Source organism: Micromonospora sp. IBHARD003 (assembly GCF_056106285.1).
Map to the genome: position 1 here is coordinate 7,632,158 of NZ_JBWBBX010000001.1, position 55,528 is coordinate 7,687,685.

Sequence of the window (55,528 nt, forward strand, 5' to 3'; positions counted from 1 at the left end):
CCGCCGCCCATTCCTCCGCCACCAGCACCACCTACCGTGCCGCCTCCACCGAACCGCACGCCGAGACCACCACGCCCTACCGGCTGCGTCTCACCCTGGAGTTCGATGACGGCCCCGGGACCGGCGGCACCCCCGCCGACGGGCGGACCGCGGCCGTACGCACCGGACTACGCCGGTTCACAGGCCAGCAGACGATCACCGAGAGCGGTGCCGTCGGCTCCCTGCGCGAGCACGTCCCGCTCAGCCTGATGGCGCCCGACGCCGGGCCTGTCGACCCCCGGCTCGCTCCACCGGACCTCACGCCCGCCACCCGGCCCCGCTCCGGAGCGCGCCCCGAACTCCTGGGCGGCGGCGCCCGCCACGCCGACGGCACCGTGCGGCCGTTCACCTTCCCGGAGAACGGCTTCCACGTCCGCCGTATCGTCGGGCTGGAACACGTCCGCGAGACCGGCCGGCGGGCGCTCGCAGAGTCGTACGGGATCGACCTCGCCAAGCTGGACGACGACGAGGACGGCGGCACCGCCGACCCGGGGCGCCGCGCGGAACTCCTGCGCCGCGCCTCCGGCACACCCCTCACCCGGCCCGGTGGCGGGGCTGCCCAGAACCTGGAGGACGCCACCACCAACACCGCGCTGTCCACCTTCTACGACGAGGCCATCGGCCCCAAGGGCTACGAGGTACCCGGACTCGTCCACCGCAACCCGGTCGGCACCGACTCCGCCCGGCTCTCCCTGCACGCCGTACCCGACTTCTCCGAGGCGATCCTGCTGACCGTCGCCGACGGCAAGAAGCTGGAGGTCCTGCGGGAGACATCCGAGGGCGTCTCCACGTCCGTGTCACAGGAGAACGCCCAGGATTCCGCACTCGGAGGCGGCGTCGCCATCCGCACCGAGGAGACCGGACTCAACCAGCTCACCGCCACCCTCAACGGTCCCCACACGGCCGACGGCGACGGCATCCCGGTGGCCCAGGAACACCTCTCCTCACTCAATACGAAACCCAAGACCGGCCGGACCTTCCTGTTCGCCGTCCCCACCGACTGGCTGAGCGTCGCCGAAGTGCACCGCGGGATCAAGGACAGCGGTCCCGGCCGCTTCGGACGCTTCCTGGCCGGGCCCTTCGGCGTCCCCCCGCGGCGCGGCCCCAAAGCCGTCTCCACCCGCACCTACGCCCTGGCGTGGATCCGCGACGACGTCGCCCGCGAACTCGGTCTGATCAACGACACCGTCTTCCCCTCCCACGTCGGGGCCGCCTGGGACGCCGTCGACCAGGCGGGCAAGGCCTGGGCCGCCGCCGACAAGGCGTACTGGAAGAAGCGCCGCGCGTCCGCGGGGCTGCGGGACGCACGGGACGACGCTGCCGCCGCCCTCGACACCGCCCGCACCGCCGCCCGCGTCGCCGGCCGGCGACTCGCGCCGCTCGTGGACGCCCTCGACGCAGCCGACACCGCACTGGCCCGGGCCGAGGCCGACGCGGCACGTTTACGGGCCGCGGCCACCGGCCTGGACACCGCGGCCACCGTTCTGGAGTCCGCGACCGCAGCGCTCCACCGGGCCGAGGCGCACGCCGAAGACGTCCTGCGCACCACACAGGAGGAACTGGACGCCGCGAAGGAGGCCATCGAGGAGCTGGCCGGATGGGCCGCGCTGCCCGGCGACGGCCCCGACCCCTCCGTCTTGGCCGACGCCCGGCACCGCCGGATCAACGCCCAGCTGATGGCCCGTAACCGGAGGGAGGCGGCGGCCAAGCAGGTCACCGACGCACGCCGCACGTACGAGGGCGCCCTCGCCGTGTTCGCCAACGCCGAGCGGGCCGCGGCCGCGGCACCCGCCGCCTCCGCGCCCGCCGGAGCCGCCGCCTCCGCGCCCGCCCAGCCCGTGCCCGGCCCGTCCCAGCGGTCCGCCGTCCCCGGGATCCGGCAGGCCCGGCAAACCGCCGCCGGGCTGCGCGCCGCCGCCGACCGGCTGGAGACCGATGCCGGGAACCGGCAGCGGGCCGCCACCCGCAGCGTGCAAGGGCCCGCCCGCGCCGAAGCCGATGCCCGGCACGCCCTCGACGAGGCGATCGCCCGGTCCCGGACGGCCGGCCGTGCCCTGCACGCCCGCCGCGCCGAACTGCACGCCCTGGCCCGGGCCGCCGAGTCCGCCGCCGCCGAGTTCCACCGGGTACGCGCCGCCACCGACCGGCTCACCCGCTGGCACCAGCTCGGCGTCACCCCCGAGGGACTGCGGCGCCGCGACGGCCTGGCCGAACCGCCACCGGTCACCTACCGGGCCCCGCGCCGCCCCCGTCCCTCCTCCCCCGTGCCCACGGGCCCCCGCTACCTCCGGTCCCCGGACGGTGCCCGGCTCACCGCGCCCGGTCCGGGGCACACCGGCTACACCCTGCACGACGTACCCAGGGACGGTGACGCCTTCTTCCACGCCCTCGCCGAGGGGCTGGCGAGGACCGCGCCCGCCCTGGCGGCCGACCACGGCGTCGATCCCGCCGATCCGAACGCCCCCCGTACGCTGCGCCGGATACTCGCCGCCCGGCTGACCGACCCTGCCGACGCGGACCTCCTGGACGCCGTCGCCCCTGACGAGACCGATGTGTTCACCGCCGCCGAGATCGACGCCACCGGCCCCGTCGCCGACCTCGCCGCCGGCACCCCGGGGCGACGCGAGGTCGACCATCTCGGGGTCGTCCCGCACGCCACCGTCCTGGATGCCGCGACCCGCGCCTCCCTCGCCGAAGCCCAACTGCTGCGGAGGGGCGACGCGGACAACGACGCGGGCTGGGACCACTCCAGCGCCGACCTGCTGCCCCTCCTCGCCGCCCGTACCTTCGCCGTCGACGTCACCGTGGTACGCGGCGACGGCACCTTCCAGACCTTCGTCCCCGGCCACCGGCTCGGAGCCGGCCGGCTGCACGGGCTCCTGGACGTCCCCGGGGAAGCCGACGCCTCCGACGACGCCGACGCCCCGCGCCCCCACCTCGTCCTCTTCCTGGACGACCGCCACTACCGCCTCGCCCTCCCCGACGCCCGGCCGCTGCCGTCCGACCCCGGGCCGTCTGCTCCGGCACCGGCTGTCCCCGGGCGGCCCTCTGGTTCTGCATTGGCGCCTCCCGCACGCCCTGATCCGGTGTCGGCTCTCCCGGCACCTCCTGATCCGGCATCGGCCGTCCCTGTGCGGCCCACCCCGGCCCCGGAACCGGCCCTCCCCGCACGGCCCGAGCCTGTGCGGCCCGCCCCGACGCCGGCCCTGCCCGCTTCGCCCGCCCCTGCCCCGCCCCGTACCCCACCGGCACCGCCCGAGCCGGAGCTGCCCGAGCGGTCCGGTCCGGTGGCGGGCCGTACGGGCGGCAGCTTCGAGGAGGCGCTGCTCGCGGCACTGGGTCCGGATCGCAGGTCCACCCTGCTGAACCGCCGCCAGCCGGTGCCGGTGCAGGAACTCTCCGGGGCCGGCGTGGCCCTGACCGCCGGGAAGAACGCCCAAGCGGTGCTGCTCGGAGGCTCGCTGACCGTCGAGGAGCTCGAGCTCTCCCCTCTGGAGCACCTGCGCTGGCTAATGGCCCACAGGACCGCCGACGGTATCGGTGCCGCTTCGGAGGGATCCGGCGGGGCCGCGTTGGCCGTCGCGGCCGCTGCCGCGGAGGCCCTGGGCATCGACATCGAGGTGACCCTGCCCGGGGGAGGGAACCGCCTCTACGGCACAGGCACCGGCACGGGCAGGGGCGGCACCGGCAGCGGCGGCTTGGTACGGCTGCTCTTCGACGGCCGGTGGTACGCAGTCCCCGGAGGCTGAAGGGCGTTCCGGCGCGTACGCCACACAACTGTGGTGCCCGGGACGGCCCACCGCCCCGAGGACCGTTCACCAAGGCGCAGGGCATCCTCGTCCACGCTCACCGAGTCCGCTGCGACGACCCGCCCGGACAGGACCTAATACTGCAACGGTCTTTGGTGTGACGGTTTGACTGTCGGATCGTTGTGCTGGTCATGGGGTGGGATGTGGTGCCGGCGGATGTCCGGCGTTGGTCGTCTGGGCTGGCTGAGCTGCATGAACGGTTCGTGCACCGGTTCAACAGGCTGGAGCCGCGGGAGTCGTCGCTGGCGTATATGCAGGGGCTGATCGCTCCGTTGGAGCGGAAGAACGGCTGGACGCTGGCGGAGGAGGCCGGGCATGCGGCCCCGGACCGGATGCAGCGGCTCTTGAACCGGATCGACTGGGACGCCGACGAGGTCCTGTCCGATGTGCGGGACTACGTCATCGAGCACCTCGGTGACCCTGAGGCGGTCCTGATCGTGGACGATACCGGCTTCCTGAAGAAAGGAGTGCGGTCGGCCGGAGTCCAGCGACAGTACTCCGGCACCGCCGGGCGGACCGAGAACTGCCAGATCGGCGTCTTTCTCGCCTATGCCACCGAGCGTGGCCGCACCCTGATCGACCGCGCGTTGTATCTGCCGAAGTCGTGGACCGAGGACCGGGAACGTTGCCGGAAGGCCGGCATTGACGACACCGTGGAGTTCGCCACGAAACTGCAGATGGCCGAGGCGATGGTCGACCAGGCCATCGCGGACAAGGTGCCGTTTCGGTGGCTGACCGGGGACGAGGCCTACGGGCAGAGCAAGTCCTGGCGCCACCGCCTCGAGGAGGCGGATGTCTTCCATGTCATGGCGACTCGCTGCAACGACACCGTGGTCACCCGCCAGCGCCTGGACCACCGCGTCGACGAACTGATCGCCTCCCTGCCCCGGCAGAAGTGGAAACGCCGCTCGTGCGGGGCCGGGGCCCACGGGCTACGGGTCTATGACTGGGCCCGGGCCGAAGTCCGTCCCTGGCACCGGGAAGACCGCCGGCACTGGGTCCTGGCCCGCCGCAGCCTCACCCGCCCCGGGGAGATCGCCTACTACATCGCCTACGCACCCGCCGAGGCCACCCTCGACGATCTCGTTCAGGTGGCCGGAGCCCGGTGGGCGATCGAGGAGTGTTTCCAGAGCGCGAAGCAGGAGTGCGGTCTGGACGACTACCAGATCCGCCGCTACCCGGGCTGGCACCGGCACATCACCCTCGCCATGGCCGCCCACGCCTGCCTGACCGTCCTGCGGGCCGCCGAACTCGAGGCCGGGAAAGCAGAAACGGATCCTCCGGCCTCGTCCCCTTGAGCCTGCCGGAACTCAGACGCCTGATCACCCGCCTCGCTCCAGGGCCCCGACCAGCCGTCCTCCACGTCCTGCACTGGTCCACCTGGCGCCGCCGACGCCAGCACCAAGCCCGCATCTGCCACTACAAACGACGAAGCCACACCCCACCAGAACCCAAACCACCGTCACAGCAAAGACCGTTGCAGTACTAACCGACCTCGAGGACAGCGACGCGGCGAGATACGCCGCGGTACGGCTCTCCGCTGCCCGCGCCACCTCCGCCGGCCGGCCCTCGGCGACGATCCTGCCGCCCTCGTCCCCGCTGCCCGGCCCCAGATCGACGATCCAGTCGGCGTCCGCGACGACGTCCATGTCGTGCTCGACGACCACCACCGTGTGACCGGCGTCGACCAGACCGTGCAACTGCCGCATCAGAACTCAGGTTCACGTAGCCTCGCGCCTTGTGGAATTCATACGGACGGTGTCGCGCTCTTCGCGGCTCAGGTGGGCCAGTAGCGGCGTGTCCCGTTCTCAGGCGGTGGTTCTCGACTGTCTTCGGGATCTGTTCGAGAGAGGCCGGTACGAGGAGGCCGAGGCCGAGGCGAAGGAGCTTGCGGCCGCGGCGCGGCGTGGCTGGGGCCGGAGTCGCACTGTGGTGTGGTTGGCCAGGGCCATGGGTGCGGGGGCTGCCGTCGCTCACGGGCGCGGGGCGGGTGTGCTGGTAGAGCTGGACACTTTGATCGCGGAGTTGGAGCAGATGGTGGGCCCTGATCGGGCACTGCTGCTGGGCGTCAGGTCGAACCGAGCGTTGGTTCTCATCCGTCAGGAGAGGTATGCGGAGGCAGAGGCCGAGGCGGATGACATCCTGCGCGCCGTGACCCGTCTCGCGCACCTCACCGAGGTGTGGAATACCGAGCTGGCTACTTTGGGCAGGCTGGCAGCGGCCTTGTGCGGGCAGGGCCGCCACGAGGAAGCCGAGGCCATAGCGCGTGGCAACCTGCCGCGGGCGGAGAGAGACACGGCGGCCGCCCTCCGCTGTGTCCTGGTGCGCAGCTTGAACGGGCAGGGACGCTACGAGGAGGCTCTGGCCGAGGCTCGTCGGCTTACCCTGCCTTTGGCTCGCTCTGGCAGTGGGTCTCTGGGCATCGTTACGGCCACAGCCTTCCACGGCCTGGGCCGCCGCGCCGAGGCGGAAGCCACAGCTCGTCAGGCGTTGACCGCCTGCGAGCAGTTCCTGCATCCGGACCACCCGCGCATCCAGGAGGCGCGTGCGCTGCTGGCCCGTACTACCCCCGAGGGGCCACTCCCTTGACGAGGCCTCACACCAGGGGAGCACCGGTGTGCGGAAGCTCGGATTCTTTGTGCTCGACGACGGTATCCATACATGGCGAGAGACACGTTTCCGCAGGTCGGAGATTACTACCCGGTGCTCCTGCCCCCGGGAGAGCGGCCGGGGCAGGAGGCGGGTGGCGTGGTGGTCGGGGCTGGTGGGTGTGTCAGCCGAAGCAGCTCGGAACGGGGTTCGTGCTGCCTTCGCAGTTGGTGGGGACGTTGTCGATGATGCGGACCTTGCCGTAGGTGTTGACCGTGTCGGTGTTGTGGACGCCGCCGGCGGGTGCGTCGGACAGGTTGCCCTTCACCTTGGTGTCGGTCAGGTTGAGGGGGCCGTTGTTGTAGATGCCGCCGCCCTGCGCGCCGTTGCCGACCGCCTGGTTGCCGTAGATCTCGGAGTCGCGGATCGAGACCGGATCGCTGCTGTCCGAGAAGACACCACCTCCGTCGTCGACGGCCGCGTTGTCGTAGATCTTGCTGTCCTCGATCGCGGCGGCACTGGTGATGTAGAGACCACCGCCTTCGTCGGCCGCGGTGTTGTGGGCGATGGTGCTGTGGCGCACATAGAGCGGCTCGAGGCTGTCGATGGCACCGGCGTCGCTCAAACTGTTGTTGTACACGATGGCGCTGCGGTTGACCTCGGCGACACCGTCGCCATGGAAGATGCCTCCGCCGTCGCTGATGGTGTTGTGACTGATCAGGCTCTTGTCGATGGTGATCGTTCCATCGTTGCGGAGTGCGCCTTGGCCGTTGACCGGGTCGGAGACGTTTCCGGTGATCTTGGAGCCGGTGATCTCGAGCTTTCCGAGGTCGTTGTAGGCGGCGGCGCCGTCGTCGCCGGAGTTGCGGCTGAGGGTGCTGTTGCGGATGGTGGTGATCCCGAAGTTGTAGACGCCACCGCCGTCGCCGAGGTCGAGGTTCTCGACCGTGTTGCGGGTGAGGGTGACGTGGTCGAGGTCGAGTCGTCCCGCCGCCTGTACGAGGATGGCGCCGCCGCTCTGATCAACGGCGGCCTTGCCGCGGGTGAGGGTGAGGTGGCGGAGCTTCAGGTCGCCTCCGGCTGCGACTTCGAAGAAGCGGAAGTTGTCGGCGTTGGCGGCGCGCTGGAGGGTGGCGCCGTTGCCGTGGACGGTGATCGGCTGGATGATCACGGGGAGTCCGTTGCCGTCCAGGTTCGCGGTCAGGGTGTAGGTGCAGTCCTTCGCCAGCACGAGCGTTCCGCCACGGTTCTCGTTCAGATCGACGAGCGCCGCGACCAGGTCGTTGGGGTCGCACTCCACGAAGCGCTTGCCACCGCCGTGATCCCGGCCGCGGTGCTTCTTGTCGCCGTGGTCCTCGCCATCGTGGCCGTACTTGTCGCCGTACTCCTTGTCGGCGTCGCCCTTGCCCCGCTCCTGCCCCTCATCGCTCTTGGACACGGCAGGCTTTTCCCTGCCTTCGTTCCCCTTGGACTCACTCGCCCCTTTGGACTCCTTGGCCTTCGGTGCGGCCGACGGCTGCGACGGCGAAGGCGCCCGGCCGTGTTGGTGGAGCGTACGCGCCTCCGCGTCCCCGGCCTCCCCGATGACCGTGATGCCCGTCGTACCGACCATCGTCGCGAAACCAGCCGCGGCAAGAACCGTCGCCCTCCAGTGGCGGCTCAGTACCGCGGGTCTCCCACTGCGCGGAGCCCCCGCGCCCATGCCCTGAGATCCAGACATCCGCCGTGGCTCACTTTCTCTATGGCAATCCGTCACGCCCCTTGTGCCCGGGGGCGAAGAAGCGCCTTATGACACCACATGAAAAGTGGTAAATAGGACAAATAGTGAGCAGGTGGGCGCGCCGCTCGGCCGTATGGCCCGCACGTGTGCACCGCCCCTGGCTCAACGGCGGGTCATGCCCGGTGCGGCTCGTTGTGACTCGCCGGTGTATGCGCCGTCGGACTGGCCGGACACGACTCAGGGGCAGGCCCACCTCGGCGAGCGGGGTGTGTCACTGCTGATGCCGAAAGCGAAGTCCCGGCACAAGGCCGAGCTGGCCAGTCTGCTCGCCCCAGACGGTAATCACCTCTGAGTGCAGGCCCCGCCTCCATGGGAGGCCGGGCCGGGCGGGACGAATCCAGCCGGAAATCGGTTCCGGCCTCGAGCCCCAATCTCTGATCCCCGTCGCAAGGCGCCCGTAATCTCCACTAGACTTCCCGCGCAACGATCTAGGACAGGAGAAACACATGCAGGACAGCCCGGTGGCTTTAAAGCCCCGATACTCTTCACGCGGAGCCCAGCTCGGCGACGTCGAAAGGCTGGTGGATGTCGACCTCACCGCGTTCCATTCTGTCTACAAGGAATACGACACGCCGGAAACAGAACTGCGAAATCGTCTGATCGACACGTTCGCCATGCGTCTCGATAAAGTCGGCCCCGACTGGTTTCGGGTCGCGGAGAAGGGCGGCTTGATAGAGGGATTCCTCGTCAGTTGCCCCACCGGGAAAAGTCCGGATGAATTCAAATCATGGGAGGACACCACCGATAACGGCACATTGATGAGCACTTACAACCCGGCGGGACCGAACGTGTACGTCGTCAGCCTCAGTATGCTGTCCGGCGCGGGCGAAGGCGCGCGGAATATGCTCATCCTCCACACCATGGGGAAGGTGATCGAGGGCGGATACGATCAGTTCTTCTTCGAGTCCAGGCTGCCTGGCCTGCTGTCGTGGGCCCGTCGACGCTGCCGTGACAAGGGGCGTGACGTGGAATCACTGACCGAGGAGGAGGGGCTCGATCTCGCTGAGTCCTATTATCGATCCACACGTACCGTGAAGGGGAAGGACCTTCCCCTGGACCCGCTGCTGCGCATCTACGCCCAGATCGGGTGCACGTTTCTTCGCGTGTTCCCGGATGCCTACGAGGACGCCAAGTCGATGAATTTCGGAACGGTGGGCGTGTGGCGCAACCCGATACCCCGAATCCTGCGCAGGAACTTTGTGGTCCGGAAGGTCGTGGGTGGAATATTCTGCACCCTGTCCCGATCCCATCGCTTGATGAGCAAGGCCTTCTCGTGAGTGTACGCACATCACCTCCTGGCCAGGATATGCGTCCGCTCCCGAGCGGGTCCGGCGTCCTCGCGCTGCTCGTGCGGAACAAACACGCCATTGTCGTGGCGTTGGCCCTTTTCAGTACGGTATTCACTCTTGTTGTGAATCCGATTGGCGAACTCAAGCGACGCTTGTTCGACGTTGCTCCATCGGTGGGTGTCGGAGTCATGGTCAGCGAAACCATGTTCGTCGGCGGAATAATGATAATGGCCTGGGCTGTCGGGCTTGGCTGGAAAAACCCGCTGAAGCTCAGGAGAGTACTGACGGAAATTTGCAGGAGGGCGAACGGGAGTCGGCTCTTCTGGCTCGGGTTCTGGGCCAATTCAGTGGGGGCGATCGGTAGTGCCGTAATCATATCGATCGGTTTGATCTTCTATCTACCGCTGGAATCCTACGGTCTCCTTGGCATCGCCTTCGCCGACCTGGCGGCAACTGTTGTGATCCGCAAGGCGATGCTGAGGGGCGTTCAAAAAGCCACGCTCCCTGTCTCTTCGGGGTCTGAGTCGGAGACCGCATCGGACTCGGATGATCTATCGATGAACCGGACCTCTGGTTGACGGACGGGATCTCGGGTTCTTGATCGCATGGCGCGATCTACCCGAGGTCCCGATCTTCGTCATCAGCGACTTGACGAAACAACTACCGTTCAGCACAACGGCATTGGTGCCAACGGCTGTTCCGTTTTTCCCAACTTTCAACAAGCCCGGAATGCCCGGCGCTCCGGTGCGGTTTTCCCCCGGACCGGCCGTCGGCGCTCGCTCATTCGTTGTGGGCGGCGACCTTGCCGCACAGGTGCGTTGTCGACGATGCGGACCTTGCCATGGAAGACGCCTTCATCCCGGCCGCCTCGGAGTCCGTGATGCTCGCGTTGGTGGTGGTGCCGGTCGAGGTGACCAGCCCGGCCACTGTTGTACTGCCGCCGGCCGCGCTCCGCCTCGCGGGGCCGTCGAGGCGGAGCGGGCGCAGCCGGCGGGTTGGCCATGGTGTCCGCACGTCACCGGTTGCCGGGCGACATCGCGAAAGCCCCCGCGAAAGCACCGGGGTTGAGCGCTTGGAAGGCAGACAGCATGCCGTAGGAGGCCTCGGCGTGGTAAGGCCGGCAGCGGTAGTGGCTGATGCACTGTCTGATCGTTGCGGTGAAGCTTCCGCTGTTGTCACTGTAGAACTCGTCGTTCACGGCCAAGAGCAGCTCTCCGCGGCCCACCAGCTTCGTCGGCCCGGCGCCGATGTACTTCCACGGACCGCTCCCGATCCTGCCGATCAGCGACCAGCGCGGCGCGCCCGGCAGGGGGAAGTCCGATCCGGCGAGGGGGTTGGCGTCACCTTCCGGTCCGGTGGTGATGGCGCCGTTGATGCTGATCGTTCCCGTCGCCGTGATCGTCACGGCTCTTTTCACGCAGACGCCGCTGTCGACCACCTCCGTGGCACCGGGGAACCCGATGGGACCGGAAGTCGCCGGCACCTCCACGGTGATGATCCCGTTCGGTGGGTGCTGCGTGTAGCAGAACCCGTTGCCTGACCCGGTACCTGCCGCTGCGGCGGCCGGCGCGCCGGGGAAGGCCATCAGTGCCAGAGCCGTTGCGGTGGTGGCCAGGGTCCCGCGATTGGTCGCCCTTGCGACCGCCTCGAGGATTGTTCTTGCTCGCATCTCGTACGTCCTCTCACCGATACGCGCTGTGACGACGTATCGCCGCAGCAGAGACTCCCCGGATTCCGGCCGGCTCCGTTGCCGCGTACGGTCGCCGACGTAGCGGGTCGAACTCCGGAGGGCATCCAGGGCGATGCCCTTGGTAGCGCAAGCCGGGCGGCAAGCTGGGAAGGTGCCCGGATCCTTGCTGGCCGATCAACCCGATGGCGTAGCGTCAGACCCGTCCGGCAGGCAGCATGGCCCTCGCATCGGATACCCGTTGCCGCGATGAGCCCGATCACTTGGGAGATGGGCTCGTCACGGTCACGGTGTAGGCGTAAGGGCGGTCCACATGTGCTTTCGAGGGCGCCTCGAGGCGCACGCCCAGATCCGCCGGGGGCCCTGCCCTTACCCTTGCCGGGTGACCCAGCAGAAGCAGCACTCCCGGCCGCTCGCCGTCTTCGACCTGGACGGCACTCTCGCCGAGACCGGCCACCGCCAGCACTTCCTGGAGCGCAACCCGCGCGACTGGGACGCGTTCTTCGCCGCAGCCGCCGATGACACTCCGCTCGCCGACGGCATACGCATGGTCGTCAAGGCAGCCGCCGACTGCGAGGTCGTGTACCTCACCGGCCGCCCCGAGCGCTGCCGCGCCGCGACCGTCGAATGGCTGGAGCGGCACGGACTGCCCGCAGGCCGTCTCTTCATGCGCCGCGGCGGTGACAGGCGCCCGGCCCGGACCACCAAACTGGAGGTCCTGCGACGCCTCGGTCGCAGCGGCGAGATCCGGAAGCTCGTCGACGACGACGAACTCGTGTGCCTCGCCGCGGAGCGGGCGGGCTTGAGGGTTGTACGGGCCCGCTGGGCGAGCACCTCTGCGGTCATGACGGACGCGCAGCAGCGCCAGGGCCGTACCTGATCCTTCTCTTCATCCTGTTCTCTGCGCGCACGGGGGCGCACCCGGCCGCCGCGCCGTGAGACTTCCCTGACGCCCCTGAGCCGAACGGGTGACCCCCGGGGTCCCCGCTTCCGTCAATCCTCGAGACGGAACCCGACCTTCAGGCCGACCTGATAGTGCTCGACCTCGCCGTCCAGGATGTTGCCGCGGATCTGCGTCACCTCGAACCAGTCGAGGCCCCGCAGGGTCTGCTTGGCCCGGGTGATGCCGTTACGGATGGCCTGGTCGATCCCCTCGTGCGAGGTGCCGACGATCTCGGTGACCCGATAGGTGTGGTGGGACATGGGGCCGTCCTCCATTTCGCCGTGGCGGCGTTCCCCTCCACGGTGCCCCAGCGGGGGAAGGTCCGCGCGACGACCCCGCCGCTCGACCGGGCGGGCGCCGGGTGCGACGGGCCCACCGCTCGCCGGGCGGAACGCGTGCGGGCCCCGGCCCGCGGGAGCCCGCACCCGGCCGACCCTGCGCCGGCCCGCGGATCAACGGCGCACGGATGCCGTTCGGAGCCTTCGCAACCGCCGGGCGAACCGGAGTCGCCCGGGATTCAGATGGCGCACATCCAGGCTCCGCACACCTGTCATGTCGAATCCAGCCGGTCGCGGAATTACTAGGGGGCCGGACTGCCGCAGGCGCGGTCCGGTGCATCCGTACGGCAGAGGAGCCGCCATGCCCGCATCGCCCGCAGTCATCCCCGCCCCGGTCGTGTCCGCCGAGCCCCGCTACGTGGTCTCCCTCGCCCGTGACCAGGAGGAGGTCCGCGCCGCGCAGCGGCTGCGTCACCAGGTGTTCGCCGGGGAGCTGGGGGCCCGCCTGGAGGGACCGGAGCCCGGGCTCGACATCGACGCCTTCGACTCGTACTGCGACCACATCCTCGTCCGGCACGAGGAGACCGGCGAGGTCGTCGGTACCTACCGGGTACTGCCGCCCGAGCGTGCGAAGATCGCCGGCCGACTGTACTCCGAGACCGAGTTCGACCTCGCCCGGCTCGGACCCATCCGCGACGACCTCGTCGAGGTCGGCCGCTCCTGTGTCCACCCCGCGCACCGCAACGGTGCCGTCATCGCGCTCATCTGGGCCGGACTCGCCCGGTATATGACCCGCACCGGCCACACCTGGCTGTCCGGCTGCTGCTCGGTCCCCCTCGCCGACGGCGGTGCGCTCGCGGCGGGCACCTGGGACACCGTCAAGGCCAAGCACCTCGCCCCCGAGGAGTACTGGGTCACCCCGCACAAGCTCTGGAGCGCCGACGGTATCGCCCGGCCCGAAGGCCGCACCGAGCTTCCCCCGCTGCTGCGCGGCTACCTCCGGCTCGGTGCCTGGGTGTGCGGTGCCCCGGCCCACGACCCCGACTTCGGCGTCGCCGACCTGTACGTACTGCTGTCCCTGCGCCGCACCAACCCCCGCTATCTGCGCCACTTCCTCTCCCTCGCCCCGGTGAAATGAGCGTCTGGCTTCCCACCGCGCCCTGCACTCCCGCCGGCTGTGCCAGGCCCCAGTGGCCCACGGTCGGCCGGTCCAGGGCCGTCGTGCGCCTGGTCGCGGGGACCGTCGCGGTCCTCGCGGGGGTCGTCCTGTCCCCTCTGGCGATCCCGTTCGGCCCGGTGGGGCGGGCCTGCCTGGTCAGGCTGTGGTGCCGCACGGTGATCAGGGCCTTCGGAGTCCGGGTGCGCATCGCCGGTCCCGAGGGTTCCAAGGATCCGGAGGATTCCGCGGGTTCCAGGGACTCCGCGGGTTTCGAGGATTTCGAGGGCAAGCCCGTGCGGCAGCGGACAGCGGGGGCAGCGGTGCGGCCCGGCACGCTCGTCGTCCCCAACCACATCTCCTGGCTCGACATCCCGCTCGTCGCCTCCGTGCTGCCGGGACGGATGCTCGCCAAGAAGGAGGTGCGGCAGTGGCCCGTGCTCGGGCCACTCGCCGGGTTCGGCGGGACCCTGTTCGTGGACCGGGACCGGCTGCGGGCGCTGCCCGGTGTCGTCGCGGCCATGGCCGACTCGCTCAGGGGCGGAGCCCGAGTGATCGTGTTCACCGAGGGCTCCACCTGGTGCGGCCGTGAGAAGGGCCGCTTCCGCAACGCCGCGTTCCAGGCTGCGCTGGACGCGGGAGCCGTCGTCCAGCCCGTGCGGATCACCTACCGGCCTGTGGGTGCTGCCGCGTTCGTCGGCGAGGACCCACTCGTCGCGTCGCTGTGGCGGGTCGCAACGGCCGGCGGGCTCACCGCCGAGATCACGCTCCTGCCCCCGATTCCGGCGCGGGACCATTCCGACCGCCGCTCACTCGCCCGCGCGGCCCATGCGACGGTGGCCGACGGCACCGGGCACGACCCCAGGCTGTCCGCCGCTCGATGACGGACGTACCCGGCGCCCTACCCGGCACCGCACGTCCCGCCGGCCCTGCCCGCGTCCGCAGCGCTCACACCGCCGTCGACAGCGACAACGCGAACCGCCCTTCCGTATCCGTCCACCACTCCGACAACTTCAGCCCGGACGCGGCCAGTTCACTGCGCACGCCCTCCTGGCGGAACTTGGCCGACACCTCGGTACGGATGTCCTCGCCCTCCGCGAACGGCACGATCAGATCGAGGTCACGGATCTTCACGGTGAGCGCCCTGCGGGCCCGCAGCCGCATCTCGATCCACTCCTTCTCCCTGTCCCACAGCGCCACATGGGCGAAGGCGTCCGTGTCGAAGTCGGCCCCGAGCTCGCGGTTGATGACGGCGAGGACATTGCGGTTGAACTCGGCCGTCACACCGGCAGCGTCGTCATAGGCCGCGACCAGTACGTCCTCGTCCTTCACGAGGTCCGTGCCCAGCAGCAACGCGTCACCGGGCGACAGCATCGCGCGTACCGCGCCGAGGAACTCCTCCCGTTCACCGAGCAGCAGATTGCCGATCGTGCCGCCGAGGAAGGCGACGAGCCGCGGGCCGGGTGTGACCGGCAGCTCCAGCGCCCGGGTGAAGTCGGCCGTCATGGCGTGGATGTGCAGCGCGGGGTGGTCTCCGAGCAGCGCGTCGGCCGCGCCCGTCAGCGCGCTCTCGCTCACGTCGACCGGTATGTAACTGTGCAGTCCGGTCAGGGCGTCGAGCAGGTGCCTCGTCTTCTCGGACGAGCCGGAGCCCAGCTCCACCAGGGTGCGGGCGCCGGTCACCGCCGCGATCTCGGCCGAGCGGGCGGCGAGGATCTCCCGCTCGGCACGGGTCGGGTAGTACTCGGGCAGCCGGGTGATGTCTTCGAACAGCTCGCTGCCGCGGGCGTCGTAGAACCACTTGGGCGGCAGTTCCTTGGGGGTACGGGTCAGCCCGCGTCGTACGTCGGCGCGCAGTGCGGCGCCGGCCGCGTCGTCGGGCAGGGTACGGGTCAGCTGGAACGGGCTCACGCGGGTGGCTCCTTGAGCGGGGTCAGAAGGACTTCGGTGCGAGTGGCCGTGAGCAGGGTGCGGTCGGGCACCTCGCACCAGTGGGGATCGTCGTCGTACGGCTCGGATGCCACGACCGTGTGCCGGCCGGGCTCGGCGAGATACCAGAGCGTGTCGCCCCAGGCCGTCGCCGTGACCGTCACACCGTCCGTGAGCAGCAGATTGAGCCGCGATCCCGGGGCCGCTTCCGCGACCTCGAAGACCGTGTCGGCGAGTGCCTGGCCGAGCTCGTCGCCTTCGCGCAGCCGGTGCAGCACCAGGGCCCACACCAGGGCGGAGTCACAGCGCGCCTCCATCGACAGCAGCTCGGCGGCGGGGAGGGCCGCTGCCGGCGGCGCGACCGAGTCCGGCCAGCCCCTGACGGCGCCGTTGTGGCTGAACAGCCAGGGCCCGGCGGCGAACGGCGCTGCCGCCGCCTCCCCGTCCGCACCCGCCTCGGTCGCGTCCCTGACGGCCGCGAGCAGCGCCTCGCTGCGCACCACGCGTGCCAGATCGGCGAAGGACTGGTCGCCCCAGATGGGTCCGCCGCGGCGGTAGCGGGCCGGCACCGGATCCCCGGTGGCGTACCAGCCGACGCCGAAGCCGTCCGCGTTCACCGTCCCGTACCGCTGACGTCGCGGCGCCCACGACTGCCGCAGCAGCGCGTGCGGTGGCCGTACGAGCAGCTCGCCGAGCGCGGTCGGGGGCCCGAGGAAGGCGATGTGGCGGCACATCACGCGTCCCGTGCGGTGCGGAAGCCGGAGAAGATCTGGCGGCGCACCGGGAGGTCCCAGTTGCGGAACGTGCCGCGGCAGGCGACCGGGTCCACGGCGAACGAGCCGCCGCGCAGCACCTTGTGGTCACTGCCGAAGAACACCTCCGAGTACTCCCGGTACGGGAACGCCACGAACCCGGGGTAGGGCAGGAAGTCGCTCGACGTCCACTCCCACACGTCGCCGATGAGCTGGCGGACGCCGAGCGGCGAGGCGCCCTCGGGATACGCCCCCGCGGGCGCGGGCCGCAGATGGCGCTGGCCGAGGTTGGCCCGGGCGGGCGTCGGGTCCTCGTCGCCCCAGGGGTAGCGCCGGGAGCGCCCGGACGCGGGATCGTGCCGGGCCGCCTTCTCCCACTCCGCCTCCGTCGGCAGCCGCCGCCCCACCCAGCGGGCGTAGGCGTCCGCCTCGTACCAGCTGATGTGCAGCACGGGTTCGTCCGCCGGCACCGGCTCGGTCACGCCGAACCTGCGGCGCAGCCACTGGCCGCCCTCGCGGCGCCAGAAGAGCGGAGCGGTGATGTCGTGCTTGCGGATCTGGTCCCAGCCCTCGCTCGCCCACCACCGTTCGTCGGTGTAGCCGCCGTCGTCGATGAAGGCCTGGTAGGCACCGCTGGTGACGGGGGCGGTGTCGATGAAGTACGCCGGGAGGTCGCGCTGGTGCGCGGGCCGCTCGTTGTCCAGTGCCCAGGGTTCCGCGGAGGTGCCCATGGTGAACGGACCGGCGGGGACGAGGACTTCGGGCGGCAGCCCGGTCGTGTCGCCGCGGGGCGGTTCGGGCGCGTCCAGCGCGGCGGGGCCACGCCTCAGCTGATGGGTGATCAGCATGGTCTCGTCGTGCTGCTGTTCGTGCTGGGCGATCATGCCGAAGGCGAAGCCGGAGTCCACGAGCGGGCCGCCGTGCAGGGGGTGCTGCTCGAGGATGTCGAGTACACGGCCCCGTACGTCGGAGGCATAGGCACGGGACTCGGCGGGGGAGAGGAGCGGCAGCGAGGGCCGTGCGGCGCGCGGGTGCTCGAAGGCGTCGTACACCGAGTCGATCTCGGGGCGTATCGCCTCACGGCCGGCGACGGCCCGCAGCAGCCACTGTTCCTCCTGGTTGCCGATATGGGCCAGGTCCCAGACGAGTGGTGACATCAACGGCGAGTGCTGTGCCGTCAGTTCATGGTCGTCGACACAGTTGGTGAGCAGCGCCGTGCGCGCGCGTGCGGCGGTCAGCGCCTCCAGGGCGCGCTGCCTGAGGTCCTCGTCCGTCGCCGCCGGGGACTCGTTCATGAGCGGATCTCCTTGCCGTGGAGCCTGTGGTGGAGCGAGAAGTCGTCGGCGGGGCAGCGGCCGGGAAGGACGTAGCGGTCGAAGTACGCGGCGACGGCTTCCTGCACGGCGGGGGAGGCACCCAGGCGGGGCAGCGCCTCCAGCGCAACGGTGAAGCAGCCGACGGCGGCGCCGTGCAGTTCGGGGTCGGTCAGCCCGTCGCGGGCGGCCGCGGTCCACAGGGGGTTGCGCGGTGCGGGCAGCGGTCCGGCGGTCTCGGCGAGCGGCTTGACCATGCGGTAGGCGGTCTCCGCGGCCTCGGCGTCGTCGAAGAGCGCGGCCGTGACCGCGACCGGGACCTTCCAGCCGTCCTCGCCGGACTGTGCGTCGATCATGCGCAGTTCGAGATGGCCGCGCGGGCGCACCGGGGGGAACAGCGTGGTCATGTGGTACTCGAGATCCGCGCGCGTGGGCGGTCTCGGCATCCCGGTCCGTATCCACTGCCGGAAGGTCAGCTCCTGCGGCACCGGCCAGGGGCCTTCGGTCGCCCTGATGCACATCACGGGCGTGTCCAGCACATGGGCCGCCCATGCCGCGCGGGGTTCCGCACCGGGCTGCGGTGCGAGTGTCCGGCTCGGGTCGAGGTCCGCCCACAGGGACTGGCGGGTGGAGCGCCAGCCGGTCGGCCGGCCGGTCCCGGCGGGGGAGTTGGCGAACGCCGCCACCAGGACCGCACCCAGCAGATGCGCCAACTGCCAGCGTCTGCCGAGGCCCAGCGGCCCCGGCTCCTCGAATCCGGCGTCCAGGCACACCTGGACGGACGCGGACGAGCACATCATGGAGCGGCCGGCGGGCCCGGTGCGGTCGAGGCACTCCTCCATCGCGTCATAGCGCGGCTCGTGCAGGAGTCTGCGGGGCGGATGCCAGGGATCGTGGCCGAAGCCGCTGAGCGTGAGCCCGGACGCCCGCAGGGCGGTCCGGACGGTTGCGAGATCGGCGGCGGTGGAGTCGAGGCACTCCATCAGCGACGCGGCGGGCGGCGAGCTGAGCTCCAGCTGCCCGCCGGGCTCGAAGGTCAGTGCCGAGCCGAGGGAGAGTTCCCGTAGCCCGGAGAACGCCCGGTAGAGCCGGGCCGGCGGGACGGGCCGTTCGGGGTGGTGCAGTTCGTGTACGAGCCATTCGAGCTCGACCCCGAGCGTGCGGGGCGGGCCGGTCTTGAAGCAGATACATCGGAGCAGGTCTTCGGCAGCGTCCTCGGTGAGCAGCGCTTCGCCGCCCCCGACCTCGCATGCTGACATGATCGGATCCTCCAGTCGCAAGAGCTCCGTCCACCTAAGGCCACGGCGGGTGGTTCGCACAAGAGTGCCCCTGTGGGGCGTAAGAGGGCCGTAATCGGTTTGCCGGCGCCCTGTCGGATCACTGAGGATTCCGGGCATGAGTGCACGTCTGCGGGGGATCGCGAGCCAGACCCAGGAGATCGTAGAAGCAGGTCGCTACCGGGCGCCGGGCGGCCACTGGGTGACGATCGGCGGGGAACTGTCCGCGGCGGTCGAAGGGACACGGATGTACGGACCCGGGCCCGTGCCGGTGGTGCCCGACACGGACCGTCCCAGCCTATGCGAGGTCACCGGGGAGAGCAGCCTGGACGCCGCGCGCCGGATGGTGTCCGGGGCGCCGGGCCCGGTCGCCGTGCTGAATTTCGCGTCGGCGCGCAATCCCGGTGGTGGCTACCTCAACGGCGCGCAGGCGCAGGAGGAGGCCCTGTGCCGGGCGTCCGCGCTCTACACCACGCTGCTGCGCGCCCCGGAGTTCTACGAGCACCATCGCGCAGACCGGAGCCCCTTCTACTCCGACCGGGTGATCCACTCGCCGGGTGTGCCCGTCTTCCGCGATGAGCGCGGGCGGCTGCTGGACACGCCGTACGGCGTCGGCTTCCTGACGTCGCCCGCCCCGAACGCTGGTGTGATCCTCAGCCGGGCGCCGGGGGATGCCGCCCGCATCCTGCCTGCCCTCGCGGGGCGCGCGGAGCGGGTGCTGGAGACGGTCGCGGCGACCGGCTACCGGCGGCTGGTCCTCGGTGCATGGGGGTGCGGCGTCTTCCGTAACGATCCCTCGCAGGTCGCGGGGGCCTTCCGGGCACTGCTGCGGGACGGCGGCCGGTTCGCGGGGCACTTCGACGAGATCGTCTTCGCGGTACTGGACCGTTCTCCGGGGCAGCGGACTCTGGAGGCGTTCAGGGCCGTGTTCCCCGGGGCGGTGGGCGTCGGCCGCTGATCGTCTGCTCGGGGTCCTGCCGGGCGGCTTCCTGGCCCCGGGGACCGCCACGATCACGCCGAAAGCAGGCGGGCCTGTGCGGTGCCTGCGGCCGTGCCCGGCAGCGGTGCAGATCAACCGGGCCGTGGCCGTCCGGGGGAGGCGCCACGGGCGAAGGCCGTGGGCCGGGCGGGCCCGGTCACAGGACGTGAAGTCGGGGGCAGTGGTTCGTCAATGACGCCGGCGGTCACCAGCGGCAGGCGTTTCAGGCCATTCGCCGATTTCCGGGCCGGATCACTCTGGAAGTATCCCGAGAGCGATGAGTCAGACACCCAGGGCGATGAGCCAGACACCCAGACAGTCAGCGGAACGCTCCCTCACGGCCCAGCGTGCCGTCCCGACCAGTGCCGACGTCGCGCGGCTGGCCGGCGTCTCCCGGGCCACCGTCTCGTACGTACTCAACAACACCTCGGCGGTCCGGATCAGCGAACCCACCCGGCGACGGGTGCGCGAGGCAGCGGAAGAGCTGGGCTATGTGCCGCATGCCGCGGCCCGCAGTCTGCGCGCGGGGCACACCCGTATCGTTCTGCTGCCGACCGCCCACGTCCCGAGAGGGCCGCTCGACGGCCGCTTCATCAGCGAACTCCAGTGGGCGCTGCGGCGTCTCGACTACACCGTCGTGCAGTACGGCAGCCTCGGCCTGGACGGCGACGCCGCCGCCCGGGCCTGGGCCGAGCTGCGCCCGGTGGCGGTGGTGTCACTGGGAGAGATCGCGCTCACCCCGCACGGCGTGGACGTGCTCAAGCGCTCCGGAGCACGAGCGGTGATCACCCTCGGGCCGCAGCATGTGGAGGGCGCGCACTCGCTGGTCATGGACCAGCGCGAGGTGGGAGTACGTGCCGCACAGCACCTCCTCGAGCACGGCTACCGCAAGATTGGCATGGTCATGCCCGAAGAGCCCGGGCTCGAGCCCTTCTGTCTGCCGCGGCTGGCGGGCATGCGGCAGACCGCAGAGCCTCTCGGCGCGACGGTACGACCCGTCGAGCTCGCGTACGACGAGTCGGCCGCGGACGCACTCGCGGCCCGCTGGCGCGGACTGGGCCTGGACTCCGTGTACGCCTACAACGACGAGTACGCCATGCTGCTGATGCGAGCCCTCCAGGACGCCGGGATCGGTATCCCGGACGAGACCGCGGTGATCGGTGCCGACGATCTGCTGCTCGGCAGGCTGCTGCGGCCGCGGCTCAGCACGGTCCGGATCGACACCGTCACCGGACAGCATCTGGCCGAGCTCGTCGACCGGGTGGTGCGTGACCCGGCGCGCGCCCCCGAGCGGCACGACCTGATGGGGGCACGGGCGGTCGGGCGGGACTCGACCTGAGACGACGGACCGGGCTCCCGAGCCGGCAGATCTGACGTGCGGGGCGGGCGGCGCATCGCTAGCGTCATGGGCATGAGTACTGCGCCGCGCCGGTTCGAGGTCCTCCTGGTGCCCTCCCACGTCGTGGACCGCTCCGGTGCGACGGTGGAGGACAGCGCGGTGCGCTCGGCGACCGTCGAGTTCACCGGCGAGACGGGCGCGTCGGGCTACCCGCGCTACGCCGGTCACGGCATCACCGCCGACATCGATCCGGCGACGCTCACCGTGGAGGCTCTGCTGGTGGACGGCACGGAGCTGGACTACGGACTGACCGCACTCGTGTCGGAGTACTCGCAGAACTGAAAGCGCCCGGCCCGCCGGCTCGGCGGGCTCGGTGACCGGCCCGCCGTGCCGGCCACCACTGAGGGGGCCGGTCCCCGCGGCTCCCCCAACCACCCCGGTACGCACACCCGTTGAGGAAGGTGCCCGGGCGCCGTCGGTGACGGCGCCCGGGCACCTGCTCACTGTGCCTGCTCCGCGGCCTGCGCGTCCGCGATGGACTTGCGTACCTCGTCCATGTCCAGCCCGCGCGCCTGGCCGATCACATCCTCCAGCACCGGCTCCGGGAGAGCCCCGGGCTGGGCGAAGACGGCGACCTTGTCCCGGACGATCATCAGCGTGGGAATCGAGCGGATCTCGAAGGCCGCTGCCAGCTCCTGCTGCGCCTCCGTGTCCACCTTTGCGAAGACGAGGTCGGTATGACGCTCGGACGCCTTCTCGTAGACGGGAGCGAACTGGCGGCACGGACCGCACCAGGAAGCCCAGAAATCGATCAGGACAAATTCGTTCTCCGACACGACCTGATCGAAGTTGTCTTTGGTGAGCTCGATGGTGCTCATTGCTTCCTACCTCTTCCTGCTGTCCGTCGGGACTCTTCCCTGCGCCCTGGCGGGCCCGGGGACTCTCAGCACAACCGTGTACCGGGCGAGCCGTATTCCGCCTGCCCATGTGGCCCCGGCGCACACGTGGCACCAGACTTGTGCGTATGACGGAACCTGTGGAGTACGACGTGGTGGTGCTGGGTGCGGGTCCCACCGGGGAGAACGTAGCCGACAGGACAAGGGCCGCGGGACTGAGCACGGCCGTGGTGGAGAGCGAGCTCGTCGGCGGCGAGTGCTCGTACTGGGCGTGCATGCCGAGCAAGGCACTGCTGAGGCCGGTGATCATCCACTCGGAAGCCAGGCGGGTCGCGGGCGTACGCGAGACGGTCCGCGGTCCGCTGGACGCCGGCGCCGTCCTCGCCCACCGGGACGAGTACGCCTCGCACTGGAAGGACGACGGCCAGGTCACCTGGCTGGACTCGACCGGAGCCCGCCTCTACCGGGGCCACGGAAGGCTGCACGGCCCCAGGAAGGTCGTCGTCAGCGGACCCGAGGGCGAGCACCACGTACTCACCGCACGACACGCCGTCGCCGTGTGCACCGGCACCAGGGCCGTGCTGCCCGACCTGCCCGGCCTGGCCGGCGCCCGGGCATGGACCAGCCGCGAGGCGACCAGCGCGAAGGCCGTGCCGGGGCGACTCGTCGTCGTCGGCGGGGGAGTGGTGGGCACCGAGATGGCCACCGCTTGGCAGGCCCTCGGCTCCCAGGTCACCATGCTGGTCCGGGGCAAGGGACTGCTGCCGCGTATGGAACCCTTCGTCAGCGACCACGTGGTGGAGGCACTCACCGAGGCCGGCGCCACGGTCCGCACCGAGGTGTCGGTGGCCGCCGTGCGGCGCGACGGTGCCTCGGGACCGGTCACCGTGGTCCTCGAGGACGGCGAGCTGATCGACGCCGACGAGGTCCTCTTCGCCACCGGACGTGCCCCGCGCACCGAGGACATCGGTCTGGAGACGGTCGGCATCGAGCCGGGTTCCTGGCTGCCGGTCGACGACAGCTGCCTGGTGAAGGGAACCCAGTGGCTCTACGGGGTCGGTGACGTCAACCACCGCGCGCTGCTGACCCATCAGGGCAAGTACCAGGGACGGATCGCGGGCGCCGCCATCACCGCCCGTGCCCAGCACGTCCCTCTTCTCGAGACCGACCGCTGGGGAGCGCACTCCGCGACCGCCGACCACGACGCCGTCCCCCAGGTCGTCTTCACCGACCCCGAGGCGGCATCGGTCGGACTGACGCTCGCCGAAGCCGAGGCCACCGGCCGCAGTGTGCGTGCCGTCGACTACGAGCTCGGTTCGGTCGCGGGAGCCGGGCTGTATCTCGACAACTACCGCGGCCGTGCCCGCATGGTCGTCGACCTCGACCGGGAGATCCTGCTCGGGGTCACCTTCGTCGGACCGGGAGTCGGCGAACTGCTCCACTCGGCCACGATCGCGGTGGCGGGCGAGGTCCCGATCAACCGGCTCTGGCACGCGGTCCCGGCGTACCCGACCATCAGCGAGGTGTGGCTGCGGCTGCTCGAGACGTACCGCGGCCAGCGCCCGCTGTGAAGAGCTGATCACCGCCCGCCCGGGCGCGTGCCGGCCGCGGTCGTGTACGACGAGACGCTCACTTCCACGAAAAAGACACTGGACTGACGCGAGACCGCGTGAGCCACAATGCCCGCATGACCGATCATCAGGCCGGAACGCCCGCCCGTGCGCTGCTGCGCCGCCGTCAGGACGGCGAACTCATAGACGTGGCCGGTGTCGCGCACTTCTTCCGTCTCACCGGCGAGCACACGGGTGGGCACTTCGCCTTCGAGGAGTTCAGTCTGGCACCCGGCACGATCGGCGCCAGGCCACATGTGCACGACGGACATGACGAGTACTTCTACGTCCTCGAAGGCGAGTTGACCCTCCACACCGGAGACGGTGAGGTGACGGCCGGCCCCGGCGATCTGCTCGCCGCCACCCGCGGCACCCCGCACGGCTTCCGCAACGCGGGCCCGGTCCCCGCCCGCGCGCTGTGCCTGTACACCCCCGCCGGCTACGAGGACTACTTCCGTGACGTCCACGCCGCCATGAGCGCCGGGGCCGAGGCGACCGACGAACTGCTGGCCGAATTCCGCAGCCGCTACCGGACCCGTTCCCACGAGGCTCCACCGGACAGGTCTTGAGGCACCTTGCCTTCGTCTCCATGGACGCGGCTGCGTGCGTTGTCTGTCCTGACCGGGTACGCGACCCGGGTGCGGGCGACGCGGACGGCTTCAAGGCCCTCGCGCAAGTCTTCCGGTGTCAGGACCGGCTCAGGACTGGCTGTTGAGGAAGCCGATGAGGCTTGCGCCCCACCAGCCGAGCTGGCTGACGCTCGCGGCAACGCCCGACCGGACCAGGAGACCGCGGGGGACCGTCTCATCGCGGTAGCGGTCGAGGTGCTGGCCGAGCCGGTGGGCGTACAGGCCGTTGATGGTGACGGCAAAGACGAGTCCGATTTTGACCAGGGTCAGCGTCGACGACATGTCCGGGCGGAGGAACAGCCCGGTGACGACCAGCCCGGCCAGTCCGCCCCAGATGGGCACCTGAAGGGTGCCGGCCGTGTTCAGGACGTCGGCCGACCGGCGTCGGCCGAGCAGCCGCAGGATGGCGAACCAGTCGACGGCGAGCACGGCACCAAGGCCGACGACGAGGGCAGCGACATGGAGGAAGCGAGCGATGGTGTGCAGGAGGGCGTCAGGGTGTATATGACCGGATATCCAGCACGCGATGGCCAGGACTGCGCAGCTCAGGACCCCCACCGCAGCAAGAGCCCACAGCGGTGTGGGCGCAGGGTGGGGGGCTTCGCGGCCGTCGGGCGACGGTCGCTCACTGCCTTCGGCGCGCCGGGCGTACGAAGCGGCCATGGGTCTCTCGGATGTCAGGGCCACCGGTCAGCTCCCGGCCTTCGGTTCCGCGGTGGGGAACGTGACGGTGACGGCTTCGCTCGGCGCGGGCCTCTCGCCACTGACGCCGTGCCGCGCGAAGGCCGGCGGCTGTGGCGCCGCCTCGACGAAGTAGCCGCCGCGGTACCCACCAGCCGTGGTCCGTCCACGCCGCGCCGTGATCTCAGCCTCCAGCACCGCGTGCTGAGGTGCCACACCCACCGGTGCCGTCTCCTTTGCCTGCCTCTTCGCGTGAGCCTTGTCGGCTTTGCCGGTTATGGGGCAGGCGCAGGCCGCCGGGGCGGGAGAGAGCGGAGCGGTGGCCGCGAGTGAGCGCAGCAGCGGCGTAGACATGGCCGAATTGTTTCGGTCGAAAATTAGGTAAGGCGACCTAAGAGTCTGCTGTGTGCCCGTCAAGTCGTCCCTGAAGTATGGATATACATGGCATATCGGGCCTGACTGAAGCGCCTTCTGACGTCAGGTAGTTGAAGGATCATCAGCTGCCGCTGAGGCGCGCTGAACAGTGATGTGACGATCGGCATCTGGACAGCCGGGCAATCTCTCACCTGGACCGCGGGACCCCACACCGCCTCCCTGCAGGCCGCGGGAGCACGTCTTGCTCTCTGGCTCGCACCCCACCCCAGGCTCATGGACGCGGTACGTGATGCCCTGCTTGTCCGGGTGCCGGACGAGCCCATCCCGGTCCCGTCCGGCACCCGGATGGACCATGTGACTCGCGCGTGCCCCCTCCCCGGGATCTGCTGGGACCACCCAGACGTACCGGGGAGGATGTGCCATGCCGGACAACGGAGCGCCGGACAGCGGAGCACCGGGCGACCGAGCGCGGGGCGACGGAGCGCGGGAGCCGGGCGGGGGCGCGGACCGTGCCCCCGCGGCGGGCGGGGGCGACGATCGCATCGAGCTCGAACGCTTGCAGAGCCGCATCGACGCGCTCGAGGCGCGGGCCGCGACACGTACGCCCCGGCACAGGGTGCGATCCTTCATCGCCGCGCTCCTCATCGTCCTCGGTTGCATCCTGGCGCCGTTCGGTGTCGTCGCCGCATGGACGGCGGACGAGATCGGCGACACCGACCGGTACGTGGCCACGGTTGCCCCGCTCGCGTCCGACGCCGACGTCCAGGCGGCCGCGGCGAACCGGGTCACCAATGCGGTGATGGAGCACATCGACCTCGCCGCACTGCTGGAAGAGGTCGCCCCGGCGGACCGTCCGTTGCTGGAGAAGCTCCTCGGCCGGGTCGGCAATTCCCTGGAGAGCGCCCTGCGTAGCTTCGTCCAGGACAAGACCCAGGAGATCCTCGCCTCGGGCACCTTCAAGACGATCTGGATCGACGCCAACCGTGATGCCCACGCCGCCTTGGTCAAAGCCCTGACCGGCAGCGCCGACAGCACGGTGACGATCAACAACGACTCGGTCACCGTCGACCTCGGGCCGGTCGTCGATCGGGTCAAACAGCGCCTCGTCGACGACGGGCTGACGGTCGCGTCGAAGATCCCCGAGGTGCACACCGACTTCACGGTCCTGCGGTCCGACAACATCGGGCGGGTGAAGACGGCCTTCCGGCTCCTCGAGATCGCCGGTGTCTGGCTGCCGATCATCGCGGTACTGCTGGTCATCGCCGGTGTACTGCTGTCCAGGCACCGTCGGCGCGCCCTGGTCGCGGGCGTGCTCGGTCTCGCCTTCGCCGCGGTGCTCCTCGGCGTCGCGCTCACCGTGTTCCGGGTCGTGTATCTGAACGCACTGCCGGACAGCGTCTCGCAGGCCGCGGCGGGCACGATCTACGACACCCTGACCCGTTATCTGCGCACGATGATCCGGGTGACCATCGCGCTGGGCGTGGTGGTGGCACTCGCCGCCTGGCTCAGTGGTCCCGGCCGTTACGCCACCCTCGTACGGCAGCTGTGGATCTCCGGCATCAGCGCGGTGCGCTCCACGGCCGACCGTGCGGGTCTGCGCACCGGCCCCGTCGGCCCGTTCGTACGGCGCTACCGGTCCTGGATCACCTGGGTGCTGGTGGCCGTCGCGCTGCTGGTGTTCATCCTGTGGAGCTATCCCACGGGCTGGGTCGTCCTCGGGATCGCGCTGGTCCTCCTGTTCGTCCTGGCGGTGGTGGAGTTCCTGGCCCAGGAGAACGCCGGGGCGGACGGTCCGGAACCGGTCAAACAGTCCCGGAGCCCGTCCGCCCCATGACGCCGTGTTGAGGCGTTGTGTTCAGGTGTGGTGTGTTGGGTCCTGGTGGGCTCAGCCCTTGCGGGTCTTGACCTCTTCGGTCAGCTGTGGGACGACGTCGAAGAGGTCGCCGACGACGCCGTAGTCGACGAGTTCGAAGATCGGGGCTTCGGCGTCTTTGTTGATGGCGACGATGGTCTTGGAGGTTTGCATGCCGGCTCGGTGCTGGATGGCGCCGGAGATGCCGGAGGCGATGTAGAGCTGGGGGGAGACGGACTTGCCGGTCTGGCCGACCTGGTTGGAGTGGGGGTACCAGCCGGCGTCGACCGCGGCGCGGGAGGCGCCGACGGCGGCACCGAGGGAGTCGGCGAGGGCTTCGATGACCGCGAAGTTCTCGGCGCCGTTGACGCCACGACCACCGGAGACCACGATCGCGGCCTCGGTCAGCTCGGGGCGGCCGGTGGACTCGCGCGGGGTGCGGGAGACGATCTTGGTGCCGGTGGCCTGTGCGGTGAAGGACACGGTCAGCGCCTGGGGGGTGCCGGCGGCGGGGGCGGGCTCGACCGGGGCCGAGTTCGGCTTCACGGTGATGACCGGGGTGCCCTTGGAGACGCGGGACTTGGTGGTGAACGCGGCGGCGAACGCGGACTGGGTGGCCACCGGGCCCTGCTCGCCGGCTTCCAGGTCGATGGCGTCGGTGATGATGCCGGAGCCGATCCGGACCGCGAGACGGCCCGCGATCTCCTTGCCCTCCGCGGAGGACGGCACCAGCACCGCCACGGGCGACACGGCGTCGTAGGCGGCGTGCAGGGCGTCGACCTTCGGGACGATCAGGTAGTCGGCGAACTCGGGGGCATCGGCGGTCAGGACCTTGACGGCACCGTGCTCGGCGAGGACGCCGGCGGTGGCCTCGGCGCCGGAACCGAGAGCGACGGCGACCGGCTCACCCAGACGACGAGCCAGCGTCAGCAGCTCCAGCGTGGGCTTGCGAACGGCACCGTCGACGTGATCGACGTAGACGAGAACTTCAGCCATGGGACTTCTTCTCTCCTGCTTGCAAAGGATGCGGGACGACTAGCGGTTGACCGAAGCTCAGATGAACTTCTGGCTCGCGAGGAACTCCGCGAGCTGCTTACCGCCCTCGCCCTCGTCCTTGACGATCGTGCCCGCGCTACGGGCCGGACGCTGGGCCGCGGAGTCGACCGCGCTCCAGGCACCCTCAAGACCGACCTCCTCCGCCTCGATCTCGAGGTCGGACAGGTCCAACGACTGAACCGGCTTCTTCTTCGCGGCCATGATGCCCTTGAAGGAGGGGTAGCGGGCCTCACCCGACTGGTCCGTCACCGACACCACCGCGGGCAGGGCGGCCTCCAGCTGCTCGCTGGCACTGTCCCCGTCACGCCGGCCCTTGACCGTGCCGTCCTGGACCGAAACCTCGGACAGCAGGGTGACCTGCGGGACACCCAGACGCTCGGCGAGGATGGCCGGCAGCACACCCATGGTGCCGTCGGTGGAGGCCATACCGCAGATCACCAGGTCATAGCCGGTCTTCTCGATCGCCTTGGCCAGCACCAGCGACGTGCCCATCACATCACTGCCGTGCAGATCGTCGTCCTCGACGTGGACGGCCTTGTCGGCACCCATCGACAACGCCTTGCGCAACGCGTCCTTGGCGTCCTCCGGACCCACGGTCAGCACCGTGACCTCCGCCTCGTCCGCCTCGTCGGCGATCTGCAGCGCCTGCTCGACCGCGTACTCGTCCAGCTCCGACAGCAGACCGTCCACATCATCCCGCTCGACGGTCAGGTCATCGGCGAAGTGCCGGTCACCGGTGGCATCGGGCACGTACTTCACACAGACAACGATCCTCAAGCTCACGCCGGCTCTCCTACTGACTGGGTTCCGCTGATGGCGCATGGTCGCCGGAGTGAGACTATGGCACTCAGTTCCCGCAGTAAAGGTACTCAGTGCCAAAATGACGATCCGGTGTTAGGTTCCCCGCATGACCGAGGTGCGCAGACGAGGTGGAGCAACCGCCGCAGCCCCGGGCGCGGGCCCGCAGGCCAAGGCCCCCATGCGGGACGTGCTCGCCGAGGCGGCGTTCCAGCTGTTCCTGGAGCGTGGGTACGAGCAGACCACGGTCGACGACATCGTGGCCCGGGCAGGGGTCGGTCGCCGGTCGTTCTTCCGCTACTTCCCGTCCAAAGAGGACGCGGTCTTCCCCGATCATGAACGCTGTCTGGCCGACATGACCGAATTCCTGGAGGCCGCGGGTGCCGGCGGCGACCCCGTCGCCCGGGTCTGCGACGCGGCCCGGCTGGTGCTGCGCATGTACGCGGCCGATCCCGAGTTCTCCGTGCAGCGCTACCGGCTCACCCGCGAGGTGCCCGGGCTGCGCACGTACGAGCTGTCCGTGGTCCGCCGTTACGAGCGCACCATGGCCGGGTATCTGCGGGGCCGGTGCGCCGGTGACTCCGACGGGGCGCTGCGGGCCGATGTGATCGCCGCGGCAGTGGTCGCCGCACACAACAACGCCCTGCGCTCCTGGCTGCGTTCGGGCGGTGAGGGAGATGCCGAGGCCGCGGTGGACCATGCGCTCGGCCTCGTCATGGAGGTGTGGGGGGCGGCTGCAGGCCGGGACGCGAGCGAGACGCCGGCGGCCCCGGCTCGTACGGCCGCGCCCGTGGCCGAAATTCCCGAGGGCATGGGCACCGCCGGTGAACCCGGCGTCGAGGACGACGTCGTCGTGCTGGTCACCCGGCGGGGCGCCCCGATGTGGAGGGTGGTCCAGAGCATCGAAGCGGCGCTCGACGCGCAATGATCGCCAGAAGATGGCACTGAGTATCTTTACTACTCGACACTCAGTGCCATACGGTGCCCTCGCGTCGATGCGATGACGGCGCAGATCCGGCCAAGGGCAGGAGTCGAGACGTGCTGAAGCAAGAATCCGGCACCGCGACGGCGGTGCGTCAGGAAACCCCACTCACCTACCAGCGGTGCCGGTGGTGCGGCACCGCCGCATTCCGGCGGCTGCTGTGTCCCGTATGCGCCTCCAGTGACCTGGACTCCGTGCAGAGCGAGGGCACCGGCATCGTCGTCCGTACCAGCGTCGTCCACCGCAACACCGCCGTGGCGCGCAACGAATCGCTGATCCGCTTCCCCGAGGGCTTCATGTTCCGCTGCCGCGTCATCGGCATCGACCCCCATCTCGTGTGGGTCGGAGCCCGGGTGCGCCCGGCCGCCGGCTGGGACATGGACGCCGGGGAAGCGGTCTTCGAGGTCTGCGAGCCGGGCGGCCGCGGGGACCGCTACTGATCTGCCGGGGTGAGGCGAGGCGATCGGCGGCCGTGCCACTGGTCCGCGACCACCGGTCCGCCGTGCCCGCGCAGTGACCCGTTGCGCCGCCTCGCTCGTGCGCGCCTCGTGTTTCCCCGTCGTCGGGGGACCCCGGGCCCCGGGCGGCACTCCCGCCCGCCGTGTCCGGACAGGACCTAAGAGGTGCCGGGCAGCTCTCCCGACATCGCCGCCGCCATACGCAGATGCGGCGCGGCCTCCGTGTCCCGTCCCTGCCGCTCCAGGGTGCGCCCGAGCATGAGCCGGGCGTAGTGCTCCACCGGGTCCCGCTCCAGAACGGCCCGCAACTCCTTCTCGGCCTTCCCGAGTTGCGCCGAGTGGTAGTACGCCCGCGCCAGCAGGAGCCTCGTCGCGGTTTGCTCGGGCGCCTCGGCCACGAGCCCACCGAGGATCCGCGCCGCGGTGAGGTACTCCCTGGCCTCGAAGAACATCCGGGCACGATCCCAGCGGTCCGCCGGGGTTCCGAACTCGTAGTAGTGCTCGCTCATGTGTCCTCCTGTCCGCGGGGCCGACCGGGTCCGACCGGGTCTCCGGGAGTCGCGGCGCGCCCGGCACCCCTCGCAACCGACCAGGGTTGTTGAATATTCCACTACAGATACGCCGACCCTCGCAGGTTCGCCGGCTCGGTCTTCGCCCGCCACCTCCCGCGCGACGGTGTCGTCAACCGATCGCCATGACGGCCACCCGCCATCGGTGCCACCCAGGATCGGACCCGGCGCCGCTCTCGGCCGAACACCCCCTTGTCAGGGGCGAGTAGCCGGACGGACGCCACGGCGTAGCTCACGCCGCAGGCGAAGGTCGCATCCTTCGCAAGGCTTTGTGGCCCGCCGCGCGCGGGACTAGTTTGGGCGCTATGAGCAATCTTGATCGTCAGGCCGCACTGTCCGTCTGCGGCGGACGCGGCTTCGTCGTCGCCGAGCCGGTACGTGAGCTCCTCAACCCCCGCCGTGTCCAGCTCGGTGAGTCCACCGAGGTCCGCCGGCTGCTCCCCAATCTGGGCCGCCGCATGATCGGTGCCTGGTGCTTCGTCGACCACTACGGTCCCGACGACATCGCCGACGAGCCCGGCATGCAGGTCCCGCCCCATCCGCACATGGGGCTGCAGACGGTCAGCTGGCTGCACCAGGGCGAGGTGCTGCACCGCGACAGCGTCGGCAGCCTGCAGACGATCCGACCGCGCCAGCTCGGCATCATGACCTCTGGCCGGGCGATCAGCCACTCCGAGGAGAGCCCGAAGCCGCACGCCCGCTTTCTGCACGGTGCCCAGCTGTGGGTGGCGCTGCCCGAGGCCCACCGCCATGTGGAGCCCCACTTCGAGCACCATCCGGAACTGCCGCGTGTCACCGCACCCGGCTTCACCGCCACGCTCATCCTCGGCGAACTCGACGGCGCCACCTCCCCCGGCACCGCATACACCCCGATCGTCGGCGCGGACCTGGCGCTGAGCGGCGGCACCGAGACGAGCGTGCCTCTCGAGCCGGACTTCGAGTACGCCGTACTGTCCATGTCCGGCGAAGCTCACGTCGACGGGGTGCCCATGCTGCCCGGATCGATGCTCTACCTGGGCTGCGGCCGCCGTGAACTGCCGCTGCGTGCCGCGTCCGACACGGGACTGATGCTCCTCGGCGGCGAGCCGTTCGAGGAGGAGATCGTCATGTGGTGGAACTTCATCGGCCGCTCCCATGAGGACATCGCGCAGGCCCGGGAGGACTGGATGAAGGGCACTCGGTTTGGTGAAGTGGGGGGCTACGACGGGGGTCGACTGCCTGCTCCTGAGCTCCCGCCGGTGGCGCTGAAACCGCGGGGGCGGGTGCGCTGAATGCCGGCGGTGACGGCGGCGGCCAAGACGTGGAAGGAGGCGTCGACGGCGAGATGGATCTTTGCCGTCAGGCCGCCCCGCGACCGGCCGATGGCGTGGTCGGCTGGTTCGGCCGCCAGGCCGTCCAGGGGCGGCGAGCCGGTCCTGGCCCGCGACCAGATCCCATCGAAGACCTGCCGACGGTCCCGGGGCTTGCGGCTCCGCGAGCCATTTCGGGATCGTTCCACGGCCGCGATCGACATCTCAAAGCCTCGGCCCCGGGAAGCCCCGTGACAGGCGAGTGGGACATCGTGCCTCCCGCTCTTACCCCTCTTTGGCTCTACTTGTGGCCTGTTGGGCTGCCCACCGCGAATGCCCGTGGCGAGGGGACACTGACTGCACCCCGCCGCAACGTGCCGGAGCTCGACAACTCCTGCAGGGTCTCCTGCAGAGTGCGGTGCACCGCGGCCATGGTCCCGCGTGCCTGCGGGGTGTCGGCATAGATGGAGTTCACGTAGAGGCCGACTGCCTCGTCCCGCTGGAACCAAGAGCAGGTTCCATTCGCACACGAGGCCCATACGTGAGCTGCCGGTTGCCATTCAGGGTGGTGCTCAGCCCCAGCGAACTTTCTTGAGTCCATGTACGAGAAGTAGTTGACCGGGAATGGCCAGGAGGTGACGTCCGTAAAATACTGAGGGGCGAGTAGTTGCCATGCCCGTACAAAAGGCACGTCGATGTTTCGCATCATCTTGGTGAAGTTCGCCCGAACGTCGGTCATGGTGTCTGTGAAAGATTTGCCATCCTCCACGGAGAATTCGATGGGCAATGTATTGACGAACCACCCAACGGAATGCTTCCAGTGTCCCCGGCCACGTTCACTGACCGGCATGAATCCCCGGTAGATGTCTGGACCACCCAGAGTCCGGAGGGACACTGCCACTGCTACGAGGAGCCCCATGAACAGGCTCCCGCCAGCTTCCTCGCACCGGGCCGCCAGTGCCTCGGTCTCCGGTACGTCCAGCAGCCTGTCCGCTTCGTTCACCGTCGGGTACATACGCCCCGGCTCGACTCCGAGATCCAACGGGAACCGTGGAAAGAATTCGCCGTTGCGCGCCATGAACTCTTTCCAGTAGGAGAGGCGCTCATCATCGGCATCGATGGACAGGTACCGGTTCCGCTGCTCGTGCGCGAAGTCCAAGTAGCTTCCTGCGGTTGGGAGCGCGACCTCACGTCCTTGAGAGAAGGCCGCATAGGCGATCTGGATGTCGTTGACGACGTTGGGCAGCGACGCGCCGTCGGCCACGATGTGGTCGAAGGCCAGGTACACGGTAGAGGAGCTGTTGTCCCGGATAACCGCTCCCATCAGGAACAGGGGCCAGGAAAGTACGTCCGTGTTCTTGTGGAAACTCTTCGACAGGAAGGCAAGGAGCTCGTCCGTGGAGTCGAAGTCGCCCATGTCGACGGCTTCCAGTCCGATGTGGTCGGCGGCAATGGGATCACATGACAGGTCGCCGGCCAGACGCTGGAACTCGCAGCGCAGTACCTCGTGGCGGCGCGCGAGGTGCAGCAGCGCGGACTCTAGCCTCGCCGTTTCGGTTGGGATGAGTCCGGGCGTGGGGCGGAAGTACGAAAGTGCCTTCTGAGCTGGAACGATGAACCTTGTCGAGGGGTTATGTCGGTCCAAGCGGAAGGCACTTTCTGCGTGAAGGGTATCGGTTCTCGTCCCAAGCTCCATGTCTCCGCTGACGGTTCGGGTGTGGTCGGGCATGCCGGGGCACGGATGCTGGCTGATCTTGCCGATGCCACCGGGCTGACCAGTGCGTACTCCACCGCGCTCAGGCCGCTTCGGCCGCGCGGGACCGGGCATGATCCGGGCCGGATCGCCACCGATCTCGCGGTGATGCTCGCCGATGGCGGCGAGGCCATCACGGATCTGGCCGTGCTGCGGGACCAGGCCGAGATGTTCGGCCCGGTGGCCTCCACGCCCACGGCCTGGCGGCTGCTCGCCGACATGGACGAGGCCGTACTCGCTTCGATGCGAGCGGCCCGCACTTCGGCTCGGGAGGTCGCCTGGCTGCAAGCCGCCGAGACCCGTGAGGGCATACCCGCAGTGACCGCCGCAGCGCGCGAACTGCCCGGCCTGGTCCTGGACCTCGACGCCACACTGGTCGCCTGCCACTCCGAGAAAGAAGCGGCCGCACCCACCTACAAAGGCGGCTTCGGGTTCCACCCGCTGGTGTGCTTCCTGGCCAACACCGGCGAGGCCATGTCGGCGCGACTGCGGCCTGGCAACGCCGGAGCCAACACCGCCGCCGATCACATCGCGGTCCTCGACCAGGCCCTCGCGCAGATCCCCGACGCTCACCGGCACGGAACCCAGATCCTGGTCCGCGCCGACAGCGCAGGATCCGCGAAAGCCTTCCTCGCCCACATCCGTCACCTGCGCGAGCACGGGCTGGACCTGCGGTTCTCCGCCGGATACGCGGTCACTGAGCCGGTCCGCCGCGCGATCCGCTCGGTGCCCGACCGCCTCTGGCATCCCGCCCTGGACCAGAACGGAACACTGCGAGAGGGAGCCGAGGTCGCCGAGCTGACCGGCATGGTCGACCTGGCTGGCTTTCCGCCCGGCACCCGCATCATCGTGCGCCGTGAACGACCGCACCCCGGAGCCCAGCTGTCCCTGTTCGACCAGGACGAGGGCCTGCGCCATCAGGTGTTCCTCACCGACACCCCCTACTGCGGCGGTGGCTCCGCCCAGTTCCTGGAGGTCCGCCACCGCGGGCATGCCACCGTCGAAGACCACATCCGGTGCGGCAAGACCACCGGCTTCGGCCGCTTCCCCTCCCGCCACTTCGCCATCAATGCCGTCTGGCTCGAACTCAGCCTCGCCGCGATCGACCTACTGGCCTGGACCCGCATCCTGCTCCTGGACGGGGAGCTGGCCACCGCCGAGCCGAAGAAGCTCCGCTACCGGCTGCTGCACGTCGCCGCCCGCCTCACCCGCGGCGGCCGACGCCTGCGCTTGCGGATATCGGCGACCTGGCCCTGGAGACACGAACTGGCCACGGCCTTCCACCGCCTCGCCGCACTGCCCCGTCCCGCCAGCTGATCAACAACCACCCAGACCGCCCACGACCCGAAAGACCCCGGAGAACCCGACCACCGCGCCGGGACTCAGCCATCCCCAAAAGGCGGAATCGCCCTCCCCGCCCGACAGCTGACGATCAGCAACGTCTCATCACCCCAACCGAAACGGCGAGGCTAGTGCCACTCTGTCGAGCCTGCCCGGTACCTCGAAGGTGACGGCCAGCCACGAGGTGATCGACTGGTGCACCTTGCGTGCTTCCTCAACCACCGACAAGTGTTTGTCCTGGTTGAACGAGGCGCTCTTGCGAGCTCCCTCGTCACCTCCCACGCCACCCGGCCTGCTGCACCGGAGCCGCCACTCGACCACGCGTCCGGGTGCAATGACCAGGTCGTCCAAGGGGAACTGCCTCATGCGGTCCTCACTCTCACCTGCCGTAGCGCAACCACTCTTCGACTGGTAACGACCGCAGTGCCCAACAGGACGTCCCCTGTTTCGGATCTTCACCCATTGCGGCCGCAGACTCAGCAGTCACAGCTCCCACATTCCAAACACTGCCCGGGTCGACCATCCTGTGTGAGTGGCGGTCTGTCGTGTCGCCGCTGCTGTGGAGGTCATGGACGCCGGCGGTCGTGGGGCTGCTGGAACAGCACGAGTTCGTCGCTCGCCGCCGCGTGGAAGAGTTGAGGGAGGAGGCCGACCGCATCCGGGCTGAACGTTTGCGCAGTACCACGAAGCCGCGCACGTCGTCGCTGCGTTTGACGATCGCCAGGACTGGCTAGGTCGGTCATCAGCGGCGCGGTCTGAGGTAAGGACAGCGCGGTGACGCACCAGCCGCATCGGCTCGTCCGGCGTGCGGGGGAGCCGGAAGTAGCCGGTGACGCGGAGCTTGTTGCCGGGCACAGGCTCGTGCAGCACCGAGTCCGCGTGTCCCGCAGGGGACGAGGCGGCCGTCGCCGGCGGGCGGGGGGCACCAGCATGTGCGTATACAGACAGGTACTTGTACTCTCCCAAGCCCGCAGCCCGTGGATGAAGATTCATCCGCGCTCGCCCAACTGTGTCGGGAGAACGCGTCGATGCTCCTGCCGGGCCGTGGCTCACCTCCACTTAGCCCGGCTTTCCAGCATGTACGTCCCAGGCTAGGGGTCTATTTACATGACGCTCCATCGAAGTAGCCGTCTAATATCGATGATCCTGGTAACCTGCCTCGCTGCTCTTGGTCTGCTGATATCTCCAGTGGTCACTGGCAAGGCGCATGGTGCCGACGTCTGCACCGATTCCAACAATGTACTCGGAAAGTGCATCGTCCTGTATGCGCCGAGTAGTAGCGGATCGCAACGCAAAGTCCTTGATGTTTCCGGTGTGAGCACCAGCAGTAGTGCAAAAATTCACACCTGGGCCTGGACTGGGAATTCCAATCAGAAGTGGGCCTTCATTAAGGCGCCTGACGGATCACTCTCCATTCGAAGTGAGAAGAGTGGGTTGTGCGTAGAAGCCAAGGATGGATATACGCCCGACTCAAGCGTCTCTGGGGGTCTCTTTCAGGGAGACTGCGGTTCGCAAACTTCACAGAAGTGGTATATTCAGCCGGCAGGAAAATCGGGAAACTGGGAATCTAACCACCAGATGGCCTATGTAATCCGTAACGCTGCCAACGACAAGTGCATGGACGTCTCCGGCGGAAATGCAGGCGACGGTACAAATGTACAACTGTACCCGTGTCATCCGTACAACAGCGACCAGGCCAAGGGTCAGATATGGTGGGTTGCGGACAAAATCGAAGACAATTACTGGATCTATTGGGGCGACCATACGGATACGCTGATCCCGCTGGCGGTCGCGTACGGCCTGAAGCAGGTTGGTGACGAAAGCTCTGTGATCGCATCAAAGAGTTACACCATAACCAACGAAAGCCCGGCTGTTCGCGGTGCTTACACGAATCTCACGCCCGAATATCTCCAAAACACCAGCGGTTTGCCGCAAAGATTCACCGACACGGTGATCCATACGACCAGCTGGACGAATAAAATCGAGGTCGGCAGCGAGTTTTCGGTGACGGCGAAGCTGGGTGACGGCGGCCCGGTTGGGGCGGAGATCAAGGCGGCGATCACCTTCAAGTACGGTCACGAATGGTCCGGTACGGATTCGCACTCGGTCGCCTATAATTTTGACGTTCCCAAGAGTTCGACGGGATGGATTGTACGTTCTCAGCTTTACAAGACGGTCACCGGAGACTGGAGGCTCACAGATGACCGGGGTGTGACATTCTCCGGTAAGGGAACTTCCACGGTGACTGCAAAAGACGATCAGCCCGAGGCCAATAACATGGACAGTGTCGTAGTGTACTGTCACGACAAATCGGTCAACCAAATCTGCATGCAATCGGCTAAAGCGTATGCCCCGAATTCCATCCGAGTGGAGTCGAACCTTGCCTTCGCCAGGGCTGCATTGGCCGGCGCGGGAGACGACTACGGCAGGGTGTGGACCGGCAGCGGCACACGTGGCGCCTGGGAGACGTTCAAGTTCGAATGGCAGTCGGATGGGACCGTTGCCATCAAGTCCACCGCGAACAACAAGTACGTCACGGCAGAACTGGGCTGGACCGGAGCCAAGTACGGTTATCTCCGGGCAAGGGCGGACGTAGTCGGCCCGTGGGAGAAGTTCAAGCTCAAGCAGCAGAGCGACGGCGAGACGGCGGTCCTCTACAGCAATGCGAACGGGAAGTACGTCTGGGTGGACGACGCCAACGGCTACACCCTGAAAGCTTCTCGCGGACTCGTCGGTACCGACAAGCACGCAGTCTTCACCATCAGCAATCAGTAAGGGGTAAGTGAGCGGCCAGGTTGAAGGGCGCGAGGCCGGGAAATCAATCCCGGCCTCACGTCCGCAGTCAGCGGTTCCCGATCCGCCAGTCCGACGGGCAGGCCGTGGCCGAAGTCCTCTGGCGGAATCTCGTTTGCCGGCTGTCTGCGGCTTCCGTCGCGGTCGTTGGGAGTCCAGGGTGTGGTCGAGTGCGGGAGGATTCAGTAAGCCTCACGATGACCTGACGCTGACTCTACTGACGCTACATCAGCATTGATGCCGCTTCGCTCTCGCTGTCGTCCTGGTCCGTTGGAGGTACAGGTTCGTACCGCCCGACCGGCCCGAGCGATCCGCATGGTTCCGATGAGGCTTAGTGTGGAGTGAGTTGCCGTACTCGAACCGGCTGCGAAGGGCTTCTGACCTGCGGCTTCGTGGGTGCGCATGATGTGCGGTGCAGGTGCGCGGCCCCGGGTGTGTCGGCTGCCGCTTACTGCCGGTCGCGCCACTGCGCCAGCTGCGGCGGCCCGGTGGTGAAGTGACCGTGACAGTCAATGATCATGCGCTGTCTCCTGTTGGCCGTCGGGGTCAGCGCGGGGAGCCGGCGGGCCAGCCGGTGTACTGCTCGGCGAGGTAGGTGCGTCCGGCGAGCGTGCCCACCACGTTGTCGAGCTCTCCGAGCTGGCGCCGCAGGTCGAACGGCGTACCGCCGGGAGCGGCGTGCAGCAGCTGGGTCATCCAGTACGAGAAGTTCTGCGCCCGCCACACCCGTTGCAGGGCACGAGGTTGGTAGTCGTCCAGCGCGGCCCCGCCTGCGCTGCCGAGGGCCCTCGGCAGGACGTCGGCGAGCACCTTCACGTCATGCAGTGCGAGGTTGAGCCCGCGGGCGCCGGTCGGCGGCACCGTGTGCGCTGCGTCGCCCCGCCAGGGTCAGGGAGCCCCAGCGCATCGGCTCCTGCACGAACGAGCGGAACCGCAGCACCGTCCTCTCCAGGACCGGCCCTTCCTTGAGACGGAAACCGTCCTGGCCCGCCACCCTGGCCTGGAGGGTCTCCCAGATGCGGTCGTCCGACCAGGCGTCGACAGACTCGTCGGGGTCGCACTGGAAGTACATCCGCTGCACGCAGTCGGTGCGCTGGCTGATCAGCGCGAACCCGTGCTCGGAGTGGGCGTAGACCAGCTCGGGCGCGCTTGTCGGAGCCTCTGCGAGGATGCCGAACCACGCGAAGGGGTACTCCTTGCCGTACCGCACCCGCCGGTCCTCGGACACCAGGTCGCGGCACATGCCGCGCGATCCGTCCGCGCCGACCACGTACCGCGCCCGGATCTCGTGACGCGACCCGTCGGGTGCGGTGTAGCGGACCCGGGGAGCGGCGGTCGTGACGTCGAGGACCTCGGTGTCCTTGACACCGAAATGGACCGTGCCGCCGTCGCGGTCCCGTGCGTCGGCCAGGTCGATGAACACGTCGGTCTGCGGATAGAGCCACACCGACGCGCCCACCAGCTCCTTGAAGTCGATGCGATGCGGCCGGCCTCCGAACCGGAGCTCGACGCCCTCGTGCTCGTGGCCTTCGCGCAGAACCCGGTCGGAGACGCCGGTCTCGACCAGGTCCCGCGCCGCACCGGCCTCGAGGATGCCGGCCCGCTGGGTCGTCTCGATCTCGTGCCGGGTGCGCGTGTCGACAACGATCGTCTCGACGCCCGCGCGCCCGAGCAAATGCGCCAGCATCAGGCCGGCCGGACCGGCACCGATGACAGCGACGGGTATCGAGGCAACGGTGTCGACGGCGGCGTCGGCCATGGCATCTCCTGAGCAACTGCGAACGTTCCGAACACCCGAACGTTGGCAGTCACGACCGCAGCCGGTCGCCGGTGTTTCCGTCAGGCGGAAGCCCGGTCGGATGTCAGGCCGTCGTGCGGGTACGCCGGCCCAACTCGTCGGAGATGCCACGCACGGCCCGCAAGAGCGGTTCATGCCTCAAGGCCAGCCCCGTGCGCTGAGCTATCTCCGACAGGGTCTGTGACGGATGCTCCCGATCGAAGGCGGAGAGGACCTCAAGGACTTTTCCAGCCGCCGTGCTCCGGGTTGCGCTCACGGCGCCAGTCTCGCAGACGCCATCGAGCCGCCCGGTCGTGCGCCTTACCCTCTGCCGGATACCAAGGATCACCGCGACCCGCAGGTCTTCGCGGTTGGCGAGCACATGGTTGAGCAGGGTGGTCTTTCCCGCGCCGAGGAAACCGGACAGCACAGTTGCCGGCAGGCGTTCGTGCGAGGTCACAGGCTCAGCCCTCGGGGCGGATGAGGCCGCGCTCGTACGCCCTTACCAGCCGCTGCGGGACCTGGTGGACGACGCCGTCGACGGTGACGGCCACCAACTGGGGGGTGATCACCTTCCACTGGGCGCGGCGGTGACGGGTGTTGCTGCGGGACATCCTGCGCTTGGGGACGGCCATGGTGGGCTCCTTGGTGCGGTGCTGACGGGGGGAGTGCTGAAACGACTTCGAGGCGGGGAGTGCGGGCGGGCTCCGTGGTCGTGGGGCCCGCCCGCACCCGTCGCGCGGTCGGCCTGGTGCCTACCAGGAGGACTTGGTCACTCCGGGCAGGAATCCCGCATGGGCCTGCCGGCGGGTCCGGACCCGGGAGAGCCCGAACTTCCGGAGGTAGCCCCGGGGGCGGCCGTCCACGCTGTCGCGGTTGCGTACGCGGGTGGCGCTGGCGTCGCGCGGCTGGCGGCGCAGCTCCGCGAGAGCGGCCTCCCGTTCGGCCGCGGTGGACGACGGCCGGCGGATGATCGCCTTGAGCTCGGCGCGGCGGGCGGCGTATCGCGCGACGACCGCCTTGCGCCGCTCGTTCTTCGCGATCTTGCTGCTCTTCGCCATCAGACCTTCCCTCCGCGTGCGCGGATGCGTGCCACGGCGGCCTCGATGCCGATCCCGTCCACCGTCCTGATCGCCCTGGCGCTCAGCGTCAGGCGGACGTACCGCCCCTCGCTGGGCAGCCAGTAGCGCTTGCGCTGGATGTTCGGGTCGAAGCGGCGCGAGGTCCGCCGGTGTGAGTGGGAGATGGAGTTGCCGAATCCCGGCTTGGTGCCGGTCAGTTGGCAGTGAGCGGACATGGGTGCGTCGCCTCTCTCGGTCGGGCGCTGTTTTCGGTAATGAAAACCGTTGTCATATACTAGCCCCCATGGCACGCAACGAGATCCGCCCGGTCATCAAGCTCCGCTCCACGGCGGGCACCGGGTTCACCTATGTCACGCGCAAGAACCGCCGCAACGACCCCGACCGCCTGGTGCTCCGCAAGTACGACCCTGGCGTCGGACGCCACGTGGACTTCCGCGAAGAGCGCTGACCCCCGCCGCATCCGAAAGGTCCCTGCAATGAAGCCCGGCATCCACCCCGCCTACAGGCCCGTCGTCTTCCGCGACTCCGCCTCCGGCACCGCCTTCCTCACCCGCTCCACGATGAGCAGCGACAAGACGATCGACTGGGAGGACGGCAACACCTACCCGCTCGTCGACGTGGAGATCTCCTCGGCGAGCCACCCCTTCTACACGGGCACCGCTCGCGTCCTGGACACCGCCGGACGCGTCGAGCGCTTCGAGCGCCGCTACGGAGCCCGCCCGTGAATCACCCGCACCAGCTGCCCGTCGCCGTCGTTGCCGGACTCCACACCGAGGCTCGCAAGCAGGTCGTCGAGCGACTCCTGCGGACGGTGCCGGGAAGCGTGGCCCTGCACCACGACCTGACCGGTGCCTCCGACGGGACCGTGCGGCGCACGGTCCGCGACGCCGACGGCGTCCTGTCCCGGGGAGAGACACCCCTCGTCAACGACTGCGCCTGCTGCGCGCTGCGCGAGGACCTCGTCCCGGAACTGGAGCGGCTGGCCGGCGACGGCACCACCCGGTTCGCCGTCGTCGAACTGTGGGACTCCGTCGAACCGAAGGCCATGGCGGAGGTCATCGCCGCACACGGCGGCGACCGGCTGACCGTGACGAGCGTGATCACTGCCGTCGACCCCGCGCTCGTCCTGGCCTACCTCGGCAACGGCGACGACCTGGCCGAAGCCGGCCTCGCCGCCGCCCCCACCGACCAGCGGACCATCGGCGACACTTGGGCCCGCCAGCTGGAGTACGCCCCCGTCCTCGCCGTCGTCGACAGCGACGAGGCCGACGGCGAGGACCGCGCGCTCCTCGCCCAACTGCATCCCACCGCCCGGCGGGTGCCCGCCGCATCCCTCGACCTCGCCCGGGCCGCGCTCGCCGGATTCGACGTCGAGGCCGCCGCGGCCGCCCAGCACCCCGCCTGCGCGCTGCTGCCCCAGGACGCCGACGAGGCAGGCGTCACCACCCTCGTCTGGCGCCGCCACCGGCCGTTCCACCCCGAACGCCTCTATCAGGCACTCGAGGACCTGTGCTGCGCCGCCGCCCGCAGCCGCGGCCGGTTCTGGCTCGCCGACCGCCCCGACACGCTGCTCGCCTGGGACGCGGCCGGCGGAGCGCTGTCCGTGGAGAACGCCGGGCCCTGGCTGGCGTCGCTGCCCGACGCGGCCTGGGAGTTGGTCCCGCCCGTGCGCCGCGCGGCAGCCGCCCTCGACTGGCACCCCGAGCACGGCGACTGCTGCCAGCACCTCGTCTTCACGTCCCCCGGCCTCGACAGGGACGGCCTGGAACGCCTCCTCGACAGCTGCCTGCTCACCGACACGGAGTACGCCCCGGGGCGCGAGGCATGGAAACGGCTGCCCCCGGCCTTCGACGCCCTGCTCGACGCCGCCTGACTCCCGTACGACCCCGCCGAAACATCCTTCGAAGGAGCCCACGTCATGGCCCGACGTCCCGACCCCCGCAAGCCCGCCAAGGCCCGCCCCAACCCGCTCGACGCGGCCGGCATCACATACATCGACTACAAGGACACCGACCTGCTCCGCACGTTCATCTCCGACCGAGGCAAGATCCGCAGCCGACGCGTCACCCGTGTGAGCGCCCGGCAGCAGCGCGCCCTTTCCATCGCCGTCAAGAACGCCCGCGAGATGGCGCTGCTGCCGTACGCGAGCCGCTGACCGGCAGCCCGGCCCCGACTCACCAGTCGGCCGGAGCGGTACCGCTCCGGCCGACTGCGTACGCCATATACCCCTGACCTGCACAGACGTGTGCAGGGGGTGAAGTGTGGTGGACCTTCATCGGCCGCACGCGGGAAGAGATCGAGACGGCGCGCAAGGACTGGATCGAGGGCTCCCGCTTCGGTGGGGTGCACGGCTACGACGGCGGCAGGCTGTCCGCCCCCGCTTCCGTGGTGCCGCTGAAACCGGCGGGGTCGGGTGCGCTGACCTGCGCATGTCCCGAACCCCGCGGGGCGGACCCGTCAAGCCGGACTGCCCGACCGCTGGTCTCAGGCCTCGCGCGGTCGAGTGGACCCTCCGGTAGACCCGGGTCATGGGGGGGCGTGGCCGAGCTCGTCTTCGATGCACACGGCGTGCGGCCGACGCGACGCGCCGTGTGTCCACGTCCCGCCGTTGCTCGAGATCTTGTGACTGGCTTGGCGGCGATATGATGCATTTTGTGATCGCGCCCGGACCGCAGCGAGGCCGTCGCCCCTCTTACGCCGGCCGCTGGCAAGCCGCTCAGATGGCGCCGTTGGCCCTGACCGTCGTCATCGCCGGCTTCGCGTTCGCCACCCCGAGGGAGATCGCCCTCAGCCGACTCCTGCCCGCCGCGCCGGCCCTCGCCGCCGCGATGTGGCCCGTGCTGCCCACGCTCCTGCTGGGGATGTTCTGCCTCTTTGTCATGATCACCCTCAGCTTCTTCTACGCCGACCTGGGGACGCAGTACACATCGGCTGCGATCGTGGCCGTCACCCTGGCAGCCGCATACGCGAGCCATGTCCGGCTCAAGCGTGAAGAGGTGCTCTTCCACATCCGGCTCGTAGCCGACGCGGCCCAGAAGGTGCTGCTTCGCCCCGTGCCGCGTCGTATCGAGGGCGTAGAGATCGAGTCGCTCTACATCGCCGCCCAGGAGCAGGCCCGGATCGGCGGCGACTTCTACGAAGCGGCCGACACGCCGTACGGCATCCGGCTGCTCATCGGCGACGTGCGCGGGAAAGGGCTGTCCGCGGTGGGGGCCGCATCGGCGGTGATCAGCTGTTTCAGGGAGGCTGCGTATGACGAGCCCGACGTCACGCACATCATCCACCGGCTGGAGACCAGCATCAGCCGCTACAGCGCCGCGTTCCCCGGCCAGGACCTTCCCGAGCGCTTCGCCACCGCGCTCATCGCCGAGATCCCGCACAACGCCGGCCGTATGACGCTTCTCAACTGCGGACATCCCCCTCCGCTGCTCGTACGCGACCGCGAGGTCCAGGTCCTGGAGCCCACCAACCCCTCGCCGCCCCTCAATCTCGCACCGCTCATCGGCGACCAGTACTTCGTCGACACCGCCGCCTTCGTCCCGGGCGACCAACTGCTGCTCTATACCGACGGTGTGACGGAGACCCGCGACCGGGCGGGCGAGTTCTTCCCACTGACGGACTGGTTGCGGCAGCAGGGCCAGATGCGGCCCCGCGAGCTGCTCGACCGACTCCACCGGGATCTGCTCCGCCACAGCGGCAGACGGCTCAGCGACGACATCGCGGCCCTCGCGGTGCGAAGCCGTGACATCGAGCCCCAGGAACACACGGCGTAGCTGCGGCGACATCGGGTAGGCCCGGCGCCGTGCACGCCGGGACGCGTCCCTCGGTCGTCGTGCCGGCAGCGATGGCCGCGGGGCACGGGAGCGGCGTGGTCGCCGGCCGCAACCGCGACGTGAAACGTGGTGTCAGCGCCAACCGAAACGGCGGTCCACCACCGCCGCGAACTCCTCCAGGGTCAGTACCGCGTCCCCGTTCTGGTCGGCGGCGTCAAACAGCGCCGAGGATGCGTCGGCGTCCCCCAGGCCCCAGAACGGCAGATCCCCCGACGCCGCCAGTTGCGGGCCCTTCGCCCGCAGGGCGGTGATCACCTCTTCGCGGGTCAGGGTCCCGTTCGCGTCGAGATCGAGCGCCACGAACAGCTTGCGGGCCTTGTCGCTCACCACGTCGTTCCCGTTCCTTTCGTCGCCGGGCGGGGGCCGGCCCGCCCGCTCATGATGTGGAACGCCTCCCGCCGCGTCCCGGTTCCCCCGACGCGTGCCACATACCACCGGGTTTTCCGCACACCGGGCCGGGCCCGCCCGCGCCGTTCGTGGCTCGCCTACGCGGTCGATCCAGCCCTCGCCATCGGTGCGGGGCGGACAACCACGACCGAAGGCAGACTCATCCCGCCGAAGCGCTGGACAGCACTAGCGGTTGAAGGCCGGCAGGCCGAAGCGCTGCACGAGTGCGAAGCCGTCCTCTCGCGCACTCTGGCTGTTCACCGAGTACACCAGGGTGCGGGACAGGTCGCGGGTCGCGGCTATCACTGTGTGATAGCCGGGGCGGGATCCCGTCTTGCCCCAGATCTCCTTGCCGTTGACGACGAACCGCTGGAGCGCCGCTGCGTACGTCGCGCCCTTGATGTCCGGGACCGTGAACATCTCCTTGAGCTGCGGTTCGGGCACGACGCGGCCGGAGAAGAGCGCGGTCAGGAAGCGTTCCAGGTCGGCGGTGGTGGAGATCATGTCACCCGCCGCCCACCGGTCGGACATGTTCCACTCCGTGACATCGACGGTACGGCCGTCGATGTCGGCGTAGCCCCGGTTGTGCGGGCCGTGGATCCGCGGATCGGGGCCCTCCGGGAAGCCGGTGTGCCGCATGCCGAGCGGCCGGAAGACCCTCACGTCGGCCTGGTGGGCGTAGCGGTCGCCGGTCACCCTCTCGATCAGCATGCCGAGGACGGTGTAGTCGATGTTCTGGTAGACCTGCCGCGTGCCCGGCGTGAATGCCGGGCCCTTGGCGACCGCCGTGGCGACCACCTCCCGCGGGGTGAGCGTCCGGAACCGGTTCGCGTACATCTCCCGCGTGGTCTCGCCCAGGCCGGCGCCCGGCTGGAGGCCGCTGGTGAACGTCAGCAGATGGCGCACCGTCGGCGGCGTGATGAAGGAGTCCGGAAGCAGACCGGGCAGATAGCGGGAGACCGGCGCGTCGAGGTCGACCTTCCCCTCGGCCGCGAGTTGCAGGACGATCGCGGCGGTCGTCACCTTGGTGGTCGATCCCGCGCGGAATCGGGCGTGTTCGAGGGCCGGGGCGCCGGTGCGGAGGTCACGCACCCCGGCGGTCCCGACCCAACTGCCCTTCCCGCCCACGCGGATCAACGCCGCCGAGGTGTCCGCGTCCGGCACGCCGGCGATGGCCTTGCGCAACGCCTCGGTATCGGGTCCGCATGTCTCCTGTTGCAGGGGCGCGGACCCGTGGGCCGGAGCGGCAAGGGCAGGCATGGCGGCGAGCGGCACGGCGGTGACGCCGGCGAGCAGGACGGCGGCAGCGACACGGATGCGGATACGCGGCTTCATGAGCGCGGACTCCTTTGAGAGGACGGCGTGTTGGGGCTTTCCCGACGACACTCATCCTGGTGATCATCCGGTCACGGCGGATCGTCTTTGACGACGACAACCGACCCCGGTCCTGACCGGGGCTTACCCCTAGGGGGCTTCTGATGGATCTCCGTGGAGGAAGGAGCGGCGTCCGGTGCGTGCTCTCGGGGTGCCGGTTGGAAGCCCTCGTACTGGACGTACTTGGGGCGATCGTTGATGACGTCGATCGGCCCTCAGTCCTACGCGCCGCGCGGAGCGGTGGCCCCGGGGTGTACCTCGAGGCCACCGCTCGGCGTCAGATCCGGACCGGCCGGTGCCGAGGACGAGAGGCCGGTCTGAGCCGTCCCCGGTCGTCGGCCGGGCGAGGACGCGCGCAACGAGGACGAGGACATGCGTACGGGCCGGCTCGTCGGACGAGCCGGCCCGTAAGACCGGATCAGACGAGGTCGAACCGGTCCAGGTGCATCACCTTGTCCCACGCCGCGACGAAGTCCTTCACGAACTTCTCCTTCGCGTCGTCGCTCGCGTAGACCTCGGCGAGCGCGCGCAGTTCGGAGTTCGATCCGAAGACGAGGTCGGCACGGCTGCCCGTCCACTTGACCTCACCCGTGGCCGCGTCGCGGCCCTCGAAGGTGTTCTGGTCCTCGGACGTCGCCTTCCACGTCGTGCCCAGGTCGAGCAGGTTGACGAAGAAGTCGTTGGTCAGCTTTCCGGGGGTCGCCGTGAAGACGCCGTGCTGCGACTGCCGGTGGTTCGCACCCAGGACGCGCAGACCGCCGACGAGGACCGTCAGTTCGGGGGCGCTCAGCGTCAGCAGGTTGGCCTTGTCGAGCAGCAGGTACTCGGCCGGCAGCCGGTGGCCCTTGCCGAGGTAGTTGCGGAACCCGTCCGCGGTCGGCTCGAGCGCGGCGAACGACTCCGTGTCAGTGTGGTCCTGGGACGCGTCCGCGCGGCCCGGTGTGAACGGGACCTGGACGTCGACACCGGCGTCCTTGGCGGCCTTCTCGACCGCCGCGGTGCCGGCGAGCACGATCAGGTCGGCGAGCGAGATCTGCTTGCCCCCGGCCTGCGCGGAGTTGAAGGTCTGCTGGATGCCTTCCAGTGTGCGCAGCACCCCCGCCAGCTGGTTGGGGTCGTTGACCTCCCATCCGCTCTGCGGCTGGAGGCGGATGCGCGCACCGTTGGCGCCGCCCCGCTTGTCGCTGCCGCGGAAGGTCGAGGCCGAGGCCCACGCCGTGGACACCAGCTGGGACACCGTCAGACCCGAGTCGAGGATCCGTCGCTTGAGGTCGGCGATGTCCTCGGCTCCGACGAGTTCGTGCGTCACCTCGGGGAGCGGGTCCTGCCACAGCAGTACCTCGGACGGGACCTCGGGGCCGAGGTAGCGCGCGATCGGGCCCATGTCACGGTGGGTCAGCTTGTACCAGGCCCGGGCGAAGGCGTCCGCGAACTGGTCGGGGTTCTCCAGGAAGCGCCGCGAGATCTGCTCGTAGACCGGGTCGATCCGGAGCGAGAGGTCGGTTGTCAGCATCGTCGGGGCGTGGCTCTTCGACGAGTCGTGGGCATCGGGGACGGTACCCGCCCCTGCACCGTTCTTCGGCCGCCACTGGTGTGCGCCGGCAGGGCTCTTGAACAGCTCCCACTCATAGCCGAACAGGATCTCCAGGAAGCTGTTGTCCCAGGTCACCGGGGTGTTGGTCCAGATGCCCTCGAGGCCGCTGGTGATCGCGTCGGCGCCCTTGCCGGTGCCGTGGGTGTTCTTCCAGCCGAAGCCCTGCAGCTCCATCGGAGCCGCCTCGGGGTCGGGTCCGACGGCTTCCGCGGGGCCGGCACCGTGGGTCTTGCCGAAGGTGTGGCCACCCGCGATCAGGGCGACGGTCTCCTCGTCGTTCATCGCCATCCGGCGGAACGTCTCACGGATGTCACGGGCCGCGGCGATCGGGTCCGGATTGCCGTTCGGGCCCTCCGGGTTGACGTAGATCAGACCCATCTGCACGGCGCCCAGCGGGTTCTCGAGCTCCCGGTCGCCGGTGTAGCGCTCGTCGCCGAGCCAGGTGGTCTCGGGGCCCCAGTAGACATCCTCGTCGGGCTCCCAGACGTCCTGCCGGCCGCCGGCGAAGCCGAAGGTCTCGAAGCCCATCGACTCCAGGGCGACGTTGCCGGCCAGGATCATGAGGTCGGCCCAGGACAGGCTCTGGCCGTACTTCTTCTTCACCGGCCAGAGCAGACGGCGGGCCTTGTCGAGGTTCCCGTTGTCCGGCCAGCTGTTCAGGGGGGCGAAGCGCTGCTGTCCGGCGCCCGCACCACCGCGGCCGTCGCTGATGCGGTAGGTGCCCGCACTGTGCCAGGCCATCCGGATGATGAAGGGACCGTAATGGCCGAAGTCGGCGGGCCACCAGTCCTGCGACGTGGTCAGCACCTCCGCGATGTCGCGCTTCACGGCCGGGAGGTCGAGGCTCTTGAACGCCTCGGCGTAGTCGAACTCCTCACCCAGGGGATTGGCCACGGCGGGGTTCTTGGCAAGGATCTTCACATTGAGCCGCTCCGGCCACCACTGGCGGTTTCCGCCGCCCTGTGTCGGGTGCGGGGCACGCCCGTGGGCGACCGGGCAGCCGCCTTCACCCTCGATCTTCGCGTCGGTGACGATGGCGTCTGGGTTCTCAGCCATGGGAATCCTTCCGAAGTAGGCGGATCATGGTGCTTGGAAAACGCGAGTGCTGGAACTGCCGGGGCGCGGACCCCGGTGGGTGACCCCCGGCCTCCCGGGTCGAAGAGCCGTGGCCGTCGGACGCGGTCGGTCGGAGGACCGCTCGGTCGTGCGGCGGACGCCGGCGACGACACCGCACGAGCGGCATACGGCGTGGTGGTCGCTCCGGCGGACCAGCCGACCGGACGGCCGCCGACCGGTTCGGTGCGGTCCACGAGCCCGCTGCGGCGGTCGCTGATGACCTTGTACACGGTTCAGAGGTGCACGCCGTGCACGTTGACGCGCATGCGTGGGCGGTCGTGTCGACGCCGAGGTGGTCACCGTCCCGTGCGGCCCTCGAGCGGTGCGGTACGGGCAGGCGTCGTCCGCAGGCCGGGGCCGCGCGGCTCCCCGGGCGGTGGTCCTGTCATGTCTGTGTCTCCTGCCGGTACGGGAGAGTCTCCGGTCCCTTGGCTCTCGCCAGACCTGATCCTACAATGGACAGAGTCCAGGTCAAGAAGCTTGCCTATTTCATAAGCATTCGGAACCCGGACGACTACCGGCCAAGACTTCGGGTGCCCACCGGGCCTGCATACCCGAAGACGGGATCGCTTACCTGAACGGGTGAACAGATATGAGTGACCTTCTGGAGCGACTGCGCAGGCGTGGCTGGCGGGTGACCGCACAGCGGCGTGTGGTTGCGGAGGTCCTCGATGGCGATCATGTGCACCTCACGGCCGACGAGGTGCATGCGCGTGCGGCGCGGCGGCTGCCCGAGATCTCCCGGGCGACCGTCTACAACACCCTGGGTGAGCTGGTGTCGCTCGGTGAGGTCACCGAGGTCATCACCCAGGGGCGCGCCAAGCGCTACGACCCCAATGCACACCGGCCGCACCAGCATCTGGAGTGCTCCGGCTGCGGCACCATCCGCGACGTCCATCCGACCGGCGATCTGCTGGGCCGCCTTCCGGCGCAGGAGCGCTTCGGCTTCACGGTGTCCGAGGTCGAGATCACCTATCGGGGGCTGTGCCCGTCCTGCGCCTCTTGAGAGCTTGCCGTCCGTCTTGAGGGTTGTGCCGTGCCCCATGGAGCCGTGGACGGTTCGACGAGCGGCGTCCGCCCCGGCCAGTGGCCGGGGCGGTCTGCGGCCGTGCCTCTGTGCGGTCCGGCCGGCAGCATCACCAGCCGGGTGGCTTCGCGGTGCCCATGGCGCGTGTGACGGCGATCTCGATGACCACGCGCTCGGGGTTGGGGCGCGGCGGCTTGTACCGCTGGGCGTAGCGCCTTTCGGCGTCGGCGACGGATTCGGGGTCGTCCCTGACGACGGCCGCACCTTCGAGGGTGCACCACAGGCGTCCCTCCGCCTGGCTGACCGCGACGGCGGCGCCCGGCCCCGCGGCCCGCAGGTTGCGGACCTTCTTGCTGCCCGCGCTGCTGATCACCCGGGCGATCCTGGTCTGAGGGTCGTAGGTGACTCCGACGGGCACGAGGTGCGGGGTGCCGTCGGGGCGGGTGGTGGTGAGGAAGCAGATCCGGCGTTCCTGCCAGAAACCGTTCTCCTGGGGTGCGGGAGGGACTCCCTCGGACGTCATGGTGATTCCTTCGCTGCATCGGGTGGTGCTGGGCGTCCATCCTCTCCCGCGGTGAAGCGTGCTCCGCTCGCACGGGCGGCGCGCACCTGCCGGCGTCCCGGGTGAAACCGCCCCGGCGCCGTCCCCGGCCCTCCGCCCCCCTCTCCGTCCTCCGCCTCTCCGTCCTCCGCCTCTCCGTCCTCCGCCGTCCGACTGATACGGCCGCCCCCGGGTACGCGTCCGTCAGGTCGCAGACGCGAACGAAGACGAGGACGAGGAGGGGACCTCATGGCCGTGGCCAAGACGGCGGTTCTGGCACTCGACTGCGCCGAACCCGAGCAACTCGCCGATTTCTACGCGGCGTTGCTGGAGGGAGAAGTGCGGCCCACGGATGATCCCGACCGGGTCGAGGTCGTCGCCGGGGACGGAGCCGTGCTCGCGTTTCTGCGGGACCGCGGCTTCGCACCGCCGAGCTGGCCACGTCCGGAAGACTCCCAGCAGGCGCATCTGCTGGTGTTCGTCGAACCTCACGAGGTGGACGCCGCAGAGCGTGAAGCCGTCAGCCTCGGTGCCACGCCGACGGACGTGACGAACATCGGTGGCCCGCGGGAATCCCGGATGCTGGCCGATCCCGCCGGCCACTCCTTCGCGCTGACGGCACGCGAGCCCGGGCCGGCGGCCGGGGGAGCGGGACGCGGGCAGCCGTCCGGGTGAAGCTGCACCGACGGCGATTGTCCCGAAGAACGGGGGTAGGCGCGTGAGAGAACCCGCAACGCGGCAGAGTCGCTGTCGCCGGTAGGGCACGGAACGGAGACAAAGGCATGAGTGTGGTGAAGGAGAGCGTCGAGGTCGACGTCCCTGTCAGCACCGCCTACAACCAGTGGACGCAGTTCGAGGAGTTCCCGAACTTCATGGAAGGCGTCGAGGAAGTCAGGCAGGTGGACGACCGCCACAACCACTGGACCACCCGGATCGCGGGGGTCCGCAGGGAGTTCGACACCGAAATCATCGATCAGCTCCCCGACGAACGGATCGCCTGGCGTACCGTCGGCGGGGATACGCATCAGATGGGCATGGTGCATTTCCAGCCTCTGGATGGCGCACGCACCCGTGTGGAACTCGTGATGGACGTCGAACCCGTCGGAGCGGCCGAGAAGACCGCGGCCATGGCGGGAATGATCGACCGGCGAGTCAAGGGCGATATGCGCCGCTTCAAGCGCTACATCGAGCAACGGGGCGGCGAGACCGGCGCGTGGCGCGGCCGTGTGAGCCCGGGCTGACGTCCGCCAGGATCACGCCCCGCGTCGCCTGTGCCCGTTCGGCCGGTTCCGCCGGTCGCGGGAGGCCCACCGTCCCCGGTGAGCACCCCGTCCGGGCTCCGGCCGGCCGGTGGCTGCGCGATCTTTCCCGGCGCGGCCACCGGTCCGGACGTCCTTCGGGCACGTGGCCGTCTACGGGTCGGATACGCGCCCCGCACGGCCCGTACCTGCGTGAACACGAGGGGGAAGCAGGGGCCGGGCCCTGTTTGCGGGAGGCCGGCGGGGGCATTCGCGCTAATGAGGGGCACTCCAGGAACGGAGAACCGAAATGATCATCCTCGGACTCATACTTCTCATCATCGGTGTCGTGGCCGGAATCGGCGTGCTCTGGACCATCGGCATCATCCTGGTCGCCGTCGGACTGTTGCTTTGGGTGCTCGGCGCGGTGGGCCACGCAGTGGGCGGCCGCCGGCACTACTACTGAATCGCCGGCACTGCTGCTGAACGCGTGTGGCGAGGTACTCGGGACCCGGCCGTCTCCCGGCGGCTGCAGGGGTTGATCCCCGGCAGCCGCCGGCAGTTCGAGAGACCCTTGTGCGTGGGACCTCTTCGACGCCGTCGGGTGAATCCCCCGGCGTCTGCCAACGCTGTTTCCCGGCAGGCCGAATGGGCTCGGTACAAGGCCATGCTCCAGCGTGGCGCGTACCGGGCCTCTTGCCGCCGGGGCGGAGTCGTCGTACGCGGTCTGTAACCGGTCGGTGAGTCCGCCCCCATGTGCGCGGTGTTGCCCCGCCTGCTCCGAAGGCGAAGGGGCACACCGCGCACTCGGCGTTGTGGAGCCGATCCCGACCGGCGCCACCGCCACCGTCACCGCCCCGTTCGGGCCGGCAGATCGTTGTGCGTCGCCGGTACACGCCCGGCTCACCCGCCCACCCGTCGCGGCCCGTCGACGGCACGCATGTCATCGAACACCCCTACTGGGACAAACCACTCCAGGGTCACTCAGCCGCAGAGGAGGTTGCCGCGAATTCCGGACGGAGTTGAACACGCCACGAGTGCCTTGCGTATGTAGCTCGACGCAACTCTCGTATCAGCGCGCGCGTTCACGGCCGACCGGCAAGGAAACATAGGAGTCCCAGTGAGTACAGTGCGGAGACGCTCTAAGCGGGGCAAAAGGACACTCGTTGCCTCGATCGCCCTCATGCTGGGCGGGGGTGGCCTCATCGCGGTCAACTCCTATGCCTCCGCGAGCGAAGGCGGCGCCTGGCCCAGCGCATGGAACGGGCAGAACCAGACACAGAGCGCCGGTCCCGTCGCGTCGACCATCAAGTGTCCCGAGGTGGCGAACGGGCTGCCCGAGGTTCCCGATGGGGCACGGCAGGAGGTCGACCGCGAACTTGCCGCGCTGGACAGCCAGATCACCGCTGCCTACCAGCGGTTCGTGAACGAGAAGGCGCAGATAGAGCGCGATCCGCAGTACGCCGAGAACGCCGTTCTCGACCCGCTGAAGGACAAGCGCGCGGCAGGCATCGAGCGCATCGCGGTCGCCATCGGCCGCGTGGCGGGGGAGCGCCCCAAGGGACTCGAGGACATGGCCCCGTGCGCTCTGCAGGTCGATGACGCCGACGGCGGCAAGGCAGGCCAGGGCGGCGGCCAGGAGCAGGGCCAGGGCCAGAACGGTGGTCAGGAGCAGGGCGGCAACCAGGGGGGCGGCCAAGGCGGCCAGAACAACGGAAGCGGTGGCCAGGCCGGCAACGGCCCCGAGGCGTCCGACTTCGTGGACATCAAGTCCGTCCAGCCGAACGTGCAGAACCCGAATCAGCTCCAGGACGCTTCCCGGGGCACCTTCGCCACCGAGTGCGGCCGTAACGAGAACGGCAAGTTCAACCCGGACAACGTCATCGTGGCGCCCGGTGTGAGCAACGGCGCGCACCATATGCACGACTACGTCGGCAACCAGGCCAACGACGCCTTCGCCAGTGACGACGACCTCGCGGGCGGCCAGACGACCTGTCGTGACCAGGGTGACAAGTCGACCTACTACTGGCCGGTGCTGCGCGTGCAGAACGGTCAGAACGAGAACGACGCCCAGGCGGACGGCGGCGGCAAGGACAAGAACGTCGGCGAGATCCAGACGCCCGCCGAGGTCACACTGAACTTCGTCGGAAGCCCGGTGGGCAAGGTCACCGCGATGCCGAAGTTCCTGCGCATCATCACCGGTGATGCCAAGGCCTTCGTCAACGGCCCCGCCAACGCCAACGCGTCCTGGAGCTGCACGGGCTTCGAGAACCGCCAGCTGAAGGACAAGTACCCGGTCTGCCCGCAGGGCAGCAAGGTGGTGCGGTCGTTCAAGTTCCAGAGCTGCTGGGACGGTCAGAACACCGACAGCGCCAACCACCGTACGCATGTGGCCTTCGCGGACCAGAACGGGCGCTGTGCGAACGGCTTCAAGGCCATTCCGCAGCTGGTGCAGCGGATCGTCTACAACGTGCCGCCGCCGGCCTTCGGCGGGAACAACCCCAGCGTGTTCGCGGTCGACTCCTTCCCGGAGAACCTGCACAAGCCGATCACCGACCACGGCGACTTCATCAACGTCTTCAACGAAGGCCTCATGCAGGAGATGGTGAACTGCATCAACGAAGGCCGTCAGTGCGGCTCCGGTGGCGCGGGCGCCCCTCCGGCGGGTGACAACGGCCAGGAGCCGGCTCCGGAGAACCCGGGTGGCGATGGGCAGAACGGTGGTGACAAGCCCGGTGGCGGCGATCAGGCCGGTGGTGACAAGCCCGGTGGCGGTGACCAGTCTGGTACTTCGGGCGGCAACGGTCAGGAGCCGGCTCCGGAGAACCCGGGTGGCGGTGAGCAGAACGGTGGTGACCAGCCGGGCGGTGGTGACCAGTCTGGTACTTCGGGGGGCAACGGTCAGGAGCCGGCTCCGGAGAACCCGGGTGGCGGTGAGCAGAACGGTGGTGACAAGCCCGGTGGCGGTGACCAGTCTGGTACTTCGGGCGGCAACGCCGACGCCCCCGCCGAGGCGAAGCCCCTGGTGAAGAGCTCTCCGGATGCAGCGGGCGGCGCGGACAAGTCCGCGCGCGGGACGGAGCAGGGCGCCGGAAAGCCGGCCGCGAACGCCACCCCGGACGCGGGCGGAAACACCCCGGTGGCCAACGGAGGCGGCCAGCCTCAGGCGGGATCCGGCGGCAGCCTCGCCTCGACCGGCGCCCAGCTGTGGCCCTCCGCGGCGGGAGCCCTGCTGCTGATCGGCGGCGTCGTGCTGCTGCGTACGCGCGGTCGGCGCGAGCCCGTGCGCCAGCGGCGCTAGCGGAACCGCATCACACC

The 55,528-nt window shown here is 69.4% G+C and carries 53 protein-coding genes and 1 pseudogene (1 of these 54 only partly in view); 29 read left to right on the forward strand and 25 right to left on the reverse strand.

What is annotated here, in order from left to right; translation table 11 throughout:
* Together ACTWOL_RS33260 and ACTWOL_RS33265 are read left to right on the forward strand one after the other, a co-directional pair.
* Positions 1-3,788, forward strand: partial view of a hypothetical protein gene (locus ACTWOL_RS33260; RefSeq protein WP_474300587.1) — the 3' end only. The gene continues 7,036 nt to the left of window position 1, outside the view; only the last 3,788 of its 10,824 coding nucleotides appear in the window; its start codon lies beyond the left edge, outside the window; it ends in the stop codon at positions 3,786-3,788.
* 191 nt (positions 3,789-3,979) lie between these two features.
* Positions 3,980-5,146 carry an IS701 family transposase gene (locus ACTWOL_RS33265; RefSeq protein ID WP_474300589.1) on the forward strand — a complete coding sequence of 389 codons (1,167 nt, stop codon included), beginning with the start codon at positions 3,980-3,982 and terminating at the stop codon, positions 5,144-5,146.
* A 24-nt stretch (positions 5,147-5,170) separates the two neighbouring features.
* Here the strand turns inward: ACTWOL_RS33265 and ACTWOL_RS33270 are convergent, their stop codons facing one another.
* Positions 5,171-5,557 carry a hypothetical protein gene (locus tag ACTWOL_RS33270; protein WP_474300591.1) on the reverse strand — a complete coding sequence of 129 codons (387 nt, stop codon included), beginning with the start codon at positions 5,555-5,557 and terminating at the stop codon, positions 5,171-5,173.
* A gap of 88 nt (positions 5,558-5,645) precedes the next feature.
* Here ACTWOL_RS33270 and ACTWOL_RS33275 point away from each other — a divergent pair, with 88 nt between their 5' ends.
* Positions 5,646-6,437, forward strand: a complete 792-nt coding sequence (locus tag ACTWOL_RS33275) for a tetratricopeptide repeat protein (protein WP_474300593.1) — start codon at positions 5,646-5,648, stop codon at positions 6,435-6,437.
* A gap of 184 nt (positions 6,438-6,621) precedes the next feature.
* On the opposite strand, the gene ACTWOL_RS33280 is transcribed toward ACTWOL_RS33275, so the two are convergent.
* Positions 6,622-8,157, reverse strand: a complete 1,536-nt coding sequence (locus ACTWOL_RS33280; RefSeq protein WP_474300594.1) for a right-handed parallel beta-helix repeat-containing protein — start codon at positions 8,155-8,157, stop codon at positions 6,622-6,624.
* A gap of 506 nt (positions 8,158-8,663) precedes the next feature.
* Between ACTWOL_RS33280 and ACTWOL_RS33285 the strand changes: the two genes are divergently transcribed.
* Positions 8,664-9,494 carry a hypothetical protein gene (locus ACTWOL_RS33285; RefSeq protein ID WP_474300595.1) on the forward strand — a complete coding sequence of 277 codons (831 nt, stop codon included), beginning with the start codon at positions 8,664-8,666 and terminating at the stop codon, positions 9,492-9,494.
* On the forward strand, positions 9,491-10,084 hold the full coding sequence (locus ACTWOL_RS33290) for a hypothetical protein (protein WP_474300596.1): 594 nt from the start codon (positions 9,491-9,493) through the stop codon (positions 10,082-10,084). Before ACTWOL_RS33285 ends, ACTWOL_RS33290 begins: the two co-directional genes overlap by 4 nt.
* A 437-nt stretch (positions 10,085-10,521) precedes the next feature.
* Here ACTWOL_RS33290 and ACTWOL_RS33295 read toward each other — a convergent pair whose 3' ends face one another.
* The gene (locus ACTWOL_RS33295; protein WP_474300597.1) at positions 10,522-11,175 is read right to left on the reverse strand and encodes a hypothetical protein; all 654 of its coding nucleotides are present in this window, start codon (positions 11,173-11,175) and stop codon (positions 10,522-10,524) included.
* A gap of 400 nt (positions 11,176-11,575) precedes the next feature.
* Here ACTWOL_RS33295 and ACTWOL_RS33300 point away from each other — a divergent pair, with 400 nt between their 5' ends.
* The gene (locus ACTWOL_RS33300) at positions 11,576-12,073 is read left to right on the forward strand and encodes a phosphatase domain-containing protein (protein WP_474300598.1); all 498 of its coding nucleotides are present in this window, start codon (positions 11,576-11,578) and stop codon (positions 12,071-12,073) included.
* Between the two features lie 113 nt (positions 12,074-12,186).
* Here ACTWOL_RS33300 and ACTWOL_RS33305 read toward each other — a convergent pair whose 3' ends face one another.
* On the reverse strand, positions 12,187-12,396 hold the full coding sequence (locus ACTWOL_RS33305) for a dodecin (protein ID WP_474300599.1): 210 nt from the start codon (positions 12,394-12,396) through the stop codon (positions 12,187-12,189).
* A 379-nt stretch (positions 12,397-12,775) separates the two neighbouring features.
* On the opposite strand from ACTWOL_RS33305, the gene ACTWOL_RS33310 reads away from it, so the two are divergent.
* Together ACTWOL_RS33310 and ACTWOL_RS33315 are read left to right on the forward strand one after the other, a co-directional pair.
* Complete coding sequence (locus ACTWOL_RS33310; RefSeq protein ID WP_474300600.1) at positions 12,776-13,552, forward strand: GNAT family N-acetyltransferase; 777 nt, start codon at positions 12,776-12,778, stop codon at positions 13,550-13,552.
* The gene (locus tag ACTWOL_RS33315) at positions 13,549-14,454 is read left to right on the forward strand and encodes a lysophospholipid acyltransferase family protein (RefSeq protein WP_474300601.1); all 906 of its coding nucleotides are present in this window, start codon (positions 13,549-13,551) and stop codon (positions 14,452-14,454) included. Before ACTWOL_RS33310 ends, ACTWOL_RS33315 begins: the two co-directional genes overlap by 4 nt.
* A gap of 64 nt (positions 14,455-14,518) precedes the next feature.
* Here ACTWOL_RS33315 and egtD read toward each other — a convergent pair whose 3' ends face one another.
* From egtD to egtA, 4 genes are read right to left on the reverse strand one after another with little or no spacing between them, the layout of a single operon-like run.
* Positions 14,519-15,481 carry an L-histidine N(alpha)-methyltransferase gene (gene egtD / locus ACTWOL_RS33320; protein ID WP_474300602.1) on the reverse strand — a complete coding sequence of 321 codons (963 nt, stop codon included), beginning with the start codon at positions 15,479-15,481 and terminating at the stop codon, positions 14,519-14,521.
* Positions 15,478-16,233: an ergothioneine biosynthesis protein EgtC gene (egtC, locus tag ACTWOL_RS33325; protein WP_474300603.1), complete on the reverse strand. Its 756-nt coding sequence runs from the start codon at positions 16,231-16,233 to the stop codon at positions 15,478-15,480. The genes egtD and egtC overlap by 4 nt, the downstream gene beginning before the upstream one ends.
* Complete coding sequence (gene egtB, locus ACTWOL_RS33330) at positions 16,233-17,546, reverse strand: ergothioneine biosynthesis protein EgtB (RefSeq protein ID WP_474300604.1); 1,314 nt, start codon at positions 17,544-17,546, stop codon at positions 16,233-16,235. Before egtB ends, egtC begins: the two co-directional genes overlap by 1 nt.
* Complete coding sequence (gene egtA, locus ACTWOL_RS33335; protein WP_474300606.1) at positions 17,543-18,823, reverse strand: ergothioneine biosynthesis glutamate--cysteine ligase EgtA; 1,281 nt, start codon at positions 18,821-18,823, stop codon at positions 17,543-17,545. The genes egtB and egtA overlap by 4 nt, the downstream gene beginning before the upstream one ends.
* 136 nt (positions 18,824-18,959) lie before the next feature.
* Between egtA and ACTWOL_RS33340 the strand changes: the two genes are divergently transcribed.
* The 3 genes from ACTWOL_RS33340 to ACTWOL_RS33350 all read left to right on the forward strand — a co-directional run bounded on the left by ACTWOL_RS33340 (position 18,960) and on the right by ACTWOL_RS33350 (position 21,501).
* Entirely contained in the window at positions 18,960-19,799 is an 840-nt protein-coding gene (locus ACTWOL_RS33340) for a TIGR02452 family protein (protein ID WP_474300607.1), read from the forward strand.
* 319 nt (positions 19,800-20,118) lie between these two features.
* Positions 20,119-21,159: a LacI family DNA-binding transcriptional regulator gene (locus ACTWOL_RS33345; protein ID WP_474300608.1), complete on the forward strand. Its 1,041-nt coding sequence runs from the start codon at positions 20,119-20,121 to the stop codon at positions 21,157-21,159.
* Positions 21,160-21,231: 72 nt separating this feature from the next.
* On the forward strand, positions 21,232-21,501 hold the full coding sequence (locus ACTWOL_RS33350) for a hypothetical protein (protein ID WP_474300609.1): 270 nt from the start codon (positions 21,232-21,234) through the stop codon (positions 21,499-21,501).
* A 158-nt stretch (positions 21,502-21,659) separates the two neighbouring features.
* Here the strand turns inward: ACTWOL_RS33350 and trxA are convergent, their stop codons facing one another.
* Positions 21,660-22,037 (reverse strand): thioredoxin, encoded by a 378-nt coding sequence (trxA, locus tag ACTWOL_RS33355; RefSeq protein ID WP_474300610.1) that lies wholly within the window; start codon positions 22,035-22,037, stop codon positions 21,660-21,662.
* A 146-nt stretch (positions 22,038-22,183) separates the two neighbouring features.
* On the opposite strand from trxA, the gene ACTWOL_RS33360 reads away from it, so the two are divergent.
* Entirely contained in the window at positions 22,184-23,626 is a 1,443-nt protein-coding gene (locus ACTWOL_RS33360) for a dihydrolipoyl dehydrogenase family protein (protein ID WP_474300611.1), read from the forward strand.
* A gap of 116 nt (positions 23,627-23,742) precedes the next feature.
* Complete coding sequence (locus tag ACTWOL_RS33365) at positions 23,743-24,234, forward strand: cupin domain-containing protein (RefSeq protein ID WP_474300612.1); 492 nt, start codon at positions 23,743-23,745, stop codon at positions 24,232-24,234.
* 129 nt (positions 24,235-24,363) lie between these two features.
* On the opposite strand, the gene ACTWOL_RS33370 is transcribed toward ACTWOL_RS33365, so the two are convergent.
* Positions 24,364-24,981, reverse strand: coding sequence for a hypothetical protein (locus tag ACTWOL_RS33370; protein ID WP_474300613.1), 618 nt, complete (start codon positions 24,979-24,981; stop codon positions 24,364-24,366).
* Between the two features lie 3 nt (positions 24,982-24,984).
* Positions 24,985-25,329 carry a hypothetical protein gene (locus tag ACTWOL_RS33375; RefSeq protein ID WP_474300614.1) on the reverse strand — a complete coding sequence of 115 codons (345 nt, stop codon included), beginning with the start codon at positions 25,327-25,329 and terminating at the stop codon, positions 24,985-24,987.
* A gap of 442 nt (positions 25,330-25,771) precedes the next feature.
* On the opposite strand from ACTWOL_RS33375, the gene ACTWOL_RS33380 reads away from it, so the two are divergent.
* Positions 25,772-27,184 (forward strand): hypothetical protein, encoded by a 1,413-nt coding sequence (locus ACTWOL_RS33380; protein WP_474300615.1) that lies wholly within the window; start codon positions 25,772-25,774, stop codon positions 27,182-27,184.
* Between the two features lie 51 nt (positions 27,185-27,235).
* On the opposite strand, the gene ACTWOL_RS33385 is transcribed toward ACTWOL_RS33380, so the two are convergent.
* Together ACTWOL_RS33385 and ACTWOL_RS33390 are read right to left on the reverse strand one after the other, a co-directional pair.
* Positions 27,236-28,198: an electron transfer flavoprotein subunit alpha/FixB family protein gene (locus ACTWOL_RS33385; protein ID WP_474293960.1), complete on the reverse strand. Its 963-nt coding sequence runs from the start codon at positions 28,196-28,198 to the stop codon at positions 27,236-27,238.
* Positions 28,199-28,255: 57 nt separating this feature from the next.
* Positions 28,256-29,035: an electron transfer flavoprotein subunit beta/FixA family protein gene (locus ACTWOL_RS33390; RefSeq protein ID WP_474301081.1), complete on the reverse strand. Its 780-nt coding sequence runs from the start codon at positions 29,033-29,035 to the stop codon at positions 28,256-28,258.
* A gap of 130 nt (positions 29,036-29,165) precedes the next feature.
* On the opposite strand from ACTWOL_RS33390, the gene ACTWOL_RS33395 reads away from it, so the two are divergent.
* Together ACTWOL_RS33395 and ACTWOL_RS33400 are read left to right on the forward strand one after the other, a co-directional pair.
* The gene (locus ACTWOL_RS33395) at positions 29,166-29,984 is read left to right on the forward strand and encodes a TetR family transcriptional regulator (RefSeq protein WP_474300616.1); all 819 of its coding nucleotides are present in this window, start codon (positions 29,166-29,168) and stop codon (positions 29,982-29,984) included.
* Positions 29,985-30,094: 110 nt separating this feature from the next.
* Positions 30,095-30,478 carry a Zn-ribbon domain-containing OB-fold protein gene (locus ACTWOL_RS33400; RefSeq protein WP_474300617.1) on the forward strand — a complete coding sequence of 128 codons (384 nt, stop codon included), beginning with the start codon at positions 30,095-30,097 and terminating at the stop codon, positions 30,476-30,478.
* Between the two features lie 176 nt (positions 30,479-30,654).
* On the opposite strand, the gene ACTWOL_RS33405 is transcribed toward ACTWOL_RS33400, so the two are convergent.
* On the reverse strand, positions 30,655-31,005 hold the full coding sequence (locus ACTWOL_RS33405) for a tetratricopeptide repeat protein (RefSeq protein ID WP_474300618.1): 351 nt from the start codon (positions 31,003-31,005) through the stop codon (positions 30,655-30,657).
* 365 nt (positions 31,006-31,370) lie between these two features.
* Here ACTWOL_RS33405 and ACTWOL_RS33410 point away from each other — a divergent pair, with 365 nt between their 5' ends.
* On the forward strand, positions 31,371-32,336 hold the full coding sequence (locus ACTWOL_RS33410) for a pirin family protein (protein WP_474300619.1): 966 nt from the start codon (positions 31,371-31,373) through the stop codon (positions 32,334-32,336).
* Between the two features lie 319 nt (positions 32,337-32,655).
* Here the strand turns inward: ACTWOL_RS33410 and ACTWOL_RS33415 are convergent, their stop codons facing one another.
* Positions 32,656-34,083, reverse strand: coding sequence for a condensation domain-containing protein (locus ACTWOL_RS33415; protein ID WP_474300620.1), 1,428 nt, complete (start codon positions 34,081-34,083; stop codon positions 32,656-32,658).
* On the opposite strand from ACTWOL_RS33415, the gene ACTWOL_RS33420 reads away from it, so the two are divergent.
* Positions 33,988-35,424, forward strand: a complete 1,437-nt coding sequence (locus ACTWOL_RS33420) for an IS1380 family transposase (protein WP_474294504.1) — start codon at positions 33,988-33,990, stop codon at positions 35,422-35,424. The genes ACTWOL_RS33415 and ACTWOL_RS33420 overlap by 96 nt on opposite strands.
* Positions 35,425-36,588: 1,164 nt before the next feature.
* On the forward strand, positions 36,589-38,223 hold the full coding sequence (locus ACTWOL_RS33425) for an RICIN domain-containing protein (RefSeq protein ID WP_474300621.1): 1,635 nt from the start codon (positions 36,589-36,591) through the stop codon (positions 38,221-38,223).
* 564 nt (positions 38,224-38,787) lie between these two features.
* Here the strand turns inward: ACTWOL_RS33425 and ACTWOL_RS33430 are convergent.
* The 6 genes and pseudogenes from ACTWOL_RS33430 to rpmB all read right to left on the reverse strand — a co-directional run bounded on the left by ACTWOL_RS33430 (position 38,788) and on the right by rpmB (position 41,315).
* A complete protein-coding gene (locus ACTWOL_RS33430) occupies positions 38,788-39,057 on the reverse strand; it encodes a hypothetical protein (RefSeq protein ID WP_474300622.1) in 270 nt (89 codons plus the stop codon).
* 1 nt (position 39,058) lies between these two features.
* Positions 39,059-40,000 (reverse strand): 4-hydroxybenzoate 3-monooxygenase, encoded by a 942-nt coding sequence (locus ACTWOL_RS33435; RefSeq protein ID WP_474300623.1) that lies wholly within the window; start codon positions 39,998-40,000, stop codon positions 39,059-39,061.
* Between the two features lie 358 nt (positions 40,001-40,358).
* Positions 40,359-40,478, reverse strand: a pseudogene (locus ACTWOL_RS33440) (GTP-binding protein); the annotation flags it as partial.
* A gap of 4 nt (positions 40,479-40,482) precedes the next feature.
* A complete protein-coding gene (gene rpmF / locus ACTWOL_RS33445; RefSeq protein ID WP_474300624.1) occupies positions 40,483-40,653 on the reverse strand; it encodes a 50S ribosomal protein L32 in 171 nt (56 codons plus the stop codon).
* A gap of 120 nt (positions 40,654-40,773) precedes the next feature.
* Positions 40,774-41,079, reverse strand: coding sequence for a 30S ribosomal protein S14 (gene rpsN, locus ACTWOL_RS33450; protein ID WP_474300625.1), 306 nt, complete (start codon positions 41,077-41,079; stop codon positions 40,774-40,776).
* The gene (gene rpmB, locus ACTWOL_RS33455; protein ID WP_474300626.1) at positions 41,079-41,315 is read right to left on the reverse strand and encodes a 50S ribosomal protein L28; all 237 of its coding nucleotides are present in this window, start codon (positions 41,313-41,315) and stop codon (positions 41,079-41,081) included. The genes rpsN and rpmB overlap by 1 nt, the downstream gene beginning before the upstream one ends.
* Before the next feature lie 68 nt (positions 41,316-41,383).
* On the opposite strand from rpmB, the gene rpmG reads away from it, so the two are divergent.
* From rpmG to ACTWOL_RS33480, 5 genes are all read left to right on the forward strand, one after another.
* Positions 41,384-41,548, forward strand: coding sequence for a 50S ribosomal protein L33 (gene rpmG / locus ACTWOL_RS33460; protein WP_474300627.1), 165 nt, complete (start codon positions 41,384-41,386; stop codon positions 41,546-41,548).
* A 28-nt stretch (positions 41,549-41,576) separates the two neighbouring features.
* Positions 41,577-41,825, forward strand: a complete 249-nt coding sequence (locus tag ACTWOL_RS33465; RefSeq protein ID WP_474300628.1) for a type B 50S ribosomal protein L31 — start codon at positions 41,577-41,579, stop codon at positions 41,823-41,825.
* The gene (locus tag ACTWOL_RS33470) at positions 41,822-42,973 is read left to right on the forward strand and encodes a CobW family GTP-binding protein (RefSeq protein WP_474300629.1); all 1,152 of its coding nucleotides are present in this window, start codon (positions 41,822-41,824) and stop codon (positions 42,971-42,973) included. Before ACTWOL_RS33465 ends, ACTWOL_RS33470 begins: the two co-directional genes overlap by 4 nt.
* A 45-nt stretch (positions 42,974-43,018) precedes the next feature.
* A complete protein-coding gene (gene rpsR, locus ACTWOL_RS33475; protein WP_474300630.1) occupies positions 43,019-43,255 on the forward strand; it encodes a 30S ribosomal protein S18 in 237 nt (78 codons plus the stop codon).
* A gap of 499 nt (positions 43,256-43,754) precedes the next feature.
* Positions 43,755-44,873, forward strand: coding sequence for a PP2C family protein-serine/threonine phosphatase (locus ACTWOL_RS33480; protein WP_474300631.1), 1,119 nt, complete (start codon positions 43,755-43,757; stop codon positions 44,871-44,873).
* 132 nt (positions 44,874-45,005) lie between these two features.
* On the opposite strand, the gene ACTWOL_RS33485 is transcribed toward ACTWOL_RS33480, so the two are convergent.
* The 3 genes from ACTWOL_RS33485 to katG all read right to left on the reverse strand — a co-directional run bounded on the left by ACTWOL_RS33485 (position 45,006) and on the right by katG (position 49,344).
* The gene (locus ACTWOL_RS33485) at positions 45,006-45,263 is read right to left on the reverse strand and encodes an EF-hand domain-containing protein (RefSeq protein WP_474300632.1); all 258 of its coding nucleotides are present in this window, start codon (positions 45,261-45,263) and stop codon (positions 45,006-45,008) included.
* Between the two features lie 243 nt (positions 45,264-45,506).
* Positions 45,507-46,655: a serine hydrolase domain-containing protein gene (locus tag ACTWOL_RS33490; protein ID WP_474300633.1), complete on the reverse strand. Its 1,149-nt coding sequence runs from the start codon at positions 46,653-46,655 to the stop codon at positions 45,507-45,509.
* A 457-nt stretch (positions 46,656-47,112) separates the two neighbouring features.
* The gene (gene katG / locus ACTWOL_RS33495) at positions 47,113-49,344 is read right to left on the reverse strand and encodes a catalase/peroxidase HPI (protein ID WP_474300634.1); all 2,232 of its coding nucleotides are present in this window, start codon (positions 49,342-49,344) and stop codon (positions 47,113-47,115) included.
* A gap of 652 nt (positions 49,345-49,996) precedes the next feature.
* On the opposite strand from katG, the gene ACTWOL_RS33500 reads away from it, so the two are divergent.
* A complete protein-coding gene (locus tag ACTWOL_RS33500) occupies positions 49,997-50,410 on the forward strand; it encodes a Fur family transcriptional regulator (protein ID WP_474300635.1) in 414 nt (137 codons plus the stop codon).
* Positions 50,411-50,540: 130 nt separating this feature from the next.
* On the opposite strand, the gene ACTWOL_RS33505 is transcribed toward ACTWOL_RS33500, so the two are convergent.
* Positions 50,541-50,954, reverse strand: a complete 414-nt coding sequence (locus ACTWOL_RS33505) for a TIGR03618 family F420-dependent PPOX class oxidoreductase (protein ID WP_474300636.1) — start codon at positions 50,952-50,954, stop codon at positions 50,541-50,543.
* A 267-nt stretch (positions 50,955-51,221) separates the two neighbouring features.
* Between ACTWOL_RS33505 and ACTWOL_RS33510 the strand changes: the two genes are divergently transcribed.
* From ACTWOL_RS33510 to ACTWOL_RS33525, 4 genes are all read left to right on the forward strand, one after another.
* Positions 51,222-51,647, forward strand: coding sequence for a VOC family protein (locus ACTWOL_RS33510; RefSeq protein ID WP_474300637.1), 426 nt, complete (start codon positions 51,222-51,224; stop codon positions 51,645-51,647).
* 107 nt (positions 51,648-51,754) lie between these two features.
* Complete coding sequence (locus tag ACTWOL_RS33515) at positions 51,755-52,213, forward strand: SRPBCC family protein (protein ID WP_474300638.1); 459 nt, start codon at positions 51,755-51,757, stop codon at positions 52,211-52,213.
* Positions 52,214-52,520: 307 nt separating this feature from the next.
* Positions 52,521-52,676 carry a DUF6131 family protein gene (locus ACTWOL_RS33520; protein WP_474300639.1) on the forward strand — a complete coding sequence of 52 codons (156 nt, stop codon included), beginning with the start codon at positions 52,521-52,523 and terminating at the stop codon, positions 52,674-52,676.
* A 717-nt stretch (positions 52,677-53,393) separates the two neighbouring features.
* The gene (locus ACTWOL_RS33525) at positions 53,394-55,511 is read left to right on the forward strand and encodes a DUF1996 domain-containing protein (protein ID WP_474300640.1); all 2,118 of its coding nucleotides are present in this window, start codon (positions 53,394-53,396) and stop codon (positions 55,509-55,511) included.
* Positions 55,512-55,528 lie beyond the last annotated feature (17 nt).

Excerpts from the sequence above, each read along its gene's own strand:
- ACTWOL_RS33280 (WP_474300594.1), bottom strand. The coding sequence starts at position 8,157 with ATGTCTGGATCTCAGGGCATGGGCGCGGGGGCTCCGCGCAGTGGGAGA.
- ACTWOL_RS33425 (WP_474300621.1), top strand. The coding sequence starts at position 36,589 with ATGATCCTGGTAACCTGCCTCGCTGCTCTTGGTCTGCTGATATCTCCA.
- ACTWOL_RS33510 (WP_474300637.1), top strand. The coding sequence starts at position 51,222 with ATGGCCGTGGCCAAGACGGCGGTTCTGGCACTCGACTGCGCCGAACCC.
- ACTWOL_RS33500 (WP_474300635.1), top strand. The coding sequence starts at position 49,997 with ATGAGTGACCTTCTGGAGCGACTGCGCAGGCGTGGCTGGCGGGTGACC.
- rpsR (WP_474300630.1), top strand. The coding sequence starts at position 43,019 with ATGGCCCGACGTCCCGACCCCCGCAAGCCCGCCAAGGCCCGCCCCAAC.
- egtC (WP_474300603.1), bottom strand. The coding sequence starts at position 16,233 with ATGTGCCGCCACATCGCCTTCCTCGGGCCCCCGACCGCGCTCGGCGAG.
- egtB (WP_474300604.1), bottom strand. The coding sequence starts at position 17,546 with ATGAACGAGTCCCCGGCGGCGACGGACGAGGACCTCAGGCAGCGCGCC.
- ACTWOL_RS33420 (WP_474294504.1), top strand. The coding sequence starts at position 33,988 with ATGTCGGTCCAAGCGGAAGGCACTTTCTGCGTGAAGGGTATCGGTTCT.
- ACTWOL_RS33525 (WP_474300640.1), top strand. The coding sequence starts at position 53,394 with ATGCTGGGCGGGGGTGGCCTCATCGCGGTCAACTCCTATGCCTCCGCG.
- ACTWOL_RS33295 (WP_474300597.1), bottom strand. The coding sequence starts at position 11,175 with ATGCGAGCAAGAACAATCCTCGAGGCGGTCGCAAGGGCGACCAATCGC.
- ACTWOL_RS33380 (WP_474300615.1), top strand. The coding sequence starts at position 25,772 with ATGCCGGACAACGGAGCGCCGGACAGCGGAGCACCGGGCGACCGAGCG.
- rpmG (WP_474300627.1), top strand. The coding sequence starts at position 41,384 with ATGGCACGCAACGAGATCCGCCCGGTCATCAAGCTCCGCTCCACGGCG.
- ACTWOL_RS33285 (WP_474300595.1), top strand. The coding sequence starts at position 8,664 with ATGCAGGACAGCCCGGTGGCTTTAAAGCCCCGATACTCTTCACGCGGA.
- ACTWOL_RS33520 (WP_474300639.1), top strand. The coding sequence starts at position 52,521 with ATGATCATCCTCGGACTCATACTTCTCATCATCGGTGTCGTGGCCGGA.
- ACTWOL_RS33265 (WP_474300589.1), top strand. The coding sequence starts at position 3,980 with ATGGGGTGGGATGTGGTGCCGGCGGATGTCCGGCGTTGGTCGTCTGGG.
- ACTWOL_RS33490 (WP_474300633.1), bottom strand. The coding sequence starts at position 46,655 with ATGAAGCCGCGTATCCGCATCCGTGTCGCTGCCGCCGTCCTGCTCGCC.
- egtA (WP_474300606.1), bottom strand. The coding sequence starts at position 18,823 with ATGTCAGCATGCGAGGTCGGGGGCGGCGAAGCGCTGCTCACCGAGGAC.
- rpmF (WP_474300624.1), bottom strand. The coding sequence starts at position 40,653 with ATGGCCGTCCCCAAGCGCAGGATGTCCCGCAGCAACACCCGTCACCGC.
- ACTWOL_RS33350 (WP_474300609.1), top strand. The coding sequence starts at position 21,232 with ATGAGTACTGCGCCGCGCCGGTTCGAGGTCCTCCTGGTGCCCTCCCAC.
- ACTWOL_RS33310 (WP_474300600.1), top strand. The coding sequence starts at position 12,776 with ATGCCCGCATCGCCCGCAGTCATCCCCGCCCCGGTCGTGTCCGCCGAG.
- ACTWOL_RS33465 (WP_474300628.1), top strand. The coding sequence starts at position 41,577 with ATGAAGCCCGGCATCCACCCCGCCTACAGGCCCGTCGTCTTCCGCGAC.
- ACTWOL_RS33360 (WP_474300611.1), top strand. The coding sequence starts at position 22,184 with ATGACGGAACCTGTGGAGTACGACGTGGTGGTGCTGGGTGCGGGTCCC.
- rpmB (WP_474300626.1), bottom strand. The coding sequence starts at position 41,315 with ATGTCCGCTCACTGCCAACTGACCGGCACCAAGCCGGGATTCGGCAAC.
- trxA (WP_474300610.1), bottom strand. The coding sequence starts at position 22,037 with ATGAGCACCATCGAGCTCACCAAAGACAACTTCGATCAGGTCGTGTCG.
- katG (WP_474300634.1), bottom strand. The coding sequence starts at position 49,344 with ATGGCTGAGAACCCAGACGCCATCGTCACCGACGCGAAGATCGAGGGT.
- ACTWOL_RS33435 (WP_474300623.1), bottom strand. The coding sequence starts at position 40,000 with ATGGCCGACGCCGCCGTCGACACCGTTGCCTCGATACCCGTCGCTGTC.
- ACTWOL_RS33505 (WP_474300636.1), bottom strand. The coding sequence starts at position 50,954 with ATGACGTCCGAGGGAGTCCCTCCCGCACCCCAGGAGAACGGTTTCTGG.
- ACTWOL_RS33395 (WP_474300616.1), top strand. The coding sequence starts at position 29,166 with ATGACCGAGGTGCGCAGACGAGGTGGAGCAACCGCCGCAGCCCCGGGC.
- ACTWOL_RS33270 (WP_474300591.1), bottom strand. The coding sequence starts at position 5,557 with ATGCGGCAGTTGCACGGTCTGGTCGACGCCGGTCACACGGTGGTGGTC.
- rpsN (WP_474300625.1), bottom strand. The coding sequence starts at position 41,079 with ATGGCGAAGAGCAGCAAGATCGCGAAGAACGAGCGGCGCAAGGCGGTC.
- ACTWOL_RS33345 (WP_474300608.1), top strand. The coding sequence starts at position 20,119 with ATGAGCCAGACACCCAGACAGTCAGCGGAACGCTCCCTCACGGCCCAG.
- ACTWOL_RS33410 (WP_474300619.1), top strand. The coding sequence starts at position 31,371 with ATGAGCAATCTTGATCGTCAGGCCGCACTGTCCGTCTGCGGCGGACGC.
- ACTWOL_RS33405 (WP_474300618.1), bottom strand. The coding sequence starts at position 31,005 with ATGAGCGAGCACTACTACGAGTTCGGAACCCCGGCGGACCGCTGGGAT.
- ACTWOL_RS33515 (WP_474300638.1), top strand. The coding sequence starts at position 51,755 with ATGAGTGTGGTGAAGGAGAGCGTCGAGGTCGACGTCCCTGTCAGCACC.
- ACTWOL_RS33385 (WP_474293960.1), bottom strand. The coding sequence starts at position 28,198 with ATGGCTGAAGTTCTCGTCTACGTCGATCACGTCGACGGTGCCGTTCGC.
- ACTWOL_RS33305 (WP_474300599.1), bottom strand. The coding sequence starts at position 12,396 with ATGTCCCACCACACCTATCGGGTCACCGAGATCGTCGGCACCTCGCAC.
- ACTWOL_RS33375 (WP_474300614.1), bottom strand. The coding sequence starts at position 25,329 with ATGTCTACGCCGCTGCTGCGCTCACTCGCGGCCACCGCTCCGCTCTCT.
- ACTWOL_RS33340 (WP_474300607.1), top strand. The coding sequence starts at position 18,960 with ATGAGTGCACGTCTGCGGGGGATCGCGAGCCAGACCCAGGAGATCGTA.
- ACTWOL_RS33365 (WP_474300612.1), top strand. The coding sequence starts at position 23,743 with ATGACCGATCATCAGGCCGGAACGCCCGCCCGTGCGCTGCTGCGCCGC.
- ACTWOL_RS33415 (WP_474300620.1), bottom strand. The coding sequence starts at position 34,083 with ATGCCCGACCACACCCGAACCGTCAGCGGAGACATGGAGCTTGGGACG.
- ACTWOL_RS33315 (WP_474300601.1), top strand. The coding sequence starts at position 13,549 with ATGAGCGTCTGGCTTCCCACCGCGCCCTGCACTCCCGCCGGCTGTGCC.